We start from the raw sequence: 55,259 nt of genomic DNA, 5'->3' as shown, positions 1-55,259 counted from the left end.
GCGTCTCAACCGTCTTTCCAGTCCGTCAGGCCTTCTCCAAGACCACCCAACACCGCCTCAGCAGCGCCGGTGAAGGGGTATTTACGGATTAGGTCCGGGACCTGCAACCCCCATTTTGAAAAAACTTCGCAATTCTCGGCGGAATCTTTCCTGAGTTAATAAAAACAATAGGTTAGCTTAATAATTCCCACGATATTCCCTATTTATGCGGTTTGCGTCGGCCATTTTCAGGGTCCCTCTACGCGGTGCGGATGGAATCGTGGCCGCGCGTCTTGGCAAGACCAGGACTCGGACACGACAAACGCCGCCACGGTTTCCCGTGGCGGCGCTGATCAAGGGAGCTGTTCCGCCCTCAAGTCAGGTCGAAGCGGTCCGCGTTCATCACCTTGGTCCACGCCGACACGAAGTCACCAACGAATTTGGCGTCGGCGTCTTTCTGGCCGTAAACCTCGGCCAGTGCCCGGAGTTGTGAGTTGGAACCGAATACCAGGTCCACCCGGGTTCCGGTCCACTTCACCTCACCCGAAGCCCGATCCCGGCCTTCATACACTCCATTGGCGTCTGCCGCCGGTTTCCATTCGGTGCCCATGTCCAGCAGATTGACAAAGAAGTCATTGCTCAGAACACCGACCCGGTCTGTCAGGACGCCATGCGCCGTACCACCGAAATTCGCACCGAGAACGCGCATACCGCCGACCAGGACGGTCATCTCGGGTGCCGACAGGGTCAACAGTTGCGCCTTGTCCACCAGCAACTCTTCAGGAGACACGCTGTACTCCTTGCGCTGGTAATTCCGGAACCCATCCGCGATCGGTTCAAGCGGGGCGAAGGATTCGGCATCGGTCTGGTCCTGCGTGGCATCCGTACGGCCGGGTGCAAACGGAACATCGATGTCATGCCCGGCAGCCTTGGCGGCCTTTTCGATCGCCGCAACACCGCCCAGCACGATTACATCCGCAAGCGAAACCTTCTTGTTGCCGGACTGCGCGGCATTGAACTCGGCTTGCACCGCCGCCAGAGCATCCAGCGCCTTGGACAGTTTCTCGGGCTCGTTGACGTCCCAGTCCTTCTGGGGCGCAAGCCGGATGCGGGCACCATTGGCGCCACCGCGCTTGTCCGAGCCGCGGAAGGTTGAAGCCGAGGCCCATGCCGTCGCGACCAGTTCCGACACCGACAGGCCACAAGCCAGCAGCCGGGCTTTCAGGTCGGCCACGTCCGCGGCATCGATCAGATCATGGTCCACCGCCGGCACGTTGTCCTGCCAGATGAGCTCTTCTGCCGGCGCCTCGGGACCGATGTAGCGCGCCTTTGGCCCCATATCGCGATGGGTCAGCTTGAACCAAGCGCGCGCGAAGGCGTCGGCGAACTCGTCGGGGTTTTCGTGGAACCGCTTCGAGATCGGCCCATAGATCGGATCCATGCGCATCGCCATGTCGGCGGTGGTCATCATCGTCTTGACCTTTTTCGACGGATCATGCGCAGCTGGTGCCATGTCCTCTTCCTTGACGCCGACCGGCTCCCAGATCCACGCTCCGGCAGGGCTTTTGGTCAGGTTCCAGTCATAACCGAACAGAAGGTCGAAATAGCCATTGTCCCACTTGATCGGGTTCGCGGTCCAGGCGCCCTCGATTCCGCTGGTCGTGGTATCGTCACCCTTGCCTGTGCCGAACTTGTTGATCCAGCCAAAGCCCATCTCTTCGATCGGCGCGGCCTCGGGTTCGGGGCCGACCAGCGCCGGGTCCCCGGCACCATGCGCCTTGCCGAATGTGTGGCCACCGGCAACCAGTGCGACGGTCTCTTCATCGTTCATTGCCATCCGGGCAAAGGTGTCGCGAATGTCACGGCCCGAGGCCAGCACGTCCGGCTCTCCGTCCGGGCCTTCGGGGTTCACATAGATCAGGCCCATCTGCACGGCGGCCAGCGGATCTTCCAGATCGCGCTCGCCCGAGTAGCGGCTGTGCGGGTTTTCGGTCGGGGCCAACCATTCTGTCTCGGCTCCCCAATAGATGTCTTCCTCGGGCGCCCAGATGTCTTCCCGGCCGCCGGCAAAGCCGAAGGTCTTGCCGCCCATCGATTCAATGGCGCAGTTGCCGGCCAGGATCATCAGGTCGGCCCACGAAATCTGGTTGCTGTATTTCTGCTTGATCGGCCACAGCAGACGACGGGCCTTGTCGAGGTTGCCGTTGTCCGGCCAGCTGTTGAGCGGCGCGAACCGCTGGTTCCCGGTCGAGGCGCCGCCCCGCCCGTCAGCCGTCCGGTAGGTGCCGGCGCTGTGCCAGGCCATGCGGATGAAAAGACCGCCATAATGGCCGTAATCCGCCGGCCACCAATCCTGCGAATCCGTCATCAGGTCATACAAGTCCTGTTTCAACGCGTCATAGTCGATCTTCTTGAACGCGTCGGCATAGTTGAATTCGGCCCCCAGCGGATTGCCGGCCGGCTGGTGCTGGTGCAGGATCGCCAGGTTCAGTTGGTTGGGCCACCAGTCCCGGTTCGATCGGGTTCCGGCGCCGTGCATGATGGGGCATTTGCCCGTGTTGGGGTTGTCGCTTCCGTCCATCTCAATCTCCGATCCTGGCTGGTGTCTGTCTATTTGCGAGGCAACCGTGCGTATGGCACGTCAAAAAGGGGCGGACCGCAGTCCGCTGGAATACCTCGAGTCATAGCAAATCCCTGTCATGAGAAAAAATTTTGTTTTCGGATTGATTTGATAGGTATTGATTATGGCTCTGCCGGGTTCTTTCAAACCGATCCCCATCCACATGACGCGGCGTTCCCCGCCGCCCCGATTGCGTTTTGCCGCCGGTGCTTCACACTGCGGGCCATGACGCGCGACACCGCGCGGGCCACAGGGGAGGATCGCCATGCAATTTGACTACGTCATCGTCGGCGGAGGGTCCGCGGGGTGTGTGCTGGCCAACCGTCTGAGCGCCAATCCGGGCACGCGGGTCTGCCTGCTTGAGGCGGGCGGGGGCGGGAACGGCATTCTGGTGCGGATGCCTGCCGCTGTGGTCGCCATGCTGCCGGGGCGACCCAAGATCAACAACTGGGCCTTTGAAACGGTGCCGCAACCGGGGCTGAACGGGCGCAAGGGCTATCAGCCGCGCGGCCGCGCCTTGGGCGGGTCCAGCGCGATCAACGCAATGCTCTATGTGCGCGGACAGCAGCAGGATTATGACGGCTGGGCCGATCTGGGCTGCGAGGGTTGGGATTGGGACAGCGTTCTGCCCTACTTCAAACGGTCCGAGAACAACGAACGCGGCGCGGATGACCTGCATGGCGCCGACGGCCCGCTTCAGGTGTCGGAGCAGAAAGAAGAACGCCCGATCACGCGCGCCTTCGTCGAGGCCGCCGCCCAGTTGCAGCACAAGGTGACCGACGATTTCAATCGCGGCGACAACGAAGGCGCGGGGCTGTACCAGGTCACCCAGTTCCACGACCCCGCCAAAAACGGCGAGCGGTGCTCGGCCGCCGCGGCCTATCTGTTTCCAGTCATGGACCGGCCCAACCTGACGGTCATCACCGGGGCACAGGCGCGCGAGATCACCTTTGACGGCCACCGCGCCACGGGCGTGATCTACCGCAAGGGCGGCAAGGGCGCCGACCTTACTGTCACCGCCGCGCGCGAGGTTCTGGTCTGCTCGGGCGCGCTGAAATCCCCGCAACTGCTGCAGCTGTCGGGCATCGGCGACCCCGAGGACCTGAGCCCGCATGGAATCGCCGTCCGCCACGCGCTGCCGGGCGTGGGCAAGAACCTGCAGGATCACCTGGATTTCATCCTGGCCTACAAGACAAAGGACACCGACAATTTCGGCATCGGCGCCGCCGGTACGGTGGGGCTGATCAAACACCTTATGCGCTGGCGCAAGACCGGCGTGTCGATGGCGGCCACCCCCTTTGCGGAAGGCGCGGCCTTTCTGAAGACATCTCCCGATCTGGACCGCCCCGACATCCAGCTGCATTTCACCATCGCGCTGGTGGACGACCACGCGCGCAAGCTGCATCTGGGCTATGGGTTCAGCTGCCATATCTGCAAACTGCGCCCCGAAAGCCGCGGCACCGTCTCGCTGCACAGCGCCGACCCCTTTGCCGCCCCGGCGATCGACCCGGCCTATCTGTCCGACCCGCGCGATCTGGACACGATGATCAAGGGCGCGCGGATGACGCGCGAAATTCTCGAGGCTCCGGCCCTCGCCAAATACCGCCACAAGGAAATGTTCGGCACCGACACCGCCCAAAACGACACGGATTGGGAAGGCCACATCCGCGCGCGGGCCGATACGATTTACCACCCCGTGGGCACCTGCAAGATGGGGGTGGACGACATGGCGGTGGTCGATCCGCAGCTACGCGTGCGTGGGTTGCAAGGGCTGCGGGTGGTCGATGCCTCGGTCATGCCGACGCTGGTCTCGGGCAACACCAACGCGCCCACGATCATGATCGCGGAAAAGGCTGCCGACATGATCCTGGCGGATGTGGTCTGATCAGTCGCCGTTCAACGTCTGATCCGCGTGCAGCGCCTCAAGGCCCACGCGGTAATTAGGATATTTCAACGTCACGCCCAGATCGGTCTTGATCCGGTCGTTCCGAACGCGCTTGTTCTCGTTGTAGAAACTGCGGGCCATCGGCGTCAGGTCGGCCGTGTCGAAATCCACCGCAGGCGGCAGCGGCAGGCCCTGAAGCTGCGCGGCATAGCCGATCACGTCCTGCGGTGGCACCGGTTCGTCATCGCAGACATTGTAGATCGCGCCCGGATCGGGACGGCGCATCGACGCCTCGAGCACCTGAGCGATGTCTTCGACATGAATGCGCGAAAACACCTGCCCCGGCTTGATGATCCGCCGCAGACCGCCTTTTTTCAGCTTGGAAAACGGCCCCCGGCCCGGCCCGTAGATGCCCGCAAGGCGAAAGATGTGCAGCGGCAGGCCGGGGATCGCGGCCCAGTCCTGCTCGGCCTGCAACCGCCAGCGCCCACGTTCGGCCGTCGGGGTCGCCGGCGTGGTTTCATCGACCCAGCCCCCCTGATGGTCGCCATAGACGGCGGTGGTCGACAGGTACCCGACCCAGTCGAACTGCCCGGCGCGGGCGGCGATCTCATCCCGCAGGGCGGCCAGAACCGGATCTCCCTTGGCCGTGGGCGCGGTCGAAATCAGCAGATGCGTGACCCCGTCCAGATCGGGGGCCTCGCCCGGCCAGACCAGCGGTTCGGCCCCGGCGGCGCGGATGGCGTCCTTCTCGGCGGCATCGCGGGTGGTTCCGACGATGCGCCAACCCTTGGGGGCCAGCCGGCGCGACAGGGCGCGGGCGGTATAGCCGTGCCCGAATGAAAAAAGCGTTTCAGTCATGGCCCCTTGATGAGCGCGCCGAGGGCGGGATGCAAGCGCCGGATGGCCGCACTTGATTCGAATCCCCGCCTGCGCCTTCATGGTGTCATGAGTGATGACAAACCCAGCCTGCACGCGGCCTATGCGCTGAAAACTCCGGCAGACAACAAACGGCTCTACGCCGAATGGGCCGGAGATTACGATCGCGGATTCGCCGCGCGCGAGGATTACCAGCTGCATATCCATACCGCCCGCGCCTTTGTCGGCGCCGGGGGCCAGGGTCCGGTGCTGGATGTGGGCGCGGGCACCGGCCTGTGCGGCGCGGTTCTGGCCGATCTGGGCGTGGGGCCGATCGATGCCACCGACATCAGTGCCGAAATGCTGGACAAGGCCATGCGCAAGGACATCTACCGCGACGCGATCGAGGCCGACCTGAACGAGGGCATCCCCGTTCCGCGCGACAGCTATTCGGGCATCGTGTCGTCGGGCACCTTCACCCACGGCCATCTTGGCCCCGAGGTTCTGCCCGCCCTGCTGCGGGCGGCCCGGCCCGGGGCGCAATTCGCCCTGTCGATCAACGCCAAACACTTCGAGGCGCTGGGATTTGCAACCGCCTTCGACAAGCTGCAGGCCGAGGGCCGGATCGAACATCTGACCCTAGCCCCGGTTCGTATCTACGGCGATCTGGCGGCCGGCCCCAACAAGGACGACACCGCGCTGATCGCCCTGTTCGAGAAATCCTGATCCGGCTCAGCGGCCCTTCCAGACCGGGTCACGCTTTTCGGCAAAGGCGCGGGCGCCTTCCAGATTGTCCTCGGAGCCATAGAGAACATCAACCGTCCGCAGCTGTCGTTTGGTGATGCGGTTCATGATGTCCTGAAACTTGGAATCCTCGGCCTCGCGCACGATCTCCTTGATCGCGGCGTAGACCAGCGGCGGGCCGCTCGCCAGCAGGCGCGCCAGCTCCCACGCGCGGTCCATCAGCTGATCGGCCGGGACGATCTCGTTCACCAAGCCCCAGCGATGCGCTTCTTCGGCGTCGAACCAGCGACCGGTCAGCAGAAGTTCCATCGCGATGTGATAGGAAATGCGCTTGGGCAACTTGACGCTGGCCGCGTCCGCCACCGTGCCCGAACGGATTTCCGGCAGGGCAAAGGTGGCGTGATCGGCGGCCAGGATCATGTCGGCGCTCAAAGCCAGCTCCAGCCCGCCGCCGCAGGCGATGCCGTTCACGGCCGCAATCACCGGCTTGTTCATATCCCGCAGCTCCTGCAGACCACCGAAACCGCCGACGCCGTAATCCCCATCCACCGCATCGCCCTCGGCCGCGGCCTTCAGGTCCCAGCCTGGGCAGAAGAATTTCTCGCCGCCGCCCGTCAGAATCGCCACGCGCAGGTCGGGATTATCGCGAAAGCCGCGGAACACTTCGCCCATGACACGGCTAGTCGCCAAATCGATGGCATTCGCCTTGGGCCGGTCCAACGTGACCTGAAGGATTGCACCATCGCGGTGGGTTTTGATCGGGTTCATGAACATGCCTTTCGGATCAGGGCATCAACGGCGACCACACCGTCGGCCGCGCAGATGAGAGGGTTGATTTCAACTTCGTCCACGACCGCCGCGTTGGCAATGACGTAGTTCTGCACCGCCATGACCACCCGCACGACCGCATCGATATCCACGCCGGGCTTGCCCCGATATCCGCTCAACACGGGCGCACAGGCCAGCTTGCCCAGCGCGCCGCGGACCGCAGACGGCGTGGACGGGATCAGGATCGAGGTGGAGTCGCGCAGGATCTCGGTCAGAACCCCACCCGCCCCAAGGGTCAGGACGTAACCATGCGCCGGGTCGCGTGTGACGCCGATCAACAGCTCGACCACCCCGGCCGGGGCCATTTCCTCGATCAGGACCTCATCGGTGCCGATTGATCTCGCGATCTCGGCCACCTCTTGTGCATAAACGCCCAGTCGCACCGCGCCATGTTCGGATTTGTGCGCCTGGCCAACGCCTTTCACCGCAAAGGGTCCGCTCAGACCGTCCACCGCCTTTTCCGCCCGATCCGCCCGCGCGACGACCGAGCGGGGAACCGGCACGCCGCAAGCGGCGAGTTCGGCCTTGGCCTGAGCCTCGGTAAGTATGGTTGTGGCCTCAACGGGGGCGGGCAGCAGAACCGGCTCCTGCGGCTCGGGACGCGGGCGGGCCGCAGCGCGTGTCGCCGCCAGCGCCTCGCGCAGCCCGGCAAAGGGTACGACACCGCCCGCCATCAACCGCTCGGCCACGTCCTCGGGCATCAGTTCCGGCACGGTCGCGGCCACGGCAAAGGGACGGCCGGTTTCGCGGGCGCAAGTCAACGCCGCGCGGGTGGCGCAGTCCCAATCGGTGGCATCGGTATGCGGGTAATCAACGATCGAGATCGTCATCGCTACATGCGGCCCCGTCATCGCCGACCAAGCCCGCGCCATCGCGTCAGCGTCGCGCCAGATATATGTGTGGTAATCCAGCGGATTGGCCAGCGCCACCATCGGCCCCAGCGCCGCGCGCAGGCCCGAAACCTGATCCGCGGTCAGCGGCGGAAATTGCAGGCCGGTTTCTTCGGCCATGTCGGCGGCCAGGCTGGCCTCGCCACCGGAACAGCTGATCGTTGCCACTCCGGTCCCGTCCAACGGCCCGGTGACATGCAACAGTTTCAGAGTTTCCAAAAACTCGGGCACGTCGTTCAGACGCGCGATTCCCAGCCGTTCCAGAAACGCCTGCGCCCCGGCATCGCCCCCCGCCAGCGAGGCGGTGTGCGAAATGGTGGCCACCTGCGCCTGTGCTGACCGCCCCACTTTGAGGGCCACGATCGGTACGCCCCGGTCATGCGCCTTGGCCGCCAGCGCCTCCCATTTGCGCAGATCGCCGAAGCCTTCGACATGCATGCCGATGGCGGTGATCCGGTCATCATCCAGCAGCGCCATTGCGATCTCGGCCTGATGGGTTTGCGCCTGGTTCCCGCAGGTCAGCATGAAAGCCAGCGGCAGCGCCCGGCGCTGCATGGTCATGTTGATCGCGATGTTCGAGCTTTGCGTCAGGATCGCAACGCCCTTTTCCACCGGGCGCATCCCGTGCTGGTCGGGCCAGATCGCCACCCGGTCCAGACCGTTAACGAAGCCGTAACAGTTGGGGCCGAGGATCGGCATGTCCCCCGCCACAGCGACCAGTTGCGCCTGCAGATTGGCCCCATCGACGTCCTCGGCCCGCGCCTCGGTAAAGCCCGAGGCGAAACATACCGCCCCGCCCGCGCCAATGCGGGCCAGAACCTCGACCGCCTCGATGGTGGCGCGGCGGTTGATGCCGACAAAGGCCGCGTCGGGCGCGTGGGGCAGGTCTTCGATCGTGGCAAAGACGCGCTCGCCCGCCACCTCATCGGCCTTGGGATGCACCGGCCAGACAGGGCCGGTGAACCCCAGTTTTCGCACCTGGTGGATGACCTCGGCGCACCATGCGCCCCCGCCGATCACCGCCAGCGAACGAAACCCCAGCATCCGCCTCAGCGCGGCGAGCTTTCCCGGCGCGAGCGCACCCGCCGCGCCGCTCAGGCCCGGCGTCATGTTCACGCCCCCAACGCGCGCAGCAGGTCGCGGCTGATGATGTGGCGCTGGATTTCGCTGGTGCCGTCCCAGATCCGCTCGACCCGGGCATCGCGCCAGAAGCGTTCCAGCGGATAGTCATCCATCAGCCCCATGCCACCATGCACCTGGATCGCCGCATCGGTCACCCGCGCCAGCATCTCCGAGGCATAGAGCTTGGCCGAGGCGATCTCGCGGTTGGCGGGCAGGCCCTTGTCCAGCCGGTCGGCAGCGGCCAGGGTCAGCAGGTCGGCGGCGTCGATCTCGGTGATCATGTCGGCGATCTGAAAGCTGACGCCCTGGAACTTGCCGATCTTCTGGCCAAACTGTTCGCGCGTGGCGGCATAGTCCAGCGCATAGTCGAAAGCCCGCCGCGCGCGGCCCACGCACATGGCCGCCACGGTGATGCGGGTGGCATAGAGCCAGGTGTTCATCACCTCGAACCCGCCATCGACCTCGCCCAGCACCTGCGCATCGGGCAGGCGGCAGTCGTCGAATTCCAACACCATGTTCTTGTAGCCGCGATGGCTGACCGACTTGTAGCCGTCGCGGATGGTGAAGCCCGCCGTACCGCGATCGACCAGAAAGGCGGTGATGCGCTTCTTGGGGCCTTTCGGCGTCTGATCCTCGCCCGTGGCGATGAAGACGATGATGAATTCGGCATGTTCCGCGCCCGAGATGAAATGCTTGGTGCCGTTCACCACCCAATCGCCGCCGTCACGAACGGCGGAACATTTCATGCCCCGCACATCCGAACCCGCGCCCGGTTCGGTCATCGCCAGCGCATCCATCTTCTCGCCGCGCACGGCGGGCATCAGATAGCGTTCGATCTGATCCCCCTGACAGGCCATCAGGATGTTCTGCGGCCGCCCGAAGAAATGGGTCAGTGCCATCGACCCGCGCCCCAACTCCCGCTCGACCAGCGCGAATTCCAAGTGGTTCAACCCGGCGCAGCCCACGCTTTCGGGGAAATTGCAGGCGTAGAATCCCAGCTCGATCGTCTTGCGCTTGATCTCGTCGGCGATCTCTTTCGGCACCTCGCCGGTGCGTTCGACCAGCTCTTCATGGGGATAGATCTCTTTTTGCACAAAGCTGCGGACGGTCGAGACGATCATCTCCTGCTCGTCGGTCAGGCCATATTGCATCGCGGGTCTCCGGTTTCTGGGCGTGCGATAATCCTGACGCGGCTTGCCGCCACAATAATGCAGAACTAGACTTCAATCATGCAGAAATGGACCAAATCACCCGCCGCACCGCAGCGATTCGGGGTGCTGCTGTTCGACGGGTTCTCGAACCATTGCCTAGCCAACACGGTCGAGCCGCTGCGCGCGGCCAACACGTTGTCGGGGCAGCGACTGTATGACTGGCAATTCCTGTCACTGGATCCGAGGCCGGTCACGTCATCCTCAGGGTTGCAGGTGGCACCCCATGCGGCGCTTACGGATGCGGGTGGGGATATGCTGCTGGTTATGCCCTCCTACGGGTTTCAGGCACATGGTGGTTGGCGCACCCAGGCGGGGTTGCGTGCGGCAACGCGGCGCTTTCGTACCCTCGCCGGGCTGGACACCGGCAGTTGGCTGTTGGCCCAGGCCGGATTGCTGAAGGGCCACCGCGCCACGATCCATTGGGAGGAGTTGACTGCGTTCACCGAGCGATTCCCCGAAGTCGAGACCTGCCGCGAGCGCTATGTCATCGACGGTGACCGCATCACTTGCTCGGGCGCCATGGCTGCCTTTGATCTGGTGATGCACCTGATCGGGCAGGATCACGGTCAGGCGCTCGCACTGGAAGTCGCGCAGCTTTTCATGACGAGCGACTCCGCCCGGTCACATTCCGGCGGCGCAGGCTCGGCCAGCTCGCATGTCAACAAGGCGCTGGCGCTGATGCAGGAAAATCTCGAGACCCCTCTGACGATCCCCGAGATCGCCCGGCGCGTGGGCCGGTCGCAAAAGGCGCTGGAATCCCGGATGCGGGCGGACCTGGGGGCCGGGCCGGCCAAGGTCTATCGTCGGTTGCGTCTGAACCTTGCGCGCAAGCTGATCGGGGAAACCGACCTGAGTATCGCCGAGATCGCTCTGCGCGCGGGCTATGAAGATCCCAGCGCGCTGACCCGTGCCTTTCGGGCCGAGTTCGGTCTCAGTCCGCGTGCCCTGCGCAGCCGGGCCCGCTAGGTATACATCTGTTTCTTGTAGGCCCGCGTCCGCGTCGTCGCCTCGGCCGACCCGTCGTGGTATGTGCCGAACCACTTGTCGAACGGAATCTCGGACGTGCCGTAGTTGCACTCGAAATACCGGTGGTGCAGCTGGTGAAAGAAATCGCCGGCCCGCGCGGCGTCCGTATCCCCCGCTTTCAGCTTCTCGAACCCCGAATGGGACAGGACCGGGCTGATCTGCTGGAAATAGACATGGAACAGCAGGTGCAGCGGGTTTGAGGGCACGATCAGGTGGATGAAATAGGTCGTGAAGTACAGCAGGTTCTCGTACCAGTGGTTCGAGATGCCCGACCACGGCCCAACATTGACGTTGCGGTGATGTACCGCGTGCACATGCTTGTACAGTTTCGGATGATGCTCCAGCCGGTGCACCCAATAGAAATGCAGACCCGACCACATCGGGATGAACAGCATCCAGACCACGCACCAGACCGGCGCGCTGGCCCAAGTGACCGTTGGCGCATACCCGTTGGCCATCGCCCAGTAGATCACCCATTGATAGACCGTCGCCACCGTCATGGCGCTGCCCAGCGTCCACCAGATGTTGTCCCAGACCTGATTGCGGAAGGTAAAGGTCCCGTTGTCGCGGGTCAGGTCGCGGCAATCGAACTTTTTGTACATACCCTGCCCCTTGCGCATGTACAGCCACCAGTGCAGCCCGCCCGCGACAAGGATCTGAGGCACCATGTTCAGCAGCCAGACGCGGAACATCCAGCCCGGCGCAAAGCTTTGCATCGCATCGAGCGGCGGCAGGAACAACACATAAGCCGCCAGCGCCAGCACCAGGCACAGGGTCAGCGCGGTGATCTGCAACCATGCACCGCTGTACCATTTCACAACCGCCATCGGTCTGGGCGGCCAGCTGAACAAAGGGTTCAACGCCACAGGGTCAGACGGCCGATAGTGCCAACGGGCGGCTTCGGGATCATGCGATGCATCGGTCATGACAAAACCCTCTAGGTGGCGTAGTCCGAGCCTTCGGAGTCCAGAACGGCCTTGATCTCGCGCAGATGCGCAGCGACCTGATCGGGATAGTCGTCCAGTTCCTGCGCGGTCTTTTCCGCGATTTCGTCCGTTAACACTCGCAATGGCTGGCCCGTCTGAAGGGCGCGGATATACGTCTCGGCGGCGCGCTCGAAATAATAGAGTCTATTAAAGGCATCTGCCGCGTCGCTGCCGATCACCAGCACACCGTGGTTGCCCATGATCATGACTTTCTTGGCCGGGTCCTGCAGCATTGTCGCGCAACGCTCGCCCTCGCTTTCAAAGGCCAAGCCGCCAAATTCGTCATCAATGACATATCGGTTGTAAAAGGTCGCAGTGTTCTGGTCGATCGGCGGCAAGTTGCTGTCGGCCAAGGAGGCCAGAACGGTGGCAAAGATCGAATGCACATGCATCACGCAACGCGCATTGGGGCATTTGCGGTGAATCGAGCCATGCAGACCCCATGCGGTGGGGTCCGGTGCGCCGGGCTTGCTCATCGTGTCGGGATCGTTGGCATCAAGCAGCAGAAGGTCCGAGGCACGGATGCGCGCGAAATGCATCTGGTTCGGGTTCATCAGGAACTGCGTGCCATCCTCGTTCACGGCAAGGCTGAAGTGATTGGCGACCGCTTCGTGCATGTTCAACCGCTCGGTCCAGCGGAAGGCGGCGGCCATGTCCACGCGCTCCTGCCAATGGTCGATATTCGGTTTGAGACTGGTGACGCTCATCCGGGGGGCTCCATTCGGCTTGGACAGGTGGCTGGTGAAAACCGTGCCGGGCCGGGGCGCAGTTGACCAACGAAAAAAATGGCGGTTTGGCATTAGCTGAGCTTATGATTGGATTATGAAACCCCGGAACCCTCTTCCCCCGCTTGGCTGGCTGCGCACGTTCGAGGCGGCGGCCCGCCACCTGTCCTTCACCGGCGCGGCGCGCGATCTGAACATGACGCAGAGCGCCGTCAGCCAGCAGATCAAGTCGCTTGAGGGCCAACTGGGCCAGCCTCTGTTTCACCGCCGTCCCCGCGCATTGGAACTGACCGAGGCCGGGAGCACCTATCTGCCCGTCGTACGCGAGGCGTTCCGGACGCTGGTGCGTGGCACCCAGGCCGTGACCGGGCAGCAGGAAAATACCGTTCAGGTGCAGTGCAACATCACCTTCTCGGTCAACTGGCTGGCCCCCCGCCTGCCCGCCTTCCGCGTGCTGCACCCCGATGTCCACCTGAACATCTTCACCGAGTTGTGGGAGCCGCGCGAAATGGCCGAAGGCGCGGCGGTCGAGGTCCGCTATTCCCTGCGCCCGGCCGACACGGTCCGAACCGAGCTTTTGCGCAGCGATCACTACTACCCGGTGTGCGCCCCCGACTATCCGGTCACGCTGGAAAACCTTCAGCAGCAACCGCTGTACGATTGTTCCAACCTGCTGTCGAACTGGGCCAGCTGGGCCGAAGATCAGGGTCTAAACTGGGATAATCCGCCGATTAGCTATGCCACGACCTATATGGTCGGCCTGTCCGTCGCGATGGCCGGCGGCGGGTTGTGCCTGGCCCATGACACCATCGCAAAGCGCCTGCTGGACGAAGGCCACCTGATCGCACCGTTCGGGCATCGCGCGCCGATGCCCGAAGCATACTACCTGCTGTTGTCACCTCAGGCCGAGGAAACGCCGGGTGCCGTGGCCTTTGCCGAGTGGATCAGGGCGGAAATCGAGGCCGAGCAACACCGCATCTGACTTTCAGCCGTCCTTGGGGCGGCTGGCGACCCAGGCATAGCCGTTCTCGCACAGGATATAGGTCTCGCGCAGGCCATGGGGCTTGTCGGTCGGTTCCTGCAGCACGACCGCGCCAGCGGACTTGGCGCGCTCTGCCGCCTCGTCCGGGTCGGTGTCGAACAGGTGAATCTCGATCCCGCCACCGCGCGGGGGCGTTTCGGGAACCAGCCCCAGCAGCGGATTGGAATGATAGGTGCCGTCCGAATGCAACTGAAACACCTGATCTCCATAGGTGACGATGGCAAAATCCGCCGTCACCTGATGGGATTTCAGGCTAAAAACAGTCTCTAAAAATGCGCATTCCGCCGGGACATCTCGCACCAGCAGGTTCAGCCCGATCCCGCGCAGGCTGCGGCCGAAACTGTCCGCATCTATGGTTTCGTAATCCATGTCTCTACCAGACCCCGCATCGCAGCGCGGATCAAGCATTTGCTGCCCCGCGCCCGTTCGGATGACGGTTTCATGAAGGTGGCACGGCAGGGGTTGCACCTTCCGATGCATTCGGGAAAGTTGTGCCATGGAATACGCACCCTTCCCATCCTGGCCCGACGTCGCCCCCCGCCTGATCGCTGTTGCCGCCGGCCGCGAAGCCGCCGACATGGTCATTCGCGGTGGGATCTGGATCAACGTGCACAGCCGCGAGGCGCTGCCCGATCACTCCATCGCCATCGCCGCCGGACGCGTGGCCTATGTCGGCCCCGACGCCAGCCACTGCATCGGCCCCGACACGCAGATCATCGAGGCCAAGGGCCGCTACATGATCCCCGGCCTGTGCGACGCGCATATGCACATCGAATCCGGCATGCTGACCCCGGCCGAGTTCGCGCGCGCGGTGATCCCGCATGGCACCACCTCGATGTTCGCCGACCCGCATGAGATCGCCAACGTGCTGGGGCTGGACGGCGTGCGGATGATGCATGACGAGGCGCTGATGCAGCCGGTCAACATCTTTACCCAGATGCCGTCCTGCGCGCCCTCGGCGCCCGGGCTGGAAACCACGGGCTACGAGATCACCGCCGAAGACGTGGCCGAGGCGATGACCTGGCCCGGCATCATCGGGCTGGGCGAGATGATGAACTTTCCCGGTGTGATCAACGCCGACCCCAAGATGCTGGCCGAGATCGCCGCCACCCAGCGCGCGGGAAAGACGGTGGGCGGACACTATGCATCCCCTGATTTAGGGCCTGATTTTGCCGCCTATGTCGCCGGGGGCCCGGCGGATGACCACGAAGGCACCTGCGAGGCCGACGCCATTGCCCGCGTGCGGCAGGGGATGCGGTCGATGATGCGGCTAGGCTCGGCCTGGTATGACGTGGAAAGCCAGATCACCGCGGTCACCGAAAAGGGGCTGGACCCGCGCAACTTCATCCTGTGCACCGATGACTGCCATTCCGGCACGCTGGTGAACGAGGGCCACATGAACCGCGTCGTCCGTCATGCCATCGCCTGTGGCTGCGACCCGCTGATCGCGTTGCAGATGGCCACGATCAACACCGCCACCCATTTCGGGCTGGAACGCGAGATCGGCTCGATCACGCCGGGCCGCCGGGCAGACGTGATCCTCAGTTCGAACCTGACCGACTTGCCGATCGAGATGGTCATCGCGCGCGGGCAGGTGGTAGCCGAGAATGGCGCGATCAAGGTGGAGTGCCCGCATTACGATTGGCCCGACCGGGCACGCAACACGGTGCATATGGGCCACGACCTGACCGCCGCCGATTTCGAGGTCCCCGCGCCCGACGGCGCCAACCGCGTGCGTGCCAACGTGATCGGCGTGGTCGAGAACCAGGCCCCCACCCAGGCGCTGAAGGCCGAGCTGCCCATTATCGGCGGGCTGGTCGAGGGCGAAGGCGATGTCTGCCAGATCGCGCTGGTCGAACGGCACCGGGCCACGGGCGGTGTCACCAACGCCTTCGTGTCCGGCTTTGGCTACCAGGGCCGGATGGCCATGGCCTCGACCGTGGCACATGACAGCCACCACATGATCGTGGTCGGCACCGACCGCGATCAGATGGCGCTGGCCGCCAATCGTCTGGCCGAAGTGGGCGGCGGCATAACCATCTTCCGTGATGGCGAAGAGCTGGCGCTGGTCGAACTGCCCATCGCCGGCCTGATGTCCGACAGCCCGGCCTCCGACGTCGCGGCCAAGGCGCAGAAGATGGTCGAGGCGATGCAGGCCTGCGGCTGTCAGTTGAACAATGCGTACATGCAGCACTCGCTGCTGGCCCTTGTCGTCATCCCCGAACTGCGGATATCCGATCTGGGACTGGTGGATGTCCGCACATTCGAAAAAATTGACCTTTTGGAACCCCTCGCATGACAAAAATAACAACGCCCGACCCACGGGACCCCGAGATTTTCACCGATGCCGCCGCGGCCGTTGCCCGGCTGGAAGAGCTGTACAATGAGGCCACCGCCTTTCTGTGCGACAGCTTTGCCGAGGCCATGGAAAGCGGCACGCCCAAGGTCCGATATAGAGCCTATTACCCGGAAATTCGTATCCGTACGGCGTCTTACGCGCATGTGGACAGCCGCCTGAGCTTTGGTCACGTGTCCGAGCCGGGGGTACATGCCACTACCGTGACCCGGCCGGATCTGTTCCGGTCCTACCTCACGCAGCAGATCGCGCTGCTGATCAAGAACCATAACCAGCCGGTGACCATCGGCCCCTCGACCACGCCGATGCCGGTGCATTTCGCCGTGGCCGGCAACCCCGATCTGGTGGTCCCTCATCAGGGTGCTGCCGGGTTCACCCTGCGCGACGTGTTCGACGTGCCCGATCTGACCACCACCAATGACGACATTGTCAACGGTGTGCACGAACCGCAGGATGGCGTCGGCCCACTGGCCTTGTTCACCGCCCAGCGCATCGACTATTCTCTGGCCCGGCTGGCCCACTATACCGCCACCGACCCGGACCATTTTCAGAACCACGTTCTGTTCACCAACTACCAGTTCTACGTCTCGGAATTCGAGAACTACGCCCGCGCGCAACTGGCCGACCCCGACAGCGGCTATACCAGTTTCGTCTCGACCGGGAATGTCGAGATCACCGACCCCGACGCGCCGCTGGAACAGCCGCTGAAACTGCCACAGATGCCGACCTATCACCTGAAACGCGCCGACGGGTCGGGGATCACGCTGGTCAATATCGGCGTCGGGCCATCCAACGCCAAAACCGCCACCGACCACATCGCGGTGCTGCGCCCACATGCTTGGCTGATGGTCGGCCACTGCGCGGGGCTGCGCAACACGCAGGCTCTGGGGGACTTCGTACTGGCCCATGCCTATCTGCGCGAAGACAAGGTGCTGGACGACGATCTGCCCGTCTGGGTGCCGATCCCGCCGCTGGCCGAAATTCAGGTCGCGCTGGAACGCGCCGTGGCCGAAGTGACCGAGTTGGAAGGCTATGAGCTAAAGCGGATCATGCGCACCGGCACTGTGGCTTCGGTCGACAACCGCAACTGGGAACTGCGCGACCAATCCGGCCCGGTGCAGCGCCTCAGCCAGTCGCGCGCCATCGCGCTGGATATGGAAAGCGCCACGATCGCCGCTAACGGTTATCGGTTCCGGGTGCCCTATGGCACATTACTGTGTGTGTCCGACAAGCCCCTGCATGGAGAATTGAAGTTGCCCGGCATGGCGTCCGAGTTCTATACAACCCAGGTCAGCCGCCATCTGGCAATCGGAATCCGGGCGATGGAACACCTGCGAGGGATGCCGCTGGAACGTTTGCACAGCCGGAAATTGCGCTCGTTCGACGAAACAGCCTTCCTCTGACGCAAAAAAGCAACGAAATCCCCATATTTTTTGGGGTTTCAGTGCTACTATTCGTTGTGTTCGCCCACAATATCCCGTTACAGTTACGCGGTGAGGCCCAATAGATCGGGCACGTTAAGGAGACCAAGAAATGGCAAAGCCTATGACGAAGACTCAGCTGGTTGCTGCTCTCGCTGAGGAAATGGGAACCGACAAGAAATCCGCGAACGCGGCGCTGGAGGCGATCACTGGCCTGATCACCCGCGAAGTTTCGGCCGGTGGCGCTGTGACCCTGCCGGGCGTCGGCAAGATCTACTGCCGCGAGCGCCCCGAGCGTCAGGTGCGCAACCCGGCCACTGGTGAGACCTTCACCAAAGAAGCCGACAAGGTTGTGAAGATGACCATCGCCAAGGCCCTGAAGGACAGCGTCAACAGCTGATCCGCGCCTTAGGCAAAACGATCAAGGGCCGCGATTTCGCGGCCCTTTTTCTTTGGTATTTGTTTACCGGGTCCGTTGGACCAGACCCGGTGTTCTCGTGGGTCGAGGTCAGTGAACAGTCTCGACCTTGTGGAAATCCAAGTCCCGATCTTCGGGCATCGAGTCGATGCTCATCACCTCTTTGCGCTTGGCGATCAGGATATAGACCACGCAGGCGAGGTAGAGGCCAACCACCACGGCGCCAATCCACTGAATCTGCAGCCACTGGCTCTGGAACAGAAGCGTCAGCACAAACAGAAGCACCACATTGCCGGCAACATAGGCCGTCTTGCCGAAGCGTTCGACCGTCATGTTCAGGTTGTCGGTATAGAGCCTGATCAACGAGTCCAGTGAGTTGATCACGAAGGTCACGCCGACGATAACCATCGCGATGTTGGTGATGCCTGCGGTGCTGATGCCGTTCAGGTGATAGTAATAAAGCACGCTGAACCAGATCGCCAAGGGGATCGACGGAAAGATTAGCAACGCCGCCAGCAATTGCCAGGTGGTCAGCCCTCCGACAAAGCGCGAGGTAAACTGACCGATCATGATCGACCAGGCAAACCACCAGAACAGGTAGAAGGCGTGATAGTCGGTCAGAGGCAGTACGAACTTGTGGATATTGGCGAAATACGCCCCGATATTGCTGCTGGTTTCCACGAAACCCGCAACGCCCATACCGGCCGCGGCCCACATGCCAAGGATCAGTGCCAGGAACAGAAACGTCGAGCCGACAGAAAGAATCCGCACGTATTTCAGGTCAGTCGAGGAATAGGCCGCGGCCAGAATGACGACAAACACGATGATGTAAAACGTGGTCACTACGGACTCGCCATCACCAACTTCGGGCAGGTATCCGGGCAGGTAGATCAGGAACAGGCTGGCGGTGAAAGCGCAGGTCCCGATGATCACGACGTTGTTGATCAACTTGACCACCGGGATTTCAAAGAACTGCACTCGGGGTTCGATGACGCAGAAATAGAAGGCCGTCAGGAAATAGAAGGCCCAGATCAGAAAACCCCAGAACCCGAACTCAATCGCCAGCGGGTTTGCGAACACATAGGCCGGATCTTCGGCATAGCCTCCGAATTCGGTGAGCGGGAACATGATCAGCCCGACATCCAGGCCGGATGTGAACAGGATCGCGATGAAAGTGAACAGATGTACAGGTGTCACGCCCACGCACCGCAGGTTCCACCATTTCACGACGAAGAACGCTACCAGCCCAAGAGCAAGCAGGACCCCGAATGACAGGATGTATTCCAATAGCACCGACAAACCTCCCTTTAGAACTCAGATCACCGAGCGGATATCTTTAATTGGCTGGTCAATCAATAAAACCGGCACCCACGGAAAACTTGCGCGCACCATGTGTCTTTTTTGACGCTCGGGCGCTTGTGGCCTGCGGGAAAATCGGAAACAGTCGCCGCACATTCAAACAGGAGCGGTCATGGATCTGCGCGCCATCGCCATGGGGCTGGCCTTTGCCTTCATCTGGTCGTCGGCCTTTACCTCGGCGCGGATCATCGTCGCGGATGCCTCGCCGCTGTTTTCACTGGCGGTTCGCTTCCTGATTTCCGGCATTCTGGGTGTCGCCATCGCCGCGGCCATGGGCCAAAGCTGGCGCCTGACGCGGTCGCAATGGTACGCGACCATCCTGTTCGGAATCTGCCAGAATGCCCTGTATTTGGGTCTGAATTTCTATGCAATGCAAACGGTCGAGGCCTCGGTCGCGACGATCATCGCCTCGACCATGCCATTGCTGGTGGCTCTGGCCGGCTGGCTGCTGTTCGGGGAACGGTTGCGCCCGCTGGGTGTTCTGGGTCTGCTGGCCGGGTTCGCCGGCGTGGCCCTGATCATGAGCAGCCGGATCAGCGCCGGGATCGACCTGTTTGGAGTTGCTCTCTGCGGCTTGGGCGCGCTGGCGCTGACCTTCGCCACGCTGGCCGTGCGCGGGGCGACCTCGGGCGGGAATTTCATGATGGTCGTCGGTTTGCAGATGTTCGTCGGGTCGGCGGTTCTGTTCATCGCCGCCCCTTTGTTCGAGACGATCTATGTCCGTCCAACCTGGCCGCTGGCGTTGGCCTTCACCTACACAACCCTGTTCCCCGGCCTGCTGGCCACGCTGATCTGGTTCCTGCTGCTCAACCGGATCGGACCGATCCGCGCGGCGACCTTCCATTTCCTCAACCCGGTGTTCGGGGTCACGATCGCCGCGATTCTGCTGGGTGAGCGGTTGGGCGCAATGGATGCCGTCGGCGTTGCGGTCACCACGCTGGGCATTCTGGCCGTGCAGTTGTCACGCCAGCCGGTTCAGCGCAGCAGGGCCTCGACCTGACGGCGCAGCTTGCGGGAATCCGGCCGGGTCGTCGACCCAAAGGTCGCCACGACCTCACCTTCGGAGCTCAGCAGGATCTTGTTGAAATTCCAGTTGGGCACAAACCCGGTTTCGGCCGCGACCGCTTTGTAGAACGGGTGCGCCTGCGGACCGGTCACGGGAGTGATGTCGGTCATGGGCAGAGATAGGTCATAGTTCAGCTGGCAGAACTCCTTGACCTCGCTGGCGGTTTCCAGCTCCTGGTTGAAGGAATCCGACGGGACCGCCAGAACCACCAAACCCTTGGGTCCATAGGTGTCCTGCAGCTTTTGCAGCCCGGAATATTGCCCGGTAAACCCGCATTGCGAGGCCGTATTGACAACCAGAACCGGCTGGCCGCGCCAGTCCGCAAGCGACAGCGTGCCGCCATCAATTGAAGCGAACTCTCCGGACACGGGCGCGGCCTGCACCATCCGGCCGATCAGCAACAGGGCAGACAACAGCAGCATTCTGAACATGGCGTGACCTCCTCTTTGTCATTGATACGCACGAAGCACGGCGGCAGATCACCCGCACGATCGCGCGAGCCGGGTGAAACAGGGCTTTGCTTTTGTCGCGGCGCGCCCCAAATATCTCGGCAACGTATGAAACGCCGGAGGACCCATGCCCAAATACACCAAAGATCCATCGGTTGTCGCCGCCCTCTCGCCCGAGGAATTCCACGTCACCCAGCGCAACGGGACAGAACGCCCCGGCACCGGAAAACACCTAAACAACAAGGAACCCGGCATCTACGTGGATATCGTATCGGGCGAGCCGCTGTTCGCCTCGACCCACAAATACGAATCGGGCTGTGGCTGGCCCAGTTTCACCAAACCCATCGTGCATGACCACGTCACTGAACTTGAGGACCGCTCGCTAGGCATGATCCGGACCGAGGTCCGCTCGAAACATGGCGACAGCCACCTGGGCCATGTGTTTCCCGATGGTCCGCTGGATCAGGGTGGGCTACGCTATTGCATCAACTCCGCCGCGCTGCGGTTCATCCATCGTGACGACATGGAGGCTGAGGGCTATGGCGAATACCTCGATCAAGTGGAGGACCCGAAATGACCGAACAACGCGCCGTTCTGGCCGGAGGCTGCTTCTGGGGCATGCAGGACCTGATCCGCAAGCTGCCCGGCGTTCTGCGCACCCGCGTCGGATATACCGGCGGCGACGTGCCCAACGCCACCTATCGCAACCACGGCACCCATGCCGAAGGGATCGAGATCCGGTTCGACCCCGCGCAGATCACCTATCGCGATCTGCTCGAGTTCTTCTTCCAGATCCACGACCCCACCACCGTAAACCGTCAGGGCAATGACATCGGGATGAGCTATCGCTCGGCCATCTATTACTGCGACGAGACGCAGAAACAGATCGCGCTGGACACGATCGCCGATGTGGATGCCAGCGGGCTGTGGCCCGGCAAGGTCGTGACCGAGGTCGAACCCGTCGGCGATTTCTGGGAGGCCGAGCCCGAGCATCAGGACTATCTTCAGCGTATCCCAAACGGCTATACCTGCCACTTCCCGCGCCCGGACTGGGTTCTGCCCAAACGCAGCAGCGCCGCCGAATAGAGGTCAGCCGACGGCCACCCGCGGGCGGCCGCTGGCTTCGACGGTCAGCATCGCCTCGACGAAGACATCCTTGCCTTCGATCCGGGCGGTGCGGATGTCGCGGTTGACAATCACGCGGATATCCTCGGCCCCGGCCTCGCGCACGGCGCTTTCGGTCTCGCGCCGCAGCTCAGCCTCCAGCAGGTCCAACGCGGGTTCGGGCGTGGGGAAATCCTGCGGCCCGTCGTTCAGATGCACTCGGTACCGGCCTTCGGATGGAGCGGTCACGGTGCCCGCCCGCCGCATGGTCAAGCGCCCCACGACGGCCCCGATCGCATTGGCCACCCCGGCATGGTCGGGCAGTACCATGGTACAGCGCAGCCGCTCACCGACCGCCGGGTAATAGCTTGGCGCCGAGGCCCCCAGCCCGACCACATCCACGTTCAGCTTCGTATCCAGCGCCAGCAGACCGCGATGCCCGCGCAACCCCCGCCGCGTGAGCACATGGCGCGCCAGATCCTCGGGCGGCAGGCCGAAAGCCTCGGCCTCTTCCGCAAAAGCAGTCTCTAACAAGGTCAAAACGGTCTGTTCAGTCAACTGATCCACGATCATGCCGGCCAGTTCATCGGCCGAGCCCGCCAGCCGGTCACCTGACCCCACACGCCGGCGCGCAATCAGCTCCAGCGCCTTGCGCGCGGCACCCTCATCCCAATCGGACAGGCGTCCCAGAACGTGGCTGGCATCCGACGGCGTCACCCCCGAGATCTGAACGATCCCGCGGTCCACCAGCCGGGTCAGAGCTCCGTTTTCCATCCGGGTGCGCAAAAGGGCGCTCAGGGGCAGAACCCTATCTCCCAGCCGCTCCAACAGCCCCGCCTCGCGCGGGCCCAGACCCTCGGCGTGGATGCCGGGCACGCGGCGGGCGAAACGGGTGTCGTGCTCGCCCACCGTGGTCGCGCGCAACTGCTCGTCCAGCGCGGCATGGACCACCTCGGGCACCTCAGCCGCGATCAGCGACACCGGCAACACCCGGCGCGGACCCAGGAACACGCCGCCGCGCAGGCCCTCGGTCACCACATGCACCTGGCTGTCACCGCCCAGACCATGAGTGCGCATCGCCACCGCCTCGACCATGGTGCGGAACCCGCCGACACGGGCGCCCGCCGGGTCGATCGCCGGTTTGCCGTCGCGGATCAGCGCCACATCGGTCGTCGTCCCTCCGATATCCGAAACCAGCGCGTCCTGAACTCCGGTCAGCCAGCGCGCCCCCACGATCGAGGCCGCCGGACCGCTGAGAATGGTTTCGATCGGTCGCTCCCGCGCCTGCTCGGCGCTCATCAAGGCGCCATCCCCACGCACCACCATCATCGGCGCGTCGATGCCCAGCTCGAGCAACACATCCTGCGCCCGGCCGATCAGACGGTCGATCATTCCGATCAGGCGCGCGTTCAGCACCGCCGTCACCGCACGTTTCGGCCCGTTCAGCTTGGCCGACAACTGATGCGAGCAGGTCACCGGCGCGCCGGTCTTTTCGGTGATGATCCGCGCGACCTCAAGCTCGTGCGCGGGGTTGCGCGTGGCGAACTGGGCCGCTACCGCGAACCCGGAAATCCCGGACTGCTGGTCGAGAAATTCGCGCAACGCCCCTGTATCCAACGGCGCGGCCTCAGCCCCGGCATGGCTGTGCCCGCCCGCGATCGCCAGCGCCGGGTCACCCTTCAGCGCATCGCGCAGCCCATGCCTGTCCAGATCGCCATCCCGAAACCCGACATAGATCAGCGCAACGCGCCCGCCCTGCCCCTCGACCAGCGCGTTCGTGGCCAGCGTCGTCGACAGCGACGCCATCGAGATCTGGTCGGGTGCGACCTGCGCCTGGTCCAGCACCGCCCGGATCGCCCGCCCGACGCCGATCGCCAGATCCTCGCGCGTGGTCAGGGACTTGGCCGAGGCGATCACCTCTTCCTCGTCCCGGATCAGCACCGCATCGGTGTAGGTTCCACCGGTATCCACGCCCAAAGCCAACGCCATCGGGGTCTCCATCCTGTTCGCAGTCACGGGTGTAGCGGTTTGAACCGACGCGTCCAGCCTGTTTGCGGCATTCACGACAGTTGTTCGACCGCCCAGCGCGCCGCGTCGGCCACCGTAGGGTCGGGATCCTCGGTCAGCGCCTGCGCGACCGGAATCAACTGCGCCGACCCGGAATTGCCGATGGCATACAGAACGTTGCGCACGAAGCGGTCGCGCCCGATCCGCTTGATCGGAGAACCCGAGAACCTGGCCCGGAACGCCAAATCGTCCAACCCGGCCAGTTCCGCCAGCGGCGGTGCCATCAGGTCTTGGCGCGCGGCATAGCGGATGTCGCTGGCCGCCACCGCGAACTTGTTCCACGGGCATGCGGCCAGACAATCATCACAACCATAGATGCGGTTGCCCAGCTTGCCGCGCAACTCCTGATCCACCGGCCCCTTGTGCTCGATGGTCAGATAGGAAATGCAACGCCGCGCATCCAGCTGATAGGGCGCCGGGAAGGCATCCGTGGGGCAGGCATCCAGACAGGCCCGGCACGACCCGCAATGATCCACTTCCGGTGGATCCGCTGGCAGGTTCAGAGTAGTGAAAACAGACCCTAAAAAGGCCCAATTGCCCCAATCCCGGCTGACCAGATTGGTATGTTTGCCCTGCCACCCCAACCCGGCCGCATGGCCCAGTGCTTTCTCGGGCACCGGCGCGGTATCGACGAACACCTTCACCTCGCCCCCGGCCTCGGCAATCAGCCACCGGGCCAGCCGCTTCAGCCGCTTCTTGACCAGATCGTGGTAATCCCTGTTCTGCGCATAGACCGAGATCGCCCCGCGATCGGGTCGCCCCAGAACCTCGGTCGGATCATGATCCGGCGTGTAACTCTCGGCCAGCATGATGACCGAGCGCGCCTCGGGCCACAGCTGCGCCGGATCCCCCCGCCAATGGGTCCGTTCGGCCATCCAGCCCATCTGCCCGTGATAGCCCGCCGCCAGAAAGGCCTCCAACCGCGCAGGCACTTCCGGCACGTCCCAGGGTCGGCAGATCCGGCACGCCACGAACCCTTCGGCCCGGGCCTGCGCCACCAACTTGTCCTTCAATGCCGTCGCGCTGTTCATCTGGCCCAAAATATCCTCGGGGGTGAATTGGCCGAACGGGCCAAGAGGGGGCGGACAGCCCCCTGCCCCAACCTATCAGAAATCTAGGTCGGCGTAATGGGCGGGCGGGCGGAAGCCCGGCACTTGATCCGCCAGGATCGACCGGAAGGCCGGGCGTGACTTGATCTTGGCGTACCAGTCCTTGACCACCTGGCTGCGGTTCCAGTCCACGTCCGAAATGTAATCCAGCGACGACAAGTGCGCGGCAGCGGCAAAATCGGCCAATGTCATCTGATCTCCGGCCAGCCAGCGCCGCTGATCCAGCAGCCAAGCCATGTAGTCCAGATGAAATTTGATCGCCCGCGCGCCTTCCTTGACGTTTTTGCTGTCGGGATAGCCCTGACCGGTCACTTTCTTGTTCACCCGCTCGTACAGCAGCTTGGATGTCACCTCGTGGTGGAATTTGTCATCAAACCAACTGACCAGACGGCGCACCTCGAGCCGGGCTTCCGGAGTTTTCGGCATCAATGCGGGTTCCGGCCGCGTTTCTTCGATGTATTCGCAGATCGCCGCGCTTTCTGACATCACCCGGCCATCCAGCCGCAGAACCGGGACCTTGGCCGCAGGGTTTCTGCGCAAGAAGTCCGGGGATTTTTCCCAGTACTTTTCCTCGACCAATTCGACTTCGATCTTCTTTTCCGCCAAGGACAGGCGGACTTTTCGACAAAAGGGGGACAGGGGAACGTGAAACAAACGCGCCATGTGGATCCATTCGAACCAATTGAGTACCGCTCAGCAATAGCCGCTGACGGGCAGAAGTTTCAATCCTCGAAGCAATCTGCGCGACCATCTGCGCGGATGGTGGCCGCTCCATCGCGGATCGCGGCCGCCCGTCTGCGAGTGTAAACCGACGGGTCCGTGACCGAACGGTTTCGCGGTGAGGGAAGGATTGCCGCCAGCCGCGCCGCCTGCACCGGGCTGAGTTGGGCGGAACTGACACCAAAATTCTTGCGGGCGGCCGCCTCGATCCCGAACAGGCCCTCACCGGTCTCCGCCACGTTCAGATACACCTCGAGAATGCGCTTCTTGCTCCAGAAGATTTCGACGACCGGGGTCATGGAGGTCTCAAGCGCCTTGCGCACCCAACTGCGCCCCTGCCACAGAAAGACATTCTTGACCACCTGCTGAGAAATGGTCGACGCCCCGCGGTTGCCACCATCTTCAAGCGCATCGCGGATCGCGTTCACGTCAAATCCCCAATGCAGGCAGAAATTCGCATCCTCGGCCGCAACGACCGACCGGGCCATGTGCGGAGACATATCCTCGATCGCGACCCATTCCCGGTCCACCTTGCCCAGGCGGCGCCACTCGGACCAGATCGTATGGGTGATCGGCGGGTTGACCACGGTGTAAAGCAATACAAGCGCCACGAACGCCGCGGCCAGGGCACCGATGACACGCAGTACCCACCGCCGAATCCAAACGATGAGCGTTTCCTTTTTCCGAGACCGGGTTGCCTTTTTGGACTTACCGCGGGATTTGCGCGCTGCTTTCTTCGCCATGTTCCTGCTATACGCCGCAGCATCGGTATTTGGAACGGAATTATGACGCGATCAGCCGTCCTTCGCGCGGGCGCACCACCGGACGGGCGGTTTTCGGACCACCATCTTCCACCACTCCCAATTGCGGGAACAGGCGCAACAGCTCGGCCTGGGTTTGCCGGTCAGACCGCGTAACGGCGTGGCCGGGATAGTAGCTTTCGCTTTTGGCGCCGTTGGCGATGACGATCTCGTGCTGGTCGAACAACAGGTGGAAATACTCGACCTCGCCGCCTTCGACCCTGGTCACCGTCGTGCCGTTGACCAGGGAATGTGCGGCAATCAAAACCTCGGGGTGGCCGTAGAAATAAGCCGCGCGCCAATCGTCGATCAGCATCCGGTGCTGCGGCGAGAACAGAGTGTCACGGTCCAGTCCCAGAACCCCTGCGGCAAAGCGGATGGGTGCGGCGTTGCCCTCGGCCGCAACGGTGGTTCTGCCGACCCAGATCAGAGCCTGCGCGCCGTTGTCCACCGTCGTGACCTGGTCACCGGCCTGCAGATCCTCGACGCGGCGCAACCCATCCGGAGTCTTTATCATCGTTCCGGCGGTAAAACACGGCGGCCCAAGCTCACCCGGAACCACAAGGGGACCCTCGGTATTGACGAAAGTCGTCGAGACAAGCGTTCCCTCTTGCAGCACCTGACCGTCCGTCGGGGTGAAAACTCGACTGCCGTCAGCCAGATAGAATGTGATTCCCGTGTAGGTGACATTTCCTACTCCGGACACGTTGATCGTCACCGTATCGCCCGGCCAGGATCGGGTAACATCGATGCCGTTGACCGAGTCATTGTCGAAACTGTCGATATCGCCATCGTCGTTCTGGTCGACCAGATTGTACTTCTCAACCGTCAGAAGGGTCCCCGTTGCCGGCGGGCTGGCCGGATCCATGGCAAAGAACTGGTCAAGATAGGTCGTGGGCATGCGACGACTCCCAGGCGTAATTGGTGGCAAGCGGAAGCATTGGCGAAATTTCCAAACTTTCCGTGTACAGGCCTAGCGACACACAATGTTTTTTCAAGAAATCCGGAAACGGGGGGACACAAAACGAAAACCCCGCGTGTCTTTTCAAACACGCGGGGCAGGTTTCACAGGCAGTCTTACTCGGCCGGAACCGCCGCTGCCTCGTGGCTCAGCGGGTGGCTGAGCTTGTTCAGCATTTCCTTCGGACAGACCTGCAGGAAGTTCGACAGCTCAACATCCCAGTGCTGCAGGATGTCGGCGGCCTTGCGGCTGCCGGTTTCCGCTGCGTGACGTTCTATCAGCGATTTCAGCTGGGTCTCCCAATGCTCGACCGTTACGGGGCAGGTCACCAGGGTTTCCATGTTCATCAGCAGCTGCGCCTTGCCTTCGGGGTCGTACAGATAGGCCATGCCGCCCGTCATCCCCGCGCCAAAGTTCGCGCCGATGTCACCCAGGATCACCGCAACGCCGCCGGTCATGTACTCACACCCGTTCGAGCCGCAGCCTTCGACCACCACGGTGGCACCCGAGTTGCGCACGGCGAACCGCTCACCCGCACGGCCGGCCGCGAACAGGTACCCGTCGGTCGCGCCGTACAGGACCGTGTTGCCGATGATTGTATTCCGGTCGGCCTGCAGCGGGCTGACCTGCGGCGGGCGTACGACGATGGTGCCGCCCGACAGGCCCTTGCCCACATAGTCGTTGGCGTCACCCGACACTTCCAGTTTGAGCCCCGGCGCGGCGAAGGCGCCCAGCGACTGACCGGCCGAGCCCTGCAGCTTGACATGCAGGTGGTCCGGCTGGAACGTGTTGCGCATTCCGAAATTCTGCACGATGTGGCTGGACACGCGGGTGCCCACCGTCCGGTGCGTGTTCTGCACGGCATAAGACAACTGCATCTTCTCGCCATCTTTCAGGAACCGCGCTGCGTCGCGCACGATTTCAGAGTCCAGCGTATCGGGCACCGCGTTGCGCGGCTTGTCACGGTCATAGACGATGTTCTGTGCGCCATCGACGGTGATCAGCAGCGGATTCAGGTCCAGATCGTCCAGATGCGCCGACCCGCGGCTGACCTGCGCCAGCAGATCGGCCCGGCCGATAATCTCGTCCAGCGACCGCGCGCCGATGCTGGCCAGAATCTCGCGCACTTCCTGCGCATAGAAAGTGATCAGGTTCACCACCTTGTCGGCATTGCCGGTGAACTTGGCGCGCAGGCTCTCGTCCTGCGTACACACGCCCACCGGGCAGGTGTTCGATTGGCACTGGCGCACCATGATGCAGCCCATCGCAATCAGGGCGGCGGTGCCGATGCCGTATTCCTCGGCCCCCATCATCGCCGCCATGACGATATCGCGCCCGGTGCGCAAACCGCCATCGGTGCGCAGGGTCACCCGCTCGCGCAGGTTGTTCATCGCCAGAACCTGATGCGCCTCGGTCAGGCCCATCTCCCACGGCAGGCCGGCATATTTGATGCTGGTCGCGGGCGATGCCCCTGTGCCGCCATTGTGGCCCGAGATCAGGATGATGTCGGCCTTGGCCTTGGCCACCCCGGCGGCGATCGTGCCCACGCCCGAGGACGCCACCAGCTTGACCGTCACCTTGGCGCGCGGGTTGATCTGCTTGAGGTCATAGATCAGCTGCGCCAGATCCTCGATTGAGTAGATGTCGTGGTGCGGCGGCGGCGAGATCAGCGTCACGCCCTTGGTCGAGTGACGCAGGCGCGCAATCAGATCGGTGACCTTCATGCCGGGCAGCTGGCCGCCTTCGCCGGGCTTGGCACCTTGAGCCACCTTGATTTCCAGCTCTTCGCACTGGTTGAGGTATTCGGCGGTCACACCGAACCGGCCCGAGGCCACCTGCTTGATCTTGGCCGAGGGGTTGTCGCCATTCGGCTCGGGCACGAAGTGAGCGGGATCTTCCCCACCTTCACCCGAGTCGGATTTGGCGCCGATCCGGTTCATCGCCACGTTCAGCGTCTTGTGCGCCTCGGGGCTGAGCGCGCCCAGCGACATGCCCGGCGTGACGAACCGCTTGCGGATCGAGGTGATCGACTCGACCTCCTCGATCGGGATCGGCTTGCCCAGCGGTTTGAAATCCATCAGGTCGCGCAGATGAATCGGCGGGTTGGCCTGCATCTTGGCCGAATACTGCTTCCACAGCTCGTAAGACGCGCGGTTGCAGGCCATCTGCATCATGTGCATCGAGGTCGCTTCCCACGCATGGGTCTCACCCGATTTGCGGGCCTTGTAGAAGCCACCGATGGGCAGAACGTCCAGGCCACTCTCCCAGCCTTTGGCATGGATTCCTTCGGCTTTGGACTGAATGCCGGTGACGCCGATGCCCGAGATCCGGCTGGTCATGCCGGGGAAATATTCGGCCACCATGGCGCGGCTCAGGCCCACGGCCTCGAAATTCAGGCCGCCGCGATAGGACGAGATCACCGAAATGCCCATCTTGGCCATGATCTTCAGCAGGCCCTGGTCGATCGCCTCGCGGTAACGCGCGACGTTTTCGGTCAGGCTGCCTTCGAGCAAGCCGCGTTCGATCCGGTCGGCCAGCGAATCCTCGGCCAGGTAGGCGTTGACCACGGTCGCGCCACAGCCGATCAGCACCGCGAAATAATGCGGGTCGATGCATTCGGCCGACCGCACGTTGAGCGAGCAGAAGGTCCGCAGACCCTGACGGATCAGGTGCGAATGCACCGCGCTGGTGGCCAGGATCATCGGCATCGCCACTTTGCCGGGGCCGGAATACTGGTCGGTCAGCACCAGGTGACCCGCGCCCGAACGCACGGCCTCCTCCGCCTCGGCGCGGATGCGCGCCAGCGCGGCGCTCAGCGCGCCGGTGCCGGGTTCGAAGGTACAGTCGATCTCGGCCAGCGGCGCATCGAAATTCGCCACCAGTTCTTCCCACTGCGCGTTGCCGACAAAGGGGCTTTCCAGCACAACGATCTCGGTCTGGCTGCTGTCCTCGTCCAGCACGTTCTTGAGGTTGCCGAACCGCGTCTTCAGCGACATCACCCGGTATTCGCGCAGGCTGTCGATGGGCGGGTTGGTCACCTGGCTGAAGTTCTGGCGGAAGAAATGGCTGAGCGGCCGGTACTGTTTGGACAGAACCGCCGAAGGCGTGTCGTCGCCCATCGAAGCGATCGCCTCTTTGCCGTCCTCGGCCATCGGTGCAAGGATCTGCTCCAGCTCTTCGACCGTGTAGCCCGCCGCGATCTGGCGCTTGCGCAGCTCTTCACCCGAGAACAGCGGCTTTTCAGTCACCTTGGCCAGCTTTTCGTCCAGATCGTTGATCTTGCTGACCCAGTCCCCGAACGGCAGCGTCGCGGCCAGCTTGTCCTTGATCTGCTTGTCGCGATACAGCTTGCCCTTCTTCATGTCGACGGCCAGCATCTGGCCGGGGCCCAGCGCGCCTTTCTCGACAACGCTGGCCTCGTCGATCGGAACCATGCCCGCCTCGGACCCGGCGATCACCAGTCCGTCGCCGGTGACCACATAGCGCATCGGACGCAGGCCGTTGCGGTCCAGCCCGGCGCAGACCCAGCGCCCATCCGTCATGGCCAGCGCGGCAGGGCCGTCCCACGGCTCCATCACCGAGTTGCAGTAGGAATACATGTCGCGCCAGGCTTGCGGCAGTTCCACCGCCTGTTTCGACCAGCTTTCCGGCACCAGCATCGTCTTGGCCATCGGGGCCGAGCGGCCCGCGCGCACCAGAACCTCGAACACCGAATCCAGCGCCGCCGAATCCGACGATCCGCCCGCGATGATCGGTTTGATGTCTTCGGCATAGTCGCCAAAGGTCGCCGAGGCCATGCGGATCTCGTGGCTTTTCATCCAGTTGATGTTGCCCTTCAGCGTGTTGATCTCGCCATTATGGGCCAGCATGCGGAACGGCTGCGCCAGCCACCATTGCGGGAAGGTGTTGGTGGAATAGCGCTGGTGATAGATCGCAAAGGCCGACTCAAAACGGTCGTCCATCAGGTCGGGGTAGAACACGGCGACCTGCTCGGCCAGCATCATGCCCTTGTAGATGATCGACCGGCAGCTGAGCGAGGCCAGGTACAGCCCCGAAATCCCTGCGGCGGCGGCGGCTTTCTCGATCCGGCGGCGGATGACGTACAGCTCGCGCTCGAACGTGTCCTCGTCGACGCCCTTGGAATTCGAGATCAGGATCTGCTCGATCTCGGGCCGGGTCGCGTTGGCCTTTTCGCCCAGGCAGGTGACATCCACCGGCACATGGCGCCAGCCATAGATATAGTAACCCATCCGCAGAACTTCGGTTTCCACGATGGTCCGGCAGCGCTCCTGCGCGCCGAAATCGGTGCGCGGCAGGAACACCTGCCCCACGGCGATCAGTTGGTCCATCTTGGGTTCGTGCCCGGTGCGGCGGATCTGGTCATAGAAGAACGGGGCCGGGATCTGCACATGGATGCCCGCGCCGTCGCCGGTCTTGCCGTCGGCATCCACCGCACCGCGGTGCCAGATCGCCTTGAGCGCATTGATCCCGGCCTCGACCACCTTGCGGCTTTTCTTGCCGTCAACCGAAACCACCAGGCCGACCCCGCACGAGGAATGCTCTTCCTGCTCGGAATACAGGCCATTTTCGGCCATCCACTTGCGCTTGGCTTCCTCGGCCCGGACCCAATCGGCATCATATTTCGTCATTGGTTGTCTCCTTCTTCCGACGGGGCGTACATGGCCATGACCTCGGCTTCGGTCATCTGGCGCCGTTCACCTGCGAACGCGTAACCCTCGGGCTTCTTGTCGATGTAAAGTTCAAGTTTCAGCGTGTTGCCGGCCGCGTTGTCGAACAGGCCTGCCGCGATCTGTGTCTGGCCGTGCATCTCGCCCGGCAGGGTGATCCGGTACCACAGTGCCGAGCCGCATTCTTCGCAGAAGGCACGTTCGGCCCAGTCGGACGAGGTGAAGGTCTTGACCGGCCCCAGCGCCGCATAGCCCGGCTGGGCCGGAAAGGTGACCAGCGCGCTGCTGGTCCAGCGGCGGCACATGTCGCAATGGCAGGCGCCCAGCGCGTCGCGGGCGGGGGTCGCGGTCACGGTGACCGCGCCGCACATGCATTGGCCTTGCAATTCGGGCATCCTGTCCCTCCTGTCGCTGGGCTGCGGGGTCACTCGGCCGCAAGCGCGGCCTTGCCGTTGAACCGGTCGATGATGGCCTGCGCGCAGTCACGCCCGTCGCGGATCGCCCAGACCACCAGCGAAGCACCGCGCACGATGTCACCGATGGCATAGACGCCGTCCATCTCGGTCTCGCCGGTTTCGAACGCGGCCTTGATGGTGCCCCAGCGGGTCACGGGCAGGTCGGGCTGGCCGAACAGGGCGGGAAGGTCCTCGGGCTCGAAGCCCAGCGCCTTGATGACCAGATCGGCCTCTTCGACGTAATCCGCGCCTTCGATGACTTCGGGGGCCTGGCGGCCGGTGGCATCGGGCTGGCCCAGGCGCATCTTCTGCACCATCACGCCGGTGACCCGCTCATCGCCAACAAAACCCTTGGGCGCGCTGAGCCATTCAAAGATCACGCCCTCTTCTTCGGCGTTCTGGGTTTCGCGCTGTGAACCCGGCATGTTCGCCCGGTCGCGGCGATACAGACATTTGACCGAGGTCGCACCCTGACGGATCGAGGTGCGGACGCAATCCATCGCCGTATCACCGCCACCGATCACGACCACCTTCTTGTCCTTGGCGTTCAGGCGGCCATCGTCGAACTCGGGAACCGCGTCACCAAAGCTTTTGCGGTTCGAAGCAGTCAGGAAATCGATTGCCTTTTCGATACCGGGCAGGCCACTGCCGGGCATGGTCAGATCCCGTGACTTGTAGACGCCCGTCGCAATGATCACGGCGTCGTGTTTTGCGTGGATTTCGGCGAACTTGGCAGAGTCGACGTCACAGTTCAGTTCAAAAGTGACGCCGCCCTCGGCCAACAGGTCGTTGCGGCGCTGAACTACGTCCTTTTCCAGCTTGAAGCCCGGAATACCGTACATCAGCAGCCCGCCCGCGCGGTCATAGCGGTCATAGACCGTGACCTGAATCCCGGCCCGGCGCAGCATGTCCGCCGCCGCCAGGCCACCAGGCCCGCCCCCGATGATGCCCACGCTTTCGGGGCGCTCGGCGGTTGGAGCAACAGGTTTGACCCAGCCTTCTTCCCACGCGGTGTCGGTAATGTATTTCTCGACCGCACCGATGGTGACAGTGCCATGGCCCGATTGCTCGATCACGCAGTTGCCTTCGCACAAGCGGTCCTGCGGGCAGATACGGCCGCAGATCTCGGGGAAGGTATTGGTGGCCTGGCTGGTCTGATAGGCTTCTTCCAGCCGTCCGGTAGCGGTCAGGCGCAGCCAGTCCGGGATGTTGTTGTGCAGCGGACAGTGCGACTGACAGTACGGCACACCACACTGGCTGCAACGGCTGGCCTGCTCGGCGGCTTTTTCGGCAGCGTATTCGGCATAGATTTCATGAAAGTCCGCTCTGCGATCGGTTGCGGCGCGCTTTTCAGGCATGTCACGATCGATCTGCACAAATTTCAGCATCGGTTGCTTGGCCACGGTCAGACTCCATGAATTGGCTTGGTCGGATTTCTTTATGCGAAGCCAATTCGGATGAAAAGTCAATTGTACTGACCTAAAATGGAAAAAATCGGAAAGATCGATCTCTTTCGGCGACTTTCTGTTCATTTTTAGGGCCGCTTCGGACCTAAATCCTGACTTTCCTTTTGCTGATCGCGCTTATACGCCTTGAATGCAAAGAACACGGGCGCAGACACGGGCGGGCAGATGAGTCTTTTTCAGCTGATTCTGGTGGCGATCATCCAGGGGATCACCGAGTTTCTGCCGATTTCGTCATCAGGCCACCTGATCCTGCTGCCCAGCCTCACCGGAATGGATGACCAGGGCCTCGCCATCGACGTCGCGGTGCATGTGGGCACATTGGGCGCGGTGGTTCTGTATTTCTGGAGCGACGTGAAACTGGCCCTTGCGGGTCTGCCGCGTGCATTGCGCGGGCGCATCGACACCCCACAGTCTCGACTGGCCATGGCCTTGATCGTGGCCACCATCCCGACCGTCATCGTCGGCGCGATCCTTCACCTGACCGGGCTCAGCAGCGCGATGCGGTCCGTGGCCGTGATCGGGTGGACGATGCTGGGCTTCGGATTGCTGCTGTATTGGATGGACCAGAAAGGCCCCCAGACCAAAGAGGCCGCGGACTGGGGGCTGCGCGACGCGGCTATTTTGGGTCTGTGGCAGGTCCTGGCGCTGATTCCCGGAACCTCACGGTCGGGGATCTGCATAACTGGCGCGCGGCACTTGGGATATACCCGCGAGGACGGCGCGCGCATTGCGATGTTGATGTCGATCCCCACAATCATCGCCTCGGGTGCGTTGCTGTCGCTGGACGTGATCGGGCAGGCCAACGCTCAGCTGGCCAAGGACAGCGCCATTGCGGCCGTGTTCGCCTTTGTTTCGGCCCTGTTGGCACTGAGCCTGATGATGCGTCTGCTGCGTAGCATCAGCTTCACGCCATATGTGATCTATCGCGTGATCCTGGGTACGATCCTGCTGATTGTCGCTTACAGCTGATCAGATGCGCAGGTTCCGGGCCGAGTTCTGGATGTCGTCGTACTGACCCGACGGGCGGAATTTCCACAGGTATTCCGGCAGAACCGATTCCAGCGAAGCAGGCTCGATCCCCAGAACGGCGAAACCTTTCGCTCCTTCGGACACCACATTGTCACGGCGCAGGTTCTTCAACTGGTCGCGGGTCAGGATGTTGTTCGGAAACAGCTGGAAGCTGACGAATTTCAGCATGTCCAGAACCCCGGCCATGATCCGCCCACCCCAGAACGGCAGACCGATGATGATGCGGCGGCGGTGGATCACCTCGAGCATCTGCTGCATCAGTTCGCGGAAGGTCTTGGCCTCGGATCCACCCAATTCGTAGACGCCCGGTGCGGCCTGACCCAACACGCCCTTGACCGCGGCCTGCGCCACGTCATCCACAAACACCGGCTGGAACCGGGTGTCGGCGCCAAAGATCGGAAGGAAGGGCGAGATGCGGGTCATGCCGGCGAAACGGTTGAAGAACTGATCCTCGGTCCCGAAGATCACCGAGGGCCGCAGGATCACGGCATCGGGCATATGGGTCAGCACGGCAGCTTCGCCCGCAGCCTTGGTGCGGGCGTATTCGCTGTCGGAATTCGCGTCAGCACCGATGGCCGAAATGTGGACCATACGGGAAATGCCTTGCTCGGCCGCCAGACGGGCGATGCGGCCCGCGCCTTCGTCTTGCACGGCGCCAAACCCATTCTTGCCCAGTTCGTTCAGAACGCCAACGCAGTTGACGACCGCATCGGCGCCATGCATCGCACTGGCCACCGAGGCGTCGTCGCGGATATTGCACAGAATTGGCTCGACCTGGCCCACGACGCCATAGGTCTTGACGAAGATCGCCTCGTTCGGACGGCGGACCGCCACCCGTACACGCCACCCTTCGTTCGCCATGCGTCGCGCGATATAGCGGCCGACGAATCCCGATCCACCGTAAATCGTGACCAGTTTGGACATGGTTGGGCTCCTGCTGTGTAGGTCTTGTTCCGATCTACCGCTCCAAAGCCCGGCAAACAAGGCGCAATAACGCCGCGCATCAGGCAAAAAACATTGCCGGAACCGGCGGGATCGCGCCGCGGGAAGGTGGCCGAAAAAAAACTTTCGAAATTCCGTTCGAATCCTGTTGACGCCCTCGGCGAGTAGGCTTAAACGCCCCTCCACGACACCTGCCCAGGTGGCGGAATTGGTAGACGCGCTAGCTTCAGGTGCTAGTGTCCGTATGGACGTGGAGGTTCGAGTCCTCTCCTGGGCACCATATCCCCGAACAGATATGACGACCGCGCAAACCACCCTCGAACCGGTGGTCGGCTCTCATTCCGTCTTCTGCAATTCCTCCATCTCGCGGCGACGGATCTTTGCCTGAGACCGCACCCGCTTGGTGAATTGCTGGGGAAGGTCCGGTCCGCGCAGCGCTGCGTAGGCCTTGCTGCTCGGGTCGCCGATCAGCTCGGCGTATTTGACCCATGTGCAGAAGGCAAAGACATCGCGCAGGCTGACATGCTCACGGGTGTTGCTCTCCCGGGCTTGTGCCGGAAGCTTGATCGACCTGAAATAGGCCTTTTCGATAGCCGGCCATTGCGGATCGGGAACGAACTCGGGCGCGTCATCGGTTTCCGGGAATTTGAATGCCGGATACTTCTGCCCGTATTCCGAACATCCGTGCGAGATCTTGCTGCTGATTCCTTCAATCCCATGCTTGGCCTGAAGATCGCGGAACGCCTGCAGGCATGCGCGCACGTCATCAACGGTGTCGCAATAGATATAGGCCTTGTACGGGAATTTGATCCCGTCGCGCAGCTCGATCATGCATTTGCGGGCATTGTCATTGGGTAGATCCAGCTTAAGCAGCAGGGCGTAGGTCTGGAACATTGCACGCAGGTCATGCGGCAAAATCTGCACCTTGTAGCAGTCATTGCACAGCGCCGGGATGGCGCCGGTCTCTTTGAAGAAGTCCAGAAAAACGCCGCAATAAGCGTTCTGCCCGCGCACCTTGAGGACACGCCCGGAAAAGACCTGCCCGATCGGCACCGCTTGCGAAACACCGCGGTTTCGCAATGCGGCCAACCATGCGCGGTACTGTTCGACCATGTGCTCGGGCTCAAAAAGACCCGCCCGCCAATCGGCGCCCAGCGAGGTAACGATGTCCGCTTGTGCCGCAGAAAAACGCCCAGCCGAACCCGGAGCCTTGGGCGCATGTTCCAGCCGTGTGACCAGCTGACGAATCGACTTGAGATCACCTGGCTTCATCGCCAGCCAATTCTCAAGTTCGGCAATTTTCGAGGTGGGGGGCACCACTGTCTCCTGCTGCATCAGCGCCAAACGCTATGCAGGTGCATACCCCGCTCACGCAATTCGTCAACTGGAACGGCGCCGGGCGCCTGCCTCAGGCAGCGGTTTGCGCGGCAACGACCTCGCCGAACCGGGTGAAGAACTTGCCCGAGAGTTTCTTGGCCGTCCCGGCAATCAGGCGACTGCCCAACTGGGCGATCTTGCCCCCGACATCAACCTTGGCGGTATAGGTCAGAACGGTCTCGTCACCATCCTCGGTCAGCGTTACGTCCGCACCACCCTTGGCAAAGCCTGCAGCGCCGCCCTTGCCCTCTCCCACCAGCGAAAACCCGTCGGGGGCGTTGGTCTGGTCCAGTGTCACCTCGCCAGCGAACCGCGCCTTCACGGGACCGATTTTCAGAACCACCTTGGCCTCAAGCTCGTTGGGGGCGGTCTGGGTCAGCTCTTCGCAGCCGGGGATGCATTCACGCAGAACCTCGGGATCGTTCAGCGCGCGATAAACCGCGTCCCGGGGGGCCGCAATGCGAATTTCGTCAGTCAGTTCCATTGGGTATTCCTCTGCTCAGCAACATCTGGGAAAGACGCGCAGCGCCTGTTCCGCGGCATCCTCGGGGGTTTGGGCGGGTCGGGGCGGCCATAGCCGCGCCACCCAGCTACGCAAGTTTTTCATCATGAGTTGTCTCCTCGGCGGTGTCCGCATTTCGCCAGCGCACGATCTCGGCCAGGATGGACAAGGCGATTTCGTGCGGATCAATGGCCCCGATATCCAGCCCGGCAGGCGACTTCAGGCGCGCAACCTTCTCGGTGTCCATACCCTGCAATACCAACCTGTCCGTCAGAACCTTCGCCTTGCGCTGGCTGGCCACCATCGACACCCGACTTGCCGGCGTTCCCAGCGCCGAGGCCAACGCTGCCCGGTCGTTCTGGCCTTGCGAGGCGACGACGACAAAATCGCGGGGCTCAACCCCCAACGCATCCACGTCGTCTGGGTCGAAACATGATTGCGCAGCCGCGTCGCTGGTCTCAAACGAAACGAATACGCGCAACCCGGCCAATGCCGCATGGTCCGCCAGCGCATGAGCAATCGGGGTGTCGCCAAAGATCACCAGGCGGGGCGCGTGTTGATAGGGTTCGACCAGCAGATCGACCGTACCGCCGGATGGGCAGCCACTCTTGAAGGTCTGAACGCCATCCGGATCGGTCATTGCCACCACCTTGTCCGAGGGTTTCACGCGGATCATCCGCGACGCACCGCTGGCCAGCGCTTCCTGTGCCGAGGCGCGCACCGCCCGCTGGACACAGGCTCCACCCAGATGGCCAAGGATCCTCCCGTCCCGGGTGATCGCCGCCTTGGCGCCCGCCTTGGCCGAGGTAGCATCTGCCGTCCGCACCACCGTTGCGACGCAGAACGCTTCGCCGCTGCTGCGCAGCTGGTCAATCGTGTCGAAAATGTCGAAACCAGGCATGGTCGGTTCCTCTCACAACTTTTGAAACTCGGGCTCCAACGCGGCCAGCGCGTCGAGCGTGTTTGCCGGAAGGTGCGCATCCAGATGGGGCAACGCGGCCTGCATGGCGGCGGCGACGGGCTGATAGTTCTCCCAACCTTTCAAGGGGTTCAGCCAGACGATCCGGCGCGCCTTGCGCCGGATCCTCGCCAAAGCCGCACCCAGCGCCTGCGGGTCAGAGCTGCAATAGCCATCCGAAAGGATCAGCACGATGGTGCGCCCATTCAGCGCTCGCGCACCGTATCCGTCCAGAAACCTTTCGAGACTGCCGGAGATGTCGGTGCCGCCGCCAAAACCTTCGGCCATCAGTGACAACCGGCCAGCGGCGCGCAGTGTGTCGTGGTCCCGCAACGCATCGGTGACCCGCATCAACCGCGTGTGAAACAGATAGGCATCCGCATCCGTTCCGCTGGCCACAAGGCCCTTGAGAAAGGCCAGAAATACACGCGAATAGACGGTCATGGACCCGCTGACATCGCACAGCGCGACGATCCGCATCGGGCGTGGTGGTCGGGCACGGCGAAACAGCTCCAAAGGCTCGCCCCCGCGCGCAAGGCTCGCCCGCTGGATGCGACGCATGTCCAGCGCCGGACCCCGCCGCGCCTGTTTGCGCCTGCGCGAACGTCGATCCCGTATCGCCCGCGCCAGGGCGAGGGCCGCGGCTTCGGCCCGGCGCAGGGATTGCTCGTCCATCAACTCGCGCAGATCCCGGCGCGACAGGTTGTCGGTCCGGGTTGCGATCAGCTTGCCGTCCGTTCCTTCGGCCAGTCCATCCCCGGAATCCGGGGTGCTGGCATCCTGCGCATCGGGGGAAGCGTCCGCGGAATCTCCGCGATCTGCGGGCTGCCAGATCATCGGCTTGGCCGACTGGACCCTGACATGGGTGTTCTGTGCCACGCCGCTCCGCTGCTTGCCCGCGTTGAACCAATAGGCATCGAACAAATCGTCAAAGCGCCGCCAATCCTCGGCATCCCCGGACATCACGGCACACAAGGCATTCCGCGCCTGCCCGACATCGGTGGCCTCGACCGAGGTCAGTGCGGCCAGCGCATCTCCGGTCTCCCGCGGTCCGACCCGCAAACCGTTCCCGCGCAGATGCGCAACGAATCCCGCCATCCGATCGGCCAATCCATGCGCCCGCGATGGAAACCGTGTCACCTGCATCACGCGACCTTTCCGATCAGGCGATCCATCACCTCGGGTGGAACGGCATCGTAATCCGCAGCGGTCTTCAGCAGACAAACCAGTGTGGCCTGTACGGCCTCGGGTGATTGGGACAGATCGTTGACGCCAAGACCCGAGAGGGCCGCGGCCCAATCCAGCATTTCGGCAATGCCGGGTGTCTTTTCCAGATCTTCCTTGCGCAGGTTCTGAACCACTCCGGTGATCTGGCGCGCCAACAGCCCTTCGACTTCGGGCATCCGTGCCCGCAGGATGGCCATTTCGGTCTCGCCAGACGGATAGTTCAAAAAGCTGTACAGACACCGCCGCCGCAGCGCATCCGAAAGATCGCGCGTGCCGTTCGCGGTCAGAATGACGATGGGTCGCGTTTTGGCGGAAATCGTCCCCAGTTCCGGGATCGTGATCTGAAAGTCCGACAGGATTTCAAGCAGATAGGCTTCAAATTCTTCATCCGCCCGGTCAATCTCATCGATTAGCAAAACGGGCGGATCATCGGCGCTGATCGCCTCCAACAACGGCCGCTTCAGCAGATAGTCATCGGAAAACAGCTGGGCCTCGCTGGTTCCGCCACGCGCCTCGGAGGCTCGGATGGCCAGCAGCTGCCGCTGGTAGTTCCACTCATAGATCGCGTGACTGGCGTCCAGCCCTTCGTAACACTGCAAGCGGATCAAACGGGCGTCGCGCCACGCCGCCAGCGCCTTGGCCACTTCGGTCTTGCCGACACCGGCCGGCCCCTCCAGCAGCAGCGGTCGTCCCAGGGTCTGGGCCAAATGCAACGCCATCGCCAACCGGTCGTCGGCAACATAGCCCTGCTGGGCCAAACCGTTCTGAACGTCACTCAGTGTCACACCAGGGTCCAATCTTCGTTTGCCCAAAATATCCCGAGGGGGTCGGAGGGGGTCAGCACCCCCTCCGTTCGGCGGACCGGGCCCAGCCGGTCCGAAACCGATTACCCGTGCATCCCCAAGCCGTTGGCGATCTTCCAGATCCGCCAATGGTCATGCGGCATGTGGCTCTGAACCAGGCCAAAGGGCCGGAACGCGTCGTGCACCGCATTCGAGAACGCCGGCACGCCACCCACATTCGGGCTTTCGCCGACACCCTTCGCGCCGATCGGATGATGCGGCGAGGGGGTCACCGTGTGATCGGTCGTGTAGTTGGGCGTTTCCCACGCGGTTGGCAGGAAGAAGTCCATCAGCGTGCCGGTCTTGACGTTGCCCATCTCATCATAGGCGATCTCTTGACCCATCGCGATGGCCAGCGCCTCGGTTACACCGCCATGCACCTGACCTTCGATGATCATGGGGTTGATCCGGGTTCCGCAATCGTCCAGCGCATAGAACTGCCGGACTTCCCATTCGCCGGTATCCACATCGATCTCCATGACACAGATATAGGCGCCGAACGGATAGGTCATGTTGGGCGGGTCATAGTAGCTGACGGCTTCCAGACCCGGCTCCAACCCCGGGATGGCCTGATTGTAGGCGGCAAAGGCGATCTCTTTCATCGTCTTGAACCGCTCGGGCGCGCCTTTGACCGCGAACCGGTCCACGTCCCATTCGACATCGTCGTCGTGAACCTCAAGCAGATAGGCCGCGATCATCTGCGCCTTGGCGCGGATCTTGCGTGCAGCCATGGCTGTTGCAGCCCCCGCAACCGGCGTGGACCGAGAGCCATATGTGCCCAAGCCATAGGGCGCGGTGTCGGTGTCCCCTTCCTCCAGCGTGATGTCGTCGGCTGGAAGACCGATCTCGCTGGCGATGATCTGGGCAAAGGTCGTCGCGTGACCCTGACCCTGAGAGATCGTCCCCAACCGCGCGATGGCTGACCCGGTCGGGTGGATGCGGATTTCGCAGCTGTCGAACATCCCCAAACCCAGAATATCGCAGTTCTTCACAGGCCCTGCCCCGACGATTTCGGTGAAATGCGTCAGACCAATCCCCAGAAGCTTGCGCGTCTTTCCGGCTTTGAAATCCTCGATCCGCTGGGCCTGCTCGGCGCGCAGGCCGTCGTAGTCGACCGCTTTCAGCGCCTTGTCCCAGGCGGTGTGGTAATCGCCCGAGTCATATTCCCATCCCAGCGCCGACTGATAGGGGAACTGATCGGCCTTGATGAAGTTGATCCGGCGCAGCTCGGCCGCGTCCATGTTCAACTTGATGGCCAGGACCTCTATCATCCGCTCGATGAAATAGGCGGCTTCGGTCACGCGGAAGGAACAGCGATAGGCCACGCCACCCGGCGCCTTGTTGGTATAGACGCCGTCCACGGCCAGATAGGCGGTCGGGATGTCGTAAGACCCGGTGCAGATGTTCATGAACCCGGCCGGGAACTTGGTCGGGTCGGCGCAGGCGTCGAACCCCCCGTGGTCCGCGGTTGTATGACACCACAGGCCCGTGATCTTGCCGTCTTTGGTGGCGGCGATTTTGCCCTGCATCCAGTAGTCGCGGGCAAAGGCGGTGGACATCAGGTTTTCCATCCGGTTCTCGACCCATTTCACCGGCTTGCCAGTGACGATCGAGGCCACGACCGAACAGACATAGCCTGCATATGCGCCCACCTTGTTGCCGAAGCCGCCGCCGATATCGGGGCTGATGACCCGGATGTTGTGCTCGGCGAGGCCCGAAATCAGGGACACGACAGTGCGGATCGCATGCGGCGCCTGGAAGGTGCCGTACAGCGTCAGCTTGCCGGTCACCTTGTCCATGCTGGCCACGCAGCCGCAGGTCTCAAGCGGACAGGGGTGGGTGCGGTGGTAGTAGACCATTTCCTCGGCCACCACATCGGCTTCGGCCAGAACCGCTTCGGTCGCGTCCTTGTCGCCCTGTTCCCAGGTGAAGATGTGGTTGTGATGCTTGCGCGGCCCGTGGGCGCCTTCTGTCTGACCCTCGAGATCCTCACGCAGCACTACGTCGGACTTCAGCGCCTCGAACGGGTCGGTCAGAACCGGCAGTTCCTCGTATTCGACTTCGACCAGTTCGACAGCATCCGCGGCGACATAGCGGTCTTCGGCAACCACATAGGCCACCTCCTGGCCCTGGAACAGGACCTTTCCATCGGCCAGCACCATCTGCTTGTCGCCAGCAAGCGTGGGCATCCAGTGCAGACCCAGCGGCGCCAAGTCCTCGGCCGTCAGAACGGCCACGACACCTGGCACGGCCAGAGCGGCCTCTTTGTTGACGCTGACAACCCGGGCATGGGCATAGGGTGAACGGACAAAGGCGCCGAACAGCATTCCGTCCAGCTTGATGTCATCGACGTAGTTGCCCCTGCCTTGGGTAAAGCGCACGTCCTCGACGCGTTTGCGCGAGCTGCCCATCCCCTTGAGGTTGGCGGCGCGTTCTTCGGGGGTCATGGTCTGGTCGTTCATTCCGCGGCCTCCTTCTGCGCGTTCAGCATGTCAGCCGAGGCTGAGATCGCCTTGACGATGTTCTGGTACCCGGTGCAGCGGCATAGATTGCCGGCCATGCCAAAGCGGATTTCTTCTTCGGTCGGGTTGGGGTTTTCCTGCAGCAGGCGATGCGCACGGGTGATCATGCCCGGCGTGCAGAAACCGCACTGAAGCCCGTGATGCTCGCGGAACATTTCCTGCAACACGCCAAGGCTGCCATCGTCATTGGTCAGCCCTTCGACGGTCGTGATATCGGCCCCGTTCACCTGCGCCACGAAGGTCGTGCAGGATTTGACGGATTTGCCATCGATATCCACGGTACAGGCTCCGCAATGGCTGGTTTCGCAACCGATATGCGGGCCGGTGATTTTCAGATCTTCCCGCAGGAAGTGGATCAGCAACGTGCGCGGTTCGGCCAGGCCCTCGACCTGCTTGCCGTTCACGGTGAGTTTGACATGCATCTTCGACATCTGTGTTCCTCCCCTCAGCCCGCGCGGTTCTGTGCACGGTCGATGGCGCGGCGCAGCATCACGGCGGCCACGTGTTTCTTGAATTCGACGGGGCCGCGGTTGTCGGCCACCGGGTCGATCGCCTTGAGCATCGCGGCCACGCAGCCGTCGACATCGCCCGAGGCCAGTGCCGCACTGGCCGCGTCAGACCAGACGGGCGTGTCGGACAGGTTGGTCATCGCCACCGATGCCTGACCGTTGCCAACCATCACTGCGGCAGCCGCGGTTGCGTAATCGCCGATCTTGCGTTTCTGCTTTTCATAGGCCTGCCCGACACCGGGGCCGGGAACCGGGATGGAAATCCGCGTCAGGATCTCCTCGTCCTCGCGGGCGGTAAAATAGGCCGCCTCGTAGAAATCGCGGGCCGGGACGCTGCGGGTGCCGTCAGGGCCGGACAGTTCGAACGACGCGTTCAGGCACTGCATCAGACCCGGCATGTCATTGCCCGGATCCCCGTTGGCCACGTTCCCGCCGACCGTTCCCATGTAACGCACCTGCGGATCCGCGATCTGCAGAGCCGCTTCGCGGATCAGCGGGATCGCGTCGGCAAGACCGTCGTGGGTGATCAATTCGTGCTGCGTGACCATCGCGCCCAAGGTCACGGTATCAGACCCGACTTCGATGCCTTTGAGTTCCTCGATGGCCTGCAGGTCGACCAAATGGCCCATCTCGGCCATGCGCAGTTTCATCATCGGGATCAGACTGTGCCCGCCTGCGATCACGCGCGCTTCGTCCCCGTGTTCCTGCAGAATGTCGATGGCCGAGGCGACGTCGCCTGGCCGGTGATACTCGAAACCGGCTGGTATCATGTTTTCCTCCCTTGGCCCGTTCACTTCGGGGCCTTGGGAATAAGGAAAGTCCTGAGGGCGTGCGCAGGCTATCGCGCAGGAACGGGGGGCGCGGGTTGTTTCACGAAATGCGAATGGGCTGCACGAGTTGCGATCAGAGGCCCAGCGCCTCGCGGATGTCCGTCAGGCGGGATCGGCTGACCGGCACCTTGCTGAGCGCATCGACCTGGTCGAAATAACAGGTGCCGTTGTCCTTGTGCCGCTCAAACCGGGAAACGTGTCTGGGGTTCACGAGGTAACTTCGGTGGGCCCGCAAAAAGCCGTCTGGTTTCAGGCGGGTTTCGGCCTCGGTGATCGACCATGGGCAGAACAGTTTCTCGGCGCCCATGTACAAAACGGTGTAGTGCCCCTCGGCCCGAATGGCGGCGATGCGCGCTGGTTCGGTGAAAAAGGTCTGGCCCTCGCGCTCAAACGGGACGCCGGCGCGCAGAGCCGGTTCCGGCTGCGGCGCTTCGGCCGCTGGCTCGGGCCCGATAAAGGTGATCCCGGTCAGCAGGAATGCCCCGCAAATCAGGAACACCGCAACGGTCACCCCCATCGCAAGAACCTGATTGTTCAAAGCCGGGCCCGCGCCACCTGCATTGTCACTGGCGGTAAAATCGGTCAGGCCCGTGGCGACGAAGTGCATGGTGAACACGGCCAGGCCAAAACACACCGTGCCCAGCAGGATATTGCGCTGGGTGCGATTGTCGTAGGCAACCCAGATCGCCAGCACTGACAGCACCACCGAAGCCACGGTCGCGATCGCAACGTCTGATGCGGTGTAGACGGGACGGCACAGTTCCATCCCGGCCATGCCGATATAGTGCATCACCACGATACCAAGACCCACGATCACACCCGCGCCGACAATCGTACCCGGGCTACGCGCGCGGAAGTGCAACAGCAGCAACGCCAGCCCGACCATCAGAATGGCGACCAGGGCCGAGATCAGGGTGATCAACGCGTCATAATAAAAAAGGATCGGCAGTTGCAGGCCCAGCATGGCCACGAAATGCATCGACCAGATGCCCCCGCCCAAAATGACTGCGGCCAAGGCGACAACGAACTTCCGCCTCTGGTCATCCAGCTTTGAGGCGCCATGCGTCAGATACAGGCCCGTGAACCCGGCCATGAGTGCGACGGCCAACGAGGCCCCCACGAGCCAAGCGTTATGCGAGTAATCCAGCATTTCGGTTTGCACGCCCTCCCCGACGCGAGAGTGACGTTAGCAAAGCGACGTGTCTGGGACAATCGGCAGGCGGACCCTGCGGGTCACGGGCTGGCAAAAGATCCGCCGCCCGACCATTTCGGCGGGCGGCGGGCAGGCAGATCAATCGCTGATCGCGCTTTCTTCGTCACGACGCTGGTGCATCTTGGCCTTGACCCGGGCGCCCACGATCAGGGGCAGGACAAAGCCGATGATCGCGATTGTCCACAACCCGATGGACAGCGGGCTGTCGATCAGGGTCCACCAGTTGCCATTGTCGATGGTCACGGCGCGACGCAGGTTGTTCTCCATCGCGTTGCCCAGCAGGGTACCCAGAATGATCGGCACCAGTGGCACGTCCAGCTTGCGCAGGACCCAGCCCATCACGCCGAACCCGATCATCACCAGCAGGTCAAAGCTGGACCCGGAAATGCCGTAGATGCCGACAAAGCTGACCATGGCCACGATCGGCATCAGGATGCGCGACGGGATCATCAGCACGCGGGTGAATAGGCCCACCATGGGGATGTTCATGGCCAGCAGCATGAAGTTGGCGATGAACAGCGCCGCGATCAGGCCCCAGACCACATCCGGGTTCTGCGTGAACAGCAGCGGCCCGGGCGTGATGTTCAGCGCCAGCAGCACCGCCAGCAGCACCGCCGTGGTACCCGATCCCGGAACGCCCAGCGCCAGCATCGGTACCAATGCGCCTCCGGCGGCGGCGTTGTTGCCAGCCTCGGGCGCGGCCACGCCGCGCGGATCACCGGTGCCAAAGGTGTTTTTCTTATCCACCAGCCGCTTTTCCATCGAGTACGAAATGAACGACCCCAGTGATGCCCCGGCCCCGGGAAGAACCCCGGCGATGAAGCCCAGGAACGAGGTGCGCAGCATCGTCGGCGTGCAGCTCTTGATCATCGACATCGGAGGGTAGAGCTTGCCGATTTTCAGCTTGCTGCCCTCGGCGTCAGACCCGCCATGCCGGTGTTCGAGGAAAATGAACACCTCGGACAGGGCGAACAGGCCGACGATGGCCACTAGGAAATCGATCCCGTCGTACAGATGCACCTCGCCATAGGTAAAGCGCGGCACGCCCGTTTGGGTATCAACACCGATGGTCGCCAGCCCAAGCCCCAGCGCGGCGGCAAAAGCCGATTTGGCTTGGTTGGTCGACGACACACCGCCCAGCGTCATGAACGCTAGCGCGAAAAGGGCAAAATACTCGGCCGGGCCGAACAGCAGTGCCACTTTGACCAGCTGAGGCGCCAGCAGGATCAGGCCCCAGGTCGCCAGGAACGCGCCGACGAACGAGGCGATACCTGACAGCGAAAGAGCCTCACCCGCCAGACCTTTCTTGGCCATGGGATGCCCATCCAGACAGGTCATCATCGCAGGCTCGTCGCCGGGGATGTTCAGCAGGATCGACGAGATCCGCCCCCCGTACATCGCCCCGTAATAGACACTGGTCAGCAGGATCAGCGACGGCGTCGCGCCCAGCCCCAGCGTGAAGGCCAGCGGGATCAGGATGGCCACGCCGTTCGACGGGCCCAGCCCCGGCAGCGCGCCCATGACCGTGCCCAGAAAGCAGCCCAACAGGGCCAGCATCAGGTTCTGCCAGGTCAGCGCGATGGCGAACCCATCGGCCAAGGATGCAAAAGTTTCCATGATCGCCCCCTAGAAACCCAGCGGCCCTTTGGCCAACGACAGGCCCAGAACCAGATGGAAAATGACGTAGATGCCAACCGAGGTGCCCACGCCGACCAGAACGCTTTCGATCGGGCCGGACCCCAATCGCCAGGCCAGGTAGGCCGCGGCAAAGGCCGTTGCGATGACGAAGCCCAGCTCGGGCAGCAATTCGGCATACAGGATCATGACCACCACCGCGGCGGCGATCTCGACCAGACGGCCAAGGGCCGGCCATTCCGGCTCGGCGTCCGGGCGCAGGGCGATCACCGCGCTGGACACGCCCAAAATGGCGGCGATGATCAAAGGAAAGGCCTTGGGCCCAACGGCATCGGACAGAAAGCTTTCTTCGATCGCCAGCGCGGATATCGCGAAACCAATGGCAAGAAGAAGTCCGACAACCCCGAAGATGCGGTCACTCATCGGTGTCTCCTGTTGTTCGGGTATAAAGAGTGCGGGCGCCACGCTGTCGCGGCACCCGCCTGCACGTGAGTGGTGCGGTTACTTGATGATCCCGATCTCTTTCGAGATGGTCTGGATCTGACCGACGGACTCGGCAACGAAGTTCTGGAAGTCCTCGCCCTGCAGGTCCAGCGGAGCCAAACCGTTGGCGGCCATCACTTCTTTCCACTCGTCCGACGCATACAGGTCACCGATTTTTGCGACCCAGTCGTTGTAGGCCTCGTCCGACATGCCGCCTGGGGCATAGAAGCCGCGCCAGTTGGCGCCGATGGCGTCCACACCCTGTTCCTTGGCGGTCGGGAAGTCAGCGAATTCGCCGGGCAGACGCTCGGGCGCCAGAACCGCGATCACCTTGATGTCGCCGGAATCCACGAAACCCTTGGCTTCGGAAATGTCACCGGTGAAGGCCTGGACCGAGCCGGCCAGCAGCTGGGTCACCGCCTCGCCGCCGCCGTCAAAGGCGATGTACTTGACCGCGCGGACATCGTCGATGCCATAGGCGTTGGCCGCGATCAACACCTTCAGGTGGTCCCAGCCGCCCACGGCCGAACCGCCGGCAACCGAGACCGAAGCCGGGTCGGCTTTGATCTGGTCCAGCAGCTCGGGCAGGGTGTTGACCGGGCTGTCGGCAGCCACGGCGATCACTCCATAGTCGGCGCCGATCGCGGCCAGCCAACGGACCTGATCCATAGTGTTGCCCGGATAGGCGCCCTGGGCCAGACGGGTTGCAGTTGCGGCACTTGCGGCGACAATCAGGTTGTTGTCGTCATTGCGCTTGTTCACCACCTCGGCAAAGGCCACGCCACCGCCGCCACCGGCCAGGTTCACGACCTGCATGGTCTGGTCGATCAGGCCCAGATCCTGCAGCGACTTGCCCACCTGACGGCAGGTAAAGTCCCAACCACCACCGGGGTTGGCCGGTGCAATGCATTCCTGAGCGCTGGCGGCAAAGCCGGTCAGGGCGAATACGGCAGCGGCTACGACGCCGCCGGTTCCAAACAGTTTCATTTGGTTCTCCTCCTAGGGTCTTCTTGGCCTGCTGTTACGCAGACGAAACCGGTCCCTGCAGGGAGCCGGGCGCGCAGCCCTTCCTTGCAGGTTGTTTTTCTTTAACGAATAATGCTGTCACGAACCTGTCATGTTGCGACGGGCGTTCGGGGGGATAATGCGTGTATTGATGATCGAAGATGCCGAGGATCTGGCCGAGGGCGTCGTGGCCCATCTGGGCCGGTCCGGTGTGGTGTGCGATCTGGCGACCTCGGTCGAGGCCGCGCGCGATTTCCGCGCGGTCCAAGGCTATGACGCGATACTGCTGGACATCAACCTGCCCGACGGGTCGGGCCTGGGCTTTCTGGACGAAATCCGTGGTGGGGGTGACCGCATTCCAGTCTTGATGCTGACCGCGCTGACCGCGGTCGAGGACCGGGTCGCCGCGCTGGACAAAGGGGCCGACGATTACTTGGGCAAACCCTTCGACCAGCGCGAGCTCGAGGCGCGGTTGCGCGCGCTGGTGCGCCGAGATGCCGACCGCAAGAGCGAGCAGATCACGCTGGGCCCGCTGGTCTATGCCCCCAAGGACCGCAGCGCCACGCTGGGCGGCAAACGCCTGAACCTGACCGCGCGCGAGGCCGCCGTGCTGGACGCCCTGATCCGGCACGAGGGGCAGTTCCTGTCCAAGGCGCGGCTGTACGACTCGCTTTACGGGTTCGAGGATGCCGATGTGGGCGTGAACGCGATCGAGCTGTATATCGCCCGACTGCGCAAGAAATTCTCGGACAGCGGCGTGGCCATCACCACCCAGCGCGGGGTCGGGTACCGGATCGGCCTGCATGGTTAAGCCGCCCCTGCCCCACAGCCTGACCGCCCGGGTGCTGAGCGCGGTGATGCTGATCCTTGTTCTGGGCGGCGTTCTGGTCGGCCTGTCGATCTGGGCCAACGGGCGGCTGGCGGCTCGTCAGGCCTATGACCGGCTGCTGCTGGGCGCCGCCAGCGACATTGCCGAATCCGTGCGCATCCAGGACGGCCAGCCTATCGTCGACCTTCCGGTTTCGGCGTTTGAGCTGCTGGCCCAGGCCCCGGATGACCGGATCTATTACGCGGTGCGCGGGCCCGACGGGCGCTTTATCACCGGGCTGGACCCGGACACTGTGATCGCGCCCCCGCAGCCCTTCAGCCAGTCGGCCCAGTATTTCGCGGCAGACCTGAACGGGGAACCAGCCCGGTTCGTCCGTGTGCCCCGCCTGTTCGCCGAGCGCGACTTTTCCGGCGAAGTCGAAATCGTGGTCGGCCAGACCTTGTTGGCACGGCGCGCGATGACCGCCGGGCTGATGCTGGATGCCCTGCTGCCGATGGCGGTTGCCGGCGCGTTGCTACTGATCATGTCGTGGTTCGTCACCCGTTCGGCGCTGCGCCCGCTCGAGGCGATGTCGGATGACCTGATCCGCCGTGACCCCTATGACCTGACGCCCGTGGCCAGCGACGGTCTGCCGCGCGAATTGCAGGCCATGATCGCGGCGATGAACCGGTTCATGGGGCGGCTGGACAGGCAGGTTCTGTCGATGCGCAATCTGATCGCCGACACCGCGCATCAGTTGCGCACCCCGGTCGCGGCGATCCGGGTCCAAGCCGAAATCGCGCAGGCGGATCCGGATGCCCCGGCTCGCCACCGCGCGTTGGACCGGCTGCTGAACCGTACGCGGTCGCTCGGGACACTTCTGGATCAGCTATTGTCGCGCGCGATGGTCATCCACCGCATCGACAGCGCCCCGCGCCTGCCGGTCGATCTGCGCGAAGTGGCGCTCGAGGCGCTGGAGCAGAGCGACCACGAGGTGATCGCCCCCGGCGTCGAGGTGAATCTGAAAATCGGGGAAGACCCGGTCTGGGTGCGGGGCGATGCGTTTTCGCTGGGCGAGGCCACCAAGAACCTGCTGGGCAACGCGCTGCGCCACGGCAAGGCCCCGGTCAGCATCGGCGCCAGCCTGGACGGTGGCCGCGCCGTTCTGTGGGTGCGCGACAGCGGCCCGGGGCCGGAAACGTCGGTCTCTGCCCGGCTGGGCGACCGGTTCAACCGCAACGCAGGGTCGGGCGAGGACAGCAGCGGGCTGGGCCTGTCGATCGTCAAATCCACCGCCGAAGCCTTTGACGGCACCGTCGAGATGACCCGCACCGATGACGGGTTTCGCGTATCGCTCAGCTTTCCGGCGGCCACCGAAGGAACAGGCGCATGATACGGTTTCTGATCGCGCTGGCCCTGTGCGTGCTGATGCCGGGTACCCGCACCGCGGCGCAGGAGGCGGTGACCGAATTCGGCACCGGGCCCACCCCCCTGCTGGTGCGCTCGACCACGGATATCGGGATCATTCGCCCGGTGATGGAACAGTTCGCGGCGCAAAACCCCGACCTGACCATCACCTATGAACAATGGGGCTCGAACGCGCTGTTCCAGCACAGCAAGACGGCCTGCAAGACCGGCGACAGCCCGGCCGATGCGGTGTTCTCCTCGGCGGTCCAGCAGATGGTTTGGTTGGTGAATGCCGCCTGCGCCCACCGCTACAGCTCGGCCCTGACGCAGGCCCTGCCCCCAGCCCGGCGCTGGCGGGACGAGCTGTGGGGAATCACCACCGAACCCGCCGTCATCGTCTACAACAAGGATCGTCTGGACGATCTGGAGGTGCCGCGCAGCCGCTTTGCCCTGCTGGACGCGATGCGCACCCGCCCCGACCTGCTGCGCGGCCGCGTGGCGACCTACGACATCGCGGCCTCGGGGCTGGGGTATCTGTTTGCCTATGGAGACAGTCTCGAGGCCACCACCTTCGGGTCACTGATCGAAGGTTTCGCGCGCATAGATGCCATCGCCACCTGTTGTTCCGCCGAGATCATTCGCGACGTTGCCGAGGGCCGGTTCCTGATCGCCTATAACGTGCTTGGCTCTTATGTCGCGAATGCCCAGGACCCCGCGGTTGGGGTGATCCTGCCCGAGGACTACACCCTCGTCCTGTCCCGCGCCTTTCTGATCCCGAAGAATGCAGGCAACAGTGCCGCCGCAGCCCGTTTGCTGGATTTCCTGCTCTCTGCCCGGGCGCAGGACTTGCTCGCAACCTCGGGGCTTGTGTCCCGGATGGACTCGGCCGAGACCGGACTGACGCCCAGCGCACGACGGTTCATCCCTTTGTCGCCGGCCCTTCTGGTGGCCAGCGACCCAAACCGCAGGGCAGAGTTGTTCAAACTGTGGAACGACGCGTTTGACGTCGAAACCGCCCGCTAGGCGGGTTTTGGTCCGGCGTCTTTGGTCTCAGGCTCTTCGGGGGCCTGATCAGCCATGCTGGCATCGACAATCTCAGGCTCGGGGATATCCTCGATCTCGGCGTCCTCGGCCATATCCGACCGGTCTTCCAGAGTCCCTACGATCAGAGGCAGCATGTGAACACCCGTCGCCGTGGCGATCTCGGGGGTTTTGGGGATCTGCCAGCTGAGCGTGTCAAAGCTGTGACAGTTGGGGCAGACCGGCGCCCATTCAGCCTGGATGTCATGGCAGTTGTCGCAGACCCATTGCGGCCCGCGCGGCGCATTCAACGCTTTGGCCAGCCAGCCCTGAACCACCGCGTCCGAGGCCCCTTCGCCGCGCTCGATGGCAGCCATCAGGGTATAGGCTCGGGCATCGGCACCTTTCTCGACCACATCTCCAAGCGCCCGGCGGGCCTCGGGAAAGTCTTCGGCGACGATGTTCAGCTCGGCCAGGATCAGGCGGGTTTCCAGATGTTCGGGATGGATGCGCGTCAATGCCGTAAAACGCTTGACCCGTTCCTCGGCGGTTTCGTCGGGCACGATCTCGGCAAAGGCATGGGCCAGATCCGGATGCGGCTGCGCCTCCCATGCCTTTTTGAGAATCTTTGTCGCAGCGCGCGGCTTGCCCTTGGCGATGTAGGCCCGTGCGGCCATGGCGGCCGCCGGCACCAGGTCGGGTGAGAGGCGGTTCGCCTCGATCGCGCGCTCCTGCTGTTCGACACTGGCGGTTTCATCCAGAATTCCTTTGGCCTCGGACAGGGCCAGAACAGCGTCGCGCCGCTTGAACACATCACGCGGCAGCGCGCCGGACTTCAACTTGGCGGTCAGGGTCGACCGTGCGCCGGCCCAGTCCTGTGCCTTGGTCTGCAGTTTCAGAAGCACATCCTGCGTTTCCTGATGCCGCGGCTTCAGCGCCAGTGCCTTTTCGGCGAGTTTGCGCGCGGTTTCATCGTCGCCCTCGGCCAACTTCTGTTTCATGATTCCGCGCACGCCGACGAACCGTGTGGCCTGATCCGTCACCAGTTTCTTATAGGTTTCCGAGGCCTTCTTGGTGTCACCGACCATTTCCGCTGCCTGGGCCACCAGAAGGTTCGTCAGTTCCGGCTTGTTCAGCAGCCGTTCCGCCTTGTGCGCCATCGTCATGGCCGTCCGCCCCTCGCCCGAGGCCAGTGCCATCAACCCGTCAGCCAGCGCCTGATAGCCCCGTTTCTCGCGGCTGCGGTCGAAATAGCGCGAAAGGGCAGTCTCATCACCGTTGAGGAATTTCAGGGTCGCAATCAGCAGATTGAGCAGCTTGAAAAACAGCCAAACCGCCAGAACCAGCAGGCCCAGCGCAATCACCGACTGCAGCGGGCTGAGCGTGACCTCGGTTCCCATCGCGGTGATCTGGATGCCACCGCTGGTTTCCATCAGAACACCTGCCCCCATGGCCAGAAGGCCGACGATCGCGACAAAAACCAGGATCTTCAACAATGACCAGAGCATGGCAGGCCCCTCAGTTCGAGTTCACGCTTGTCACAAGCGCATTGGCGGCTTCGACCGCGGATTGGCGGGATTTGGCAGCCGCGATCCATTCGGCCATAGCTGGCTGCGCCGCTTCCGGAAGCGCGCCCAGCTCGGTCAAAGCCGTGCTGATGTCACCTTTGCCCAACGCAGCCTCCGCTCGTGACAGGATAGCGTCGGGATCATTGCCATCTTTTGGCGAGACGGACCGGGCACCGGTCTGCCGCTGGAGAAAGGCGACAAGGCCCGTTCCCTTGTCGGCTTCGCGCGCATCGGCCAGTGCAGTTCGGGCGGCAGGCGCAAAACTCTCGCGCAGATCCGTCAGTGTCGGCACACCTTCGCCAGCCGGAGCGGACAGGGCTTCTGGCACCTGCACACCGCCGGTCTGCAACTGGGCCACCAGATCGGCATAGGGTGCGCCGGCATCCAATTGACCCTGGATCTTGGACAGCACGGCCAGGTTCTCTGCCGCCTGTGCCCTGGCCTGGGCTTGCGCATCCAGGGTTTGCGCTTCGGCGACCATCTTTTCGACTTCGGCACGCTGGGCGGCCAGTGAGTCCTGCAGCTTTTTCAGCTCGGCCTCGACGGCCGCAACGGTCTCGGGCGAGGCCGCGTCGGTCAACGGACGCGCCTCAAGCTGTGCGACGCGTTGCGCCAGGGGGTCAACCTTGCCGGACAGATCGTCGACATTGGATTTGAGCGCGGAAAGGTCGCTTTCGATCGGCGTCAGCTTCGCGCTCAGCGCCACGATTTCAGCGGACGTGTCGGGAACTGCAGACAATTGCTTGCTCAGGTCAGCCAGTTGCTGAGCCTGGTCGGACATCTTGGTCGCAAGCGCCGCAATCGCCTCGGACGGATCGGACCCTGCCGGCCAAAGCAGATCGCTGCGTCCCGCGGCGAACCCCAGCGCCGCCGCGATAACGCCACCAATCAGCGCCGGCATGAACCCGCTTCGCTTGGCCTCAGATTGCTGATCGGTTGCCGTAGCCCGATCGGCTTCGGCTTCGGCTTCGGCTTCGGCTTCGGCTTCGGCTTCGGCTTCGGCTTCGGCTTCGGCTTCGGCTTCGGC

47 protein-coding genes and 1 tRNA gene are annotated in these 55,259 nt (G+C 63.2%); 15 read left to right on the top strand and 33 right to left on the bottom strand.

Features of this window, described 5'->3' with window-relative positions:
* Positions 1 to 352 precede the first annotated feature (352 nt).
* Positions 353 to 2,560 (bottom strand): catalase/peroxidase HPI, encoded by a 2,208-nt coding sequence (gene katG / locus AC2FNL_RS12330; RefSeq protein WP_496833829.1) that lies wholly within the window; start codon positions 2,558 to 2,560, stop codon positions 353 to 355.
* 304 nt (positions 2,561 to 2,864) lie between these two features.
* Between katG and AC2FNL_RS12325 the strand changes: the two genes are divergently transcribed.
* Positions 2,865 to 4,484, top strand: a complete 1,620-nt coding sequence (locus AC2FNL_RS12325; protein WP_496833828.1) for a GMC family oxidoreductase — start codon at positions 2,865 to 2,867, stop codon at positions 4,482 to 4,484.
* Here the strand turns inward: AC2FNL_RS12325 and AC2FNL_RS12320 are convergent, their stop codons facing one another.
* Complete coding sequence (locus tag AC2FNL_RS12320) at positions 4,485 to 5,345, bottom strand: SDR family oxidoreductase (protein ID WP_496833827.1); 861 nt, start codon at positions 5,343 to 5,345, stop codon at positions 4,485 to 4,487.
* An 87-nt stretch (positions 5,346 to 5,432) separates the two neighbouring features.
* On the opposite strand from AC2FNL_RS12320, the gene AC2FNL_RS12315 reads away from it, so the two are divergent.
* Positions 5,433 to 6,068: a class I SAM-dependent DNA methyltransferase gene (locus AC2FNL_RS12315; RefSeq protein ID WP_496833826.1), complete on the top strand. Its 636-nt coding sequence runs from the start codon at positions 5,433 to 5,435 to the stop codon at positions 6,066 to 6,068.
* A 6-nt stretch (positions 6,069 to 6,074) separates the two neighbouring features.
* Here AC2FNL_RS12315 and AC2FNL_RS12310 read toward each other — a convergent pair whose 3' ends face one another.
* Genes AC2FNL_RS12310 through AC2FNL_RS12300 form a run of 3 tightly spaced genes read right to left on the bottom strand, consistent with a single transcriptional unit; the run spans position 6,075 to position 10,077 of the window.
* Positions 6,075 to 6,854, bottom strand: coding sequence for a carnitinyl-CoA dehydratase (locus tag AC2FNL_RS12310; RefSeq protein ID WP_496833825.1), 780 nt, complete (start codon positions 6,852 to 6,854; stop codon positions 6,075 to 6,077).
* Complete coding sequence (locus AC2FNL_RS12305; protein ID WP_496833824.1) at positions 6,851 to 8,914, bottom strand: acetate--CoA ligase family protein; 2,064 nt, start codon at positions 8,912 to 8,914, stop codon at positions 6,851 to 6,853. The genes AC2FNL_RS12310 and AC2FNL_RS12305 overlap by 4 nt, the downstream gene beginning before the upstream one ends.
* Before the next feature lie 2 nt (positions 8,915 to 8,916).
* Positions 8,917 to 10,077: an acyl-CoA dehydrogenase family protein gene (locus AC2FNL_RS12300; RefSeq protein WP_496833823.1), complete on the bottom strand. Its 1,161-nt coding sequence runs from the start codon at positions 10,075 to 10,077 to the stop codon at positions 8,917 to 8,919.
* 78 nt (positions 10,078 to 10,155) lie between these two features.
* Here AC2FNL_RS12300 and AC2FNL_RS12295 point away from each other — a divergent pair, with 78 nt between their 5' ends.
* On the top strand, positions 10,156 to 11,103 hold the full coding sequence (locus tag AC2FNL_RS12295; protein ID WP_496833822.1) for a GlxA family transcriptional regulator: 948 nt from the start codon (positions 10,156 to 10,158) through the stop codon (positions 11,101 to 11,103).
* On the opposite strand, the gene AC2FNL_RS12290 is transcribed toward AC2FNL_RS12295, so the two are convergent.
* Both AC2FNL_RS12290 and AC2FNL_RS12285 read right to left on the bottom strand, forming a co-directional pair.
* Complete coding sequence (locus AC2FNL_RS12290; protein ID WP_093963801.1) at positions 11,100 to 12,089, bottom strand: sterol desaturase family protein; 990 nt, start codon at positions 12,087 to 12,089, stop codon at positions 11,100 to 11,102. The genes AC2FNL_RS12295 and AC2FNL_RS12290 overlap by 4 nt on opposite strands.
* 11 nt (positions 12,090 to 12,100) lie before the next feature.
* On the bottom strand, positions 12,101 to 12,856 hold the full coding sequence (locus tag AC2FNL_RS12285; protein WP_496833821.1) for a class II aldolase and adducin N-terminal domain-containing protein: 756 nt from the start codon (positions 12,854 to 12,856) through the stop codon (positions 12,101 to 12,103).
* Positions 12,857 to 12,971: 115 nt separating this feature from the next.
* Between AC2FNL_RS12285 and AC2FNL_RS12280 the strand changes: the two genes are divergently transcribed.
* On the top strand, positions 12,972 to 13,856 hold the full coding sequence (locus AC2FNL_RS12280) for a LysR family transcriptional regulator (protein WP_496833820.1): 885 nt from the start codon (positions 12,972 to 12,974) through the stop codon (positions 13,854 to 13,856).
* Positions 13,857 to 13,859: 3 nt separating this feature from the next.
* On the opposite strand, the gene AC2FNL_RS12275 is transcribed toward AC2FNL_RS12280, so the two are convergent.
* Positions 13,860 to 14,285: a VOC family protein gene (locus tag AC2FNL_RS12275; RefSeq protein WP_496833819.1), complete on the bottom strand. Its 426-nt coding sequence runs from the start codon at positions 14,283 to 14,285 to the stop codon at positions 13,860 to 13,862.
* A 127-nt stretch (positions 14,286 to 14,412) separates the two neighbouring features.
* On the opposite strand from AC2FNL_RS12275, the gene ade reads away from it, so the two are divergent.
* The 3 genes from ade to AC2FNL_RS12260 all read left to right on the top strand — a co-directional run bounded on the left by ade (position 14,413) and on the right by AC2FNL_RS12260 (position 18,093).
* A complete protein-coding gene (gene ade / locus AC2FNL_RS12270) occupies positions 14,413 to 16,215 on the top strand; it encodes an adenine deaminase (protein WP_496833818.1) in 1,803 nt (600 codons plus the stop codon).
* Positions 16,212 to 17,675, top strand: a complete 1,464-nt coding sequence (locus tag AC2FNL_RS12265) for an AMP nucleosidase (RefSeq protein ID WP_496833817.1) — start codon at positions 16,212 to 16,214, stop codon at positions 17,673 to 17,675. The genes ade and AC2FNL_RS12265 overlap by 4 nt, the downstream gene beginning before the upstream one ends.
* Before the next feature lie 130 nt (positions 17,676 to 17,805).
* A complete protein-coding gene (locus AC2FNL_RS12260) occupies positions 17,806 to 18,093 on the top strand; it encodes an HU family DNA-binding protein (RefSeq protein ID WP_170340577.1) in 288 nt (95 codons plus the stop codon).
* A 108-nt stretch (positions 18,094 to 18,201) separates the two neighbouring features.
* On the opposite strand, the gene AC2FNL_RS12255 is transcribed toward AC2FNL_RS12260, so the two are convergent.
* Positions 18,202 to 19,398 (bottom strand): BCCT family transporter, encoded by a 1,197-nt coding sequence (locus AC2FNL_RS12255; protein ID WP_496833831.1) that lies wholly within the window; start codon positions 19,396 to 19,398, stop codon positions 18,202 to 18,204.
* Between the two features lie 184 nt (positions 19,399 to 19,582).
* Between AC2FNL_RS12255 and AC2FNL_RS12250 the strand changes: the two genes are divergently transcribed.
* Positions 19,583 to 20,470 (top strand): DMT family transporter, encoded by an 888-nt coding sequence (locus AC2FNL_RS12250; protein WP_496833816.1) that lies wholly within the window; start codon positions 19,583 to 19,585, stop codon positions 20,468 to 20,470.
* Here AC2FNL_RS12250 and AC2FNL_RS12245 read toward each other — a convergent pair.
* Complete coding sequence (locus AC2FNL_RS12245; protein ID WP_496833815.1) at positions 20,446 to 20,967, bottom strand: glutathione peroxidase; 522 nt, start codon at positions 20,965 to 20,967, stop codon at positions 20,446 to 20,448. The two genes, AC2FNL_RS12250 and AC2FNL_RS12245, sit on opposite strands and share 25 nt — an antisense overlap.
* Positions 20,968 to 21,112: 145 nt before the next feature.
* On the opposite strand from AC2FNL_RS12245, the gene msrB reads away from it, so the two are divergent.
* Together msrB and msrA are read left to right on the top strand one after the other, a co-directional pair.
* On the top strand, positions 21,113 to 21,562 hold the full coding sequence (msrB, locus tag AC2FNL_RS12240; RefSeq protein ID WP_005979690.1) for a peptide-methionine (R)-S-oxide reductase MsrB: 450 nt from the start codon (positions 21,113 to 21,115) through the stop codon (positions 21,560 to 21,562).
* Complete coding sequence (gene msrA, locus AC2FNL_RS12235) at positions 21,559 to 22,071, top strand: peptide-methionine (S)-S-oxide reductase MsrA (RefSeq protein WP_496833814.1); 513 nt, start codon at positions 21,559 to 21,561, stop codon at positions 22,069 to 22,071. Before msrB ends, msrA begins: the two co-directional genes overlap by 4 nt.
* 3 nt (positions 22,072 to 22,074) lie before the next feature.
* On the opposite strand, the gene AC2FNL_RS12230 is transcribed toward msrA, so the two are convergent.
* The 8 genes from AC2FNL_RS12230 to AC2FNL_RS12195 all read right to left on the bottom strand — a co-directional run bounded on the left by AC2FNL_RS12230 (position 22,075) and on the right by AC2FNL_RS12195 (position 34,292).
* On the bottom strand, positions 22,075 to 24,078 hold the full coding sequence (locus AC2FNL_RS12230; RefSeq protein ID WP_496833813.1) for a hydantoinase/oxoprolinase N-terminal domain-containing protein: 2,004 nt from the start codon (positions 24,076 to 24,078) through the stop codon (positions 22,075 to 22,077).
* Between the two features lie 71 nt (positions 24,079 to 24,149).
* Positions 24,150 to 25,187, bottom strand: coding sequence for a tRNA epoxyqueuosine(34) reductase QueG (queG, locus tag AC2FNL_RS12225; protein ID WP_496833812.1), 1,038 nt, complete (start codon positions 25,185 to 25,187; stop codon positions 24,150 to 24,152).
* A gap of 75 nt (positions 25,188 to 25,262) precedes the next feature.
* Positions 25,263 to 25,928, bottom strand: a complete 666-nt coding sequence (gene fzlA, locus AC2FNL_RS12220) for an FtsZ-binding protein FzlA (RefSeq protein WP_170368951.1) — start codon at positions 25,926 to 25,928, stop codon at positions 25,263 to 25,265.
* Positions 25,929 to 25,987: 59 nt separating this feature from the next.
* On the bottom strand, positions 25,988 to 26,728 hold the full coding sequence (mtgA, locus tag AC2FNL_RS12215; RefSeq protein ID WP_093963812.1) for a monofunctional biosynthetic peptidoglycan transglycosylase: 741 nt from the start codon (positions 26,726 to 26,728) through the stop codon (positions 25,988 to 25,990).
* 40 nt (positions 26,729 to 26,768) lie between these two features.
* Positions 26,769 to 27,686: a Hint domain-containing protein gene (locus AC2FNL_RS12210; protein ID WP_093963813.1), complete on the bottom strand. Its 918-nt coding sequence runs from the start codon at positions 27,684 to 27,686 to the stop codon at positions 26,769 to 26,771.
* A 176-nt stretch (positions 27,687 to 27,862) separates the two neighbouring features.
* Positions 27,863 to 32,395 carry a glutamate synthase large subunit gene (gltB, locus tag AC2FNL_RS12205; protein ID WP_496833811.1) on the bottom strand — a complete coding sequence of 1,511 codons (4,533 nt, stop codon included), beginning with the start codon at positions 32,393 to 32,395 and terminating at the stop codon, positions 27,863 to 27,865.
* Positions 32,392 to 32,829, bottom strand: a complete 438-nt coding sequence (locus AC2FNL_RS12200; protein ID WP_496833810.1) for a GFA family protein — start codon at positions 32,827 to 32,829, stop codon at positions 32,392 to 32,394. The genes gltB and AC2FNL_RS12200 overlap by 4 nt, the downstream gene beginning before the upstream one ends.
* A 29-nt stretch (positions 32,830 to 32,858) precedes the next feature.
* Entirely contained in the window at positions 32,859 to 34,292 is a 1,434-nt protein-coding gene (locus tag AC2FNL_RS12195; RefSeq protein WP_496833809.1) for an NAD(P)-dependent oxidoreductase, read from the bottom strand.
* Between the two features lie 228 nt (positions 34,293 to 34,520).
* On the opposite strand from AC2FNL_RS12195, the gene AC2FNL_RS12190 reads away from it, so the two are divergent.
* Complete coding sequence (locus AC2FNL_RS12190; protein WP_496833808.1) at positions 34,521 to 35,324, top strand: undecaprenyl-diphosphate phosphatase; 804 nt, start codon at positions 34,521 to 34,523, stop codon at positions 35,322 to 35,324.
* Here the strand turns inward: AC2FNL_RS12190 and AC2FNL_RS12185 are convergent, their stop codons facing one another.
* Positions 35,325 to 36,308, bottom strand: a complete 984-nt coding sequence (locus tag AC2FNL_RS12185; protein WP_496833807.1) for a complex I NDUFA9 subunit family protein — start codon at positions 36,306 to 36,308, stop codon at positions 35,325 to 35,327.
* A 211-nt stretch (positions 36,309 to 36,519) separates the two neighbouring features.
* Between AC2FNL_RS12185 and AC2FNL_RS12180 the strand changes: the two genes are divergently transcribed.
* Positions 36,520 to 36,606: transfer RNA gene (locus tag AC2FNL_RS12180), tRNA-Leu, on the top strand.
* Positions 36,607 to 36,662: 56 nt separating this feature from the next.
* Here AC2FNL_RS12180 and AC2FNL_RS12175 read toward each other — a convergent pair.
* From AC2FNL_RS12175 to AC2FNL_RS12120, 12 genes are all read right to left on the bottom strand, one after another.
* The gene (locus AC2FNL_RS12175) at positions 36,663 to 37,661 is read right to left on the bottom strand and encodes a hypothetical protein (RefSeq protein ID WP_496833806.1); all 999 of its coding nucleotides are present in this window, start codon (positions 37,659 to 37,661) and stop codon (positions 36,663 to 36,665) included.
* 73 nt (positions 37,662 to 37,734) lie between these two features.
* Entirely contained in the window at positions 37,735 to 38,187 is a 453-nt protein-coding gene (locus AC2FNL_RS12170; RefSeq protein ID WP_093963846.1) for an SRPBCC family protein, read from the bottom strand.
* Between the two features lie 106 nt (positions 38,188 to 38,293).
* Entirely contained in the window at positions 38,294 to 39,106 is an 813-nt protein-coding gene (locus AC2FNL_RS12165) for an XdhC family protein (protein ID WP_496833805.1), read from the bottom strand.
* 12 nt (positions 39,107 to 39,118) lie between these two features.
* Positions 39,119 to 40,261: a vWA domain-containing protein gene (locus AC2FNL_RS12160; protein ID WP_496833804.1), complete on the bottom strand. Its 1,143-nt coding sequence runs from the start codon at positions 40,259 to 40,261 to the stop codon at positions 39,119 to 39,121.
* Between the two features lie 47 nt (positions 40,262 to 40,308).
* The gene (locus AC2FNL_RS12155; RefSeq protein ID WP_254432939.1) at positions 40,309 to 41,109 is read right to left on the bottom strand and encodes an AAA family ATPase; all 801 of its coding nucleotides are present in this window, start codon (positions 41,107 to 41,109) and stop codon (positions 40,309 to 40,311) included.
* Positions 41,110 to 41,276: 167 nt separating this feature from the next.
* Positions 41,277 to 43,694: an aerobic carbon-monoxide dehydrogenase large subunit gene (locus AC2FNL_RS12150; protein ID WP_496833803.1), complete on the bottom strand. Its 2,418-nt coding sequence runs from the start codon at positions 43,692 to 43,694 to the stop codon at positions 41,277 to 41,279.
* Entirely contained in the window at positions 43,691 to 44,185 is a 495-nt protein-coding gene (locus tag AC2FNL_RS12145; RefSeq protein WP_093963851.1) for a (2Fe-2S)-binding protein, read from the bottom strand. Before AC2FNL_RS12145 ends, AC2FNL_RS12150 begins: the two co-directional genes overlap by 4 nt.
* A 14-nt stretch (positions 44,186 to 44,199) precedes the next feature.
* Positions 44,200 to 45,033: an FAD binding domain-containing protein gene (locus tag AC2FNL_RS12140; RefSeq protein WP_496833802.1), complete on the bottom strand. Its 834-nt coding sequence runs from the start codon at positions 45,031 to 45,033 to the stop codon at positions 44,200 to 44,202.
* Between the two features lie 133 nt (positions 45,034 to 45,166).
* Positions 45,167 to 46,243 (bottom strand): MHYT domain-containing protein, encoded by a 1,077-nt coding sequence (locus AC2FNL_RS12135; protein WP_496833830.1) that lies wholly within the window; start codon positions 46,241 to 46,243, stop codon positions 45,167 to 45,169.
* A 141-nt stretch (positions 46,244 to 46,384) separates the two neighbouring features.
* Complete coding sequence (locus AC2FNL_RS12130; RefSeq protein WP_496833801.1) at positions 46,385 to 47,923, bottom strand: tripartite tricarboxylate transporter permease; 1,539 nt, start codon at positions 47,921 to 47,923, stop codon at positions 46,385 to 46,387.
* A 9-nt stretch (positions 47,924 to 47,932) separates the two neighbouring features.
* Positions 47,933 to 48,364: a tripartite tricarboxylate transporter TctB family protein gene (locus tag AC2FNL_RS12125; RefSeq protein ID WP_170340610.1), complete on the bottom strand. Its 432-nt coding sequence runs from the start codon at positions 48,362 to 48,364 to the stop codon at positions 47,933 to 47,935.
* A gap of 78 nt (positions 48,365 to 48,442) precedes the next feature.
* A complete protein-coding gene (locus AC2FNL_RS12120) occupies positions 48,443 to 49,411 on the bottom strand; it encodes a Bug family tripartite tricarboxylate transporter substrate binding protein (protein ID WP_093963854.1) in 969 nt (322 codons plus the stop codon).
* Positions 49,412 to 49,568: 157 nt separating this feature from the next.
* On the opposite strand from AC2FNL_RS12120, the gene AC2FNL_RS12115 reads away from it, so the two are divergent.
* The 3 genes from AC2FNL_RS12115 to AC2FNL_RS12105 are packed head-to-tail and all read left to right on the top strand — an operon-like array spanning position 49,569 to position 52,667.
* Entirely contained in the window at positions 49,569 to 50,240 is a 672-nt protein-coding gene (locus AC2FNL_RS12115; RefSeq protein WP_496833800.1) for a response regulator transcription factor, read from the top strand.
* Positions 50,233 to 51,630, top strand: a complete 1,398-nt coding sequence (locus AC2FNL_RS12110) for a sensor histidine kinase (protein ID WP_496833799.1) — start codon at positions 50,233 to 50,235, stop codon at positions 51,628 to 51,630. Before AC2FNL_RS12115 ends, AC2FNL_RS12110 begins: the two co-directional genes overlap by 8 nt.
* A complete protein-coding gene (locus AC2FNL_RS12105) occupies positions 51,627 to 52,667 on the top strand; it encodes an ABC transporter substrate-binding protein (RefSeq protein ID WP_496833798.1) in 1,041 nt (346 codons plus the stop codon). Before AC2FNL_RS12110 ends, AC2FNL_RS12105 begins: the two co-directional genes overlap by 4 nt.
* Here the strand turns inward: AC2FNL_RS12105 and AC2FNL_RS12100 are convergent.
* Together AC2FNL_RS12100 and AC2FNL_RS12095 are read right to left on the bottom strand one after the other, a co-directional pair.
* A complete protein-coding gene (locus AC2FNL_RS12100; protein ID WP_496833797.1) occupies positions 52,664 to 54,172 on the bottom strand; it encodes a heme biosynthesis protein HemY in 1,509 nt (502 codons plus the stop codon). The two genes, AC2FNL_RS12105 and AC2FNL_RS12100, sit on opposite strands and share 4 nt — an antisense overlap.
* A 10-nt stretch (positions 54,173 to 54,182) precedes the next feature.
* A partial coding sequence (locus AC2FNL_RS12095) for a COG4223 family protein (RefSeq protein ID WP_496833796.1) occupies positions 54,183 to 55,259 on the bottom strand: 1,077 nt, incomplete at its 5' end.

The organism is Ruegeria sp. CRTD044 (assembly GCF_059613485.1).
The sequence above is the reverse complement of the archived record's forward strand: the minus strand, read 5'-3'. Positions and strand labels throughout refer to the sequence as shown.

Excerpts from the sequence above, each read along its gene's own strand:
- msrB (WP_005979690.1), top strand. The coding sequence starts at position 21,113 with ATGCCCAAATACACCAAAGATCCATCGGTTGTCGCCGCCCTCTCGCCC.
- AC2FNL_RS12125 (WP_170340610.1), bottom strand. The coding sequence starts at position 48,364 with ATGAGTGACCGCATCTTCGGGGTTGTCGGACTTCTTCTTGCCATTGGT.
- AC2FNL_RS12140 (WP_496833802.1), bottom strand. The coding sequence starts at position 45,033 with ATGATACCAGCCGGTTTCGAGTATCACCGGCCAGGCGACGTCGCCTCG.
- AC2FNL_RS12300 (WP_496833823.1), bottom strand. The coding sequence starts at position 10,077 with ATGCAATATGGCCTGACCGACGAGCAGGAGATGATCGTCTCGACCGTC.
- AC2FNL_RS12285 (WP_496833821.1), bottom strand. The coding sequence starts at position 12,856 with ATGAGCGTCACCAGTCTCAAACCGAATATCGACCATTGGCAGGAGCGC.
- msrA (WP_496833814.1), top strand. The coding sequence starts at position 21,559 with ATGACCGAACAACGCGCCGTTCTGGCCGGAGGCTGCTTCTGGGGCATG.
- AC2FNL_RS12175 (WP_496833806.1), bottom strand. The coding sequence starts at position 37,661 with ATGCAGCAGGAGACAGTGGTGCCCCCCACCTCGAAAATTGCCGAACTT.
- AC2FNL_RS12290 (WP_093963801.1), bottom strand. The coding sequence starts at position 12,089 with ATGACCGATGCATCGCATGATCCCGAAGCCGCCCGTTGGCACTATCGG.
- AC2FNL_RS12150 (WP_496833803.1), bottom strand. The coding sequence starts at position 43,694 with ATGAACGACCAGACCATGACCCCCGAAGAACGCGCCGCCAACCTCAAG.
- AC2FNL_RS12210 (WP_093963813.1), bottom strand. The coding sequence starts at position 27,686 with ATGCCCACGACCTATCTTGACCAGTTCTTTGCCATGGATCCGGCCAGC.
- gltB (WP_496833811.1), bottom strand. The coding sequence starts at position 32,395 with ATGACGAAATATGATGCCGATTGGGTCCGGGCCGAGGAAGCCAAGCGC.
- AC2FNL_RS12155 (WP_254432939.1), bottom strand. The coding sequence starts at position 41,109 with ATGGCGTTGCATTTGGCCCAGACCCTGGGACGACCGCTGCTGCTGGAG.
- AC2FNL_RS12145 (WP_093963851.1), bottom strand. The coding sequence starts at position 44,185 with ATGTCGAAGATGCATGTCAAACTCACCGTGAACGGCAAGCAGGTCGAG.
- katG (WP_496833829.1), bottom strand. The coding sequence starts at position 2,560 with ATGGACGGAAGCGACAACCCCAACACGGGCAAATGCCCCATCATGCAC.
- AC2FNL_RS12115 (WP_496833800.1), top strand. The coding sequence starts at position 49,569 with ATGCGTGTATTGATGATCGAAGATGCCGAGGATCTGGCCGAGGGCGTC.
- AC2FNL_RS12190 (WP_496833808.1), top strand. The coding sequence starts at position 34,521 with ATGAGTCTTTTTCAGCTGATTCTGGTGGCGATCATCCAGGGGATCACC.
- AC2FNL_RS12320 (WP_496833827.1), bottom strand. The coding sequence starts at position 5,345 with ATGACTGAAACGCTTTTTTCATTCGGGCACGGCTATACCGCCCGCGCC.
- AC2FNL_RS12135 (WP_496833830.1), bottom strand. The coding sequence starts at position 46,243 with ATGCTGGATTACTCGCATAACGCTTGGCTCGTGGGGGCCTCGTTGGCC.
- AC2FNL_RS12295 (WP_496833822.1), top strand. The coding sequence starts at position 10,156 with ATGCAGAAATGGACCAAATCACCCGCCGCACCGCAGCGATTCGGGGTG.
- AC2FNL_RS12160 (WP_496833804.1), bottom strand. The coding sequence starts at position 40,261 with ATGGCGGGATTCGTTGCGCATCTGCGCGGGAACGGTTTGCGGGTCGGA.
- AC2FNL_RS12100 (WP_496833797.1), bottom strand. The coding sequence starts at position 54,172 with ATGCTCTGGTCATTGTTGAAGATCCTGGTTTTTGTCGCGATCGTCGGC.
- AC2FNL_RS12315 (WP_496833826.1), top strand. The coding sequence starts at position 5,433 with ATGAGTGATGACAAACCCAGCCTGCACGCGGCCTATGCGCTGAAAACT.
- AC2FNL_RS12250 (WP_496833816.1), top strand. The coding sequence starts at position 19,583 with ATGGATCTGCGCGCCATCGCCATGGGGCTGGCCTTTGCCTTCATCTGG.
- AC2FNL_RS12200 (WP_496833810.1), bottom strand. The coding sequence starts at position 32,829 with ATGCCCGAATTGCAAGGCCAATGCATGTGCGGCGCGGTCACCGTGACC.
- AC2FNL_RS12110 (WP_496833799.1), top strand. The coding sequence starts at position 50,233 with ATGGTTAAGCCGCCCCTGCCCCACAGCCTGACCGCCCGGGTGCTGAGC.
- AC2FNL_RS12130 (WP_496833801.1), bottom strand. The coding sequence starts at position 47,923 with ATGGAAACTTTTGCATCCTTGGCCGATGGGTTCGCCATCGCGCTGACC.
- AC2FNL_RS12265 (WP_496833817.1), top strand. The coding sequence starts at position 16,212 with ATGACAAAAATAACAACGCCCGACCCACGGGACCCCGAGATTTTCACC.
- AC2FNL_RS12230 (WP_496833813.1), bottom strand. The coding sequence starts at position 24,078 with ATGGCGTTGGCTTTGGGCGTGGATACCGGTGGAACCTACACCGATGCG.
- fzlA (WP_170368951.1), bottom strand. The coding sequence starts at position 25,928 with ATGGCGCGTTTGTTTCACGTTCCCCTGTCCCCCTTTTGTCGAAAAGTC.
- AC2FNL_RS12305 (WP_496833824.1), bottom strand. The coding sequence starts at position 8,914 with ATGACGCCGGGCCTGAGCGGCGCGGCGGGTGCGCTCGCGCCGGGAAAG.
- ade (WP_496833818.1), top strand. The coding sequence starts at position 14,413 with ATGGAATACGCACCCTTCCCATCCTGGCCCGACGTCGCCCCCCGCCTG.
- AC2FNL_RS12310 (WP_496833825.1), bottom strand. The coding sequence starts at position 6,854 with ATGAACCCGATCAAAACCCACCGCGATGGTGCAATCCTTCAGGTCACG.
- AC2FNL_RS12185 (WP_496833807.1), bottom strand. The coding sequence starts at position 36,308 with ATGTCCAAACTGGTCACGATTTACGGTGGATCGGGATTCGTCGGCCGC.
- AC2FNL_RS12245 (WP_496833815.1), bottom strand. The coding sequence starts at position 20,967 with ATGTTCAGAATGCTGCTGTTGTCTGCCCTGTTGCTGATCGGCCGGATG.
- AC2FNL_RS12260 (WP_170340577.1), top strand. The coding sequence starts at position 17,806 with ATGGCAAAGCCTATGACGAAGACTCAGCTGGTTGCTGCTCTCGCTGAG.
- AC2FNL_RS12170 (WP_093963846.1), bottom strand. The coding sequence starts at position 38,187 with ATGGAACTGACTGACGAAATTCGCATTGCGGCCCCCCGGGACGCGGTT.
- AC2FNL_RS12105 (WP_496833798.1), top strand. The coding sequence starts at position 51,627 with ATGATACGGTTTCTGATCGCGCTGGCCCTGTGCGTGCTGATGCCGGGT.
- AC2FNL_RS12165 (WP_496833805.1), bottom strand. The coding sequence starts at position 39,106 with ATGCCTGGTTTCGACATTTTCGACACGATTGACCAGCTGCGCAGCAGC.
- AC2FNL_RS12120 (WP_093963854.1), bottom strand. The coding sequence starts at position 49,411 with ATGAAACTGTTTGGAACCGGCGGCGTCGTAGCCGCTGCCGTATTCGCC.
- AC2FNL_RS12280 (WP_496833820.1), top strand. The coding sequence starts at position 12,972 with ATGAAACCCCGGAACCCTCTTCCCCCGCTTGGCTGGCTGCGCACGTTC.
- AC2FNL_RS12325 (WP_496833828.1), top strand. The coding sequence starts at position 2,865 with ATGCAATTTGACTACGTCATCGTCGGCGGAGGGTCCGCGGGGTGTGTG.
- AC2FNL_RS12275 (WP_496833819.1), bottom strand. The coding sequence starts at position 14,285 with ATGGATTACGAAACCATAGATGCGGACAGTTTCGGCCGCAGCCTGCGC.
- mtgA (WP_093963812.1), bottom strand. The coding sequence starts at position 26,728 with ATGGCGAAGAAAGCAGCGCGCAAATCCCGCGGTAAGTCCAAAAAGGCA.
- queG (WP_496833812.1), bottom strand. The coding sequence starts at position 25,187 with ATGAACAGCGCGACGGCATTGAAGGACAAGTTGGTGGCGCAGGCCCGG.